The sequence below is a fragment of the Streptomyces uncialis genome (assembly GCF_001905345.1).
Taxonomy (GTDB): Bacteria; Actinomycetota; Actinomycetes; order Streptomycetales; family Streptomycetaceae; genus Streptomyces; species Streptomyces uncialis.
In genome coordinates this window covers 57672-115342 of the sequence record NZ_LFBV01000007.1, presented here as the reverse complement: position 1 = coordinate 115342, position 57671 = coordinate 57672, and the positions used below count along the sequence as shown (strand labels likewise).

Here is a 57671-nt window from a genome sequence, read left to right as displayed (position 1 = left end):
GTTTCGCAGGGCACCCGCACCGCGAAGCTTTCGACTGTTCGGGCCGACGGAAGCCCTCACATCGCACCGATCTGGTTCGTCCTGGACGGTGACGAGCTGGTGTTCAACACAGGGAAGGAGACTGTCAAGGGGCGAAACCTGGCCAGGGACCAGCGTCTGGCGCTGTGCGTGGACGACGATCGGCCCCCCTTCGCCTTCGTCCTGCTCCAGGGGCGCGCGGAGCTGTCCGAGGATCTGGACGAGGTACGCACCTGGGCCGGCCGTATCGGTGCCCGGTACATGGGTGAGGAGCGGGCGGAGGAGTTCGCGACACGTAACGGTGTTCCCGGCGAACTCGTGGTCCGCGTCCATGTCGACAAGGTGGTCGCCTACGACGCGGTCGCCGAATAGCCGCCGCACGCTGCGCCCTTGCGCATGCCGCGTCTCTGCGTCGCCATGCGGCCGTTGCCGACAGCAGCCGATTGGGGAGTTGCCTCGTACACCGACGAGGACTACCGCTTCCTCGCGCTGGCGGTGCGCCGGAGGTGGGTGTCCGGCGGGGGCCCGCTGGATGCCCTCTTCTGCGTGCGTCGTTTCAACCCTATGTTGACCTTCAGGACGGACGACGACCGGTTGCGACCACACCGCTGAGAGGTGGCCTGCATGTTCGGCAGCATCCGCAAGCTCTTCACCAGGGTCGGTGCGAGATCGGCCCGGCCCGGTCCCGCGGAACCCGTCCGTCCGGCGAGGAAGCCGCCGAACCTCTTCGAGGCCGCGGCGGTCTATGTGGCCGCGAGCGCCGACAACGACCAGGAGAGCGCCGACGAGGCACGGGGCTGGGTGTCCCCCGAGGCGCTGTCCTTCGGGGTGAGCGAACTTGCCTGCCGTGCGGTGATCGCTCTCGCCAGGGAGCGCGATGAGTCACCCCGCACGGTGGCGCGGGCCCTGCTCGGTCTGCCCTCCGCGTGATGCTCGCGGGTGCGAGGACGTGAGCTCGTGCGCGGGCAGTGAAGGCATCCTCGTCCCCGTGACATGTGCGTGGGCCTGCCGGGGGGGGAATGGCAGGCCCACGAGCGGCTGAGGGGCTCGCGCCTTCCGAGCCGCATGGGCGCGATGTGGGCCACGACACGACAGCGGTGCGGAGCAGCGCCGCTTCGGTGTGACCCATGGCGGGTTCATGGCCGGGCGGGAGTGTCCCGCCGCGTCAGCGTCCCAGTTCCTTCCGGTTGATCCGGCGCAGCCGACGGCGCTGCGAGGGGTCCAGTGCGAGGTAGGCCACGGCGGGAACCCCGAGCACGATCAAGAGTGCGGCCCACCAGGGCAGCCAGATCAACAGGATGAGCCCGGCCGCCACACCTCCAGCGGCGATCTTCGCGTTGTTCGACATCTGTGTCGCCTCCTCCGCGGCGGTTGCCGCTCTCTGAAAAGAGGAACGGCCTGGTCGCCCGTACAGTTCCGGCAGACGACCCTGATCCGACCCTGATGTGATCCCCAAGGCCCGTCGACTCCCGACCACCACGATGCGGTGAAGGATCGGACCGTCCGGTGGACCGGTGGCGCGGCTCCCTAGTCGGCCCGGAGAGGCTCGCCGACCTCGTGCATATGACGCAAGGCTTGCCGGTAGGAATCGATGAGGCCGGTCTCCATGTACGGGATACCCAGCTGACCGCAGTGCTGTCGGACGAGCGGCCGGGCGAGCCGCAGGTGCGGGCGAGGCATGCTGGGGAAGAGGTGGTGCTCGATCTGGTAATTGAGCCCGCCGAGGAACCAGTCGGTGAGCGGGCCGCCCTTGACGTTGCGCGAGGTCAGCACCTGGCGACGTAGATGGCCCCAGCGCTCACCGTCGGGGTCGGGCATGTCCATTCCCTTGTGGTTGGGCGCGAAGGCCATCCCCAGGTGCAGTCCGAAGAGAGCTTGGTGGATCGCGGCGAAGGCGAGCGCCCGGCCGACAGGCATGGCGCCGAGGAGCAGGGCTGCGTACCCGACCACATGGGCGGCGAGCAGGACGCCTTCGACGGCGCGTTCCCGAGGGCTCTGGCGGCGCAGGTCCCGAAATCCGGAGATCTTCAGGGCCACCCCTTCCAGCAGGGTCAACGGGAAGAACAGCCATGCCTGGTGGCGGGTGAGCCAGCGGCGGAATCCGGCACGTCCCTTCGCCTGGGCGCTGGTGAAGACCAGCACGTCCGCCAGTACGTCGGGATCTTTGTCTATGTGGTTCGGGTTGGCGTGGTGACGGTTGTGCTTGTCGTTCCACCAGGCATAGCTCATCCCCAGCAGGAGGTTCCCGTGGACGAGGCCGATGACCCGGCTGGTCCTCTTGTCCGCGGTGATCTGCCCATGTCCGGCGTCATGACCGATGAACGCCGTACGGGCGGACAGGACCGCGAGGACGGGAGCGAGCGACAGTGCCCACCAGGAGTCGCCGATGGCCACCAAGGCGGTGACCACCGAGGCGAGCAGCAAGGCGTTGACCCCGATACCCAGGGAGTACCACCCTGTGCGGCGGTCGAGCAGCCCTTGTGTCCGTACGGTGCGGAGCAGGGGGGTGAACTCGCTGCCAGGGGGCTGTTTGCCTGCTGCGCCCACCTGTGGTTCCACGACGGGTGCGACGGCCTCGGGCATGGGGTCTCCGGTCTACGAAAGGGGCTGACCTGGTGAAACGTACGGTTTCGCGCCCCTGGGTGACCATGCGGCCACCACCCGTTCCCTGCTGGGGTGTTCCCGCCCGGACAGAGGGGGGCTGGCTCCACCCCCTGGCGCACAATGTGAGCCGGGTCACGTATCAAGCACCCCACAAGGAGGTGGTCGGTGTATATAATCGGCCGCTTGCTTGCTAGTCAAACTTGAGGAGCGTGCCGTCTCAGTGCACAGCATTTCTCCGGCATCACCGCTCGTGATCACCGATCTCGCCGGTTGCTCCGTGGTATTCGTCCCCGCGTCCCCTCCGCGGAGCGGACGCGTCGCCTTCTGGTGCCCGTCCGGGGACCCTCTGCCGGTGATGCCCACGGACGAGATGGAGCGGCTGACCGTCGTCGTGCCCGACGGGCCCGACGTGACGACGGTCGACGTACCAGCGCTGTCGTTGCCGGTCCGGGACGCGCTGGCGGTCCTCACCCGTGCACGTGCCGTGGACGGGGCCGATCCCACCGCGGCGTTCTGGGGGGCAGCGACGCTGCTCGCCCTCCAGTTCGCCGCCCGTGGCTTGCTGCTGCCCGGGCTGACGAAGGACGATCACGACGCCTGGCGGTTCGGGCCGCTGCGGCCCGAGGACTCCCAGCGGGTACGGGATTTGGCGGCGGCGATGCCTCCGGCGGCCCACGCCGTTCCGCTGGAGGACGGGCCCGGGCTCAGGCTGCCGGAGCCGGAGGATCTCCTCCGCGCCTTCCTCGACGCCGTCGCCGACGCGCTGCCCCGCTCCCCCGCCGCGGGCGCGGTGACGGGTTCTCCCGCCTTCGCGTCGACCGCGCCGCAGCATGTGCCGGAGCAGCGCGAGTGGGCCGCGGATGTGACGGCCCACCATGACAGCGGGGTCCGGATCTCGCTGCGGGTGGAGGTGCCGGGGCTGGACCCCGCGGACCCCGGTACGACTCCGTTCTCCTTTCGCGCCGTGCTCCAGGTGCACAGCGCGAGCGACCCCGCACAGATCGCCGACGCGGCCGAGGTCTGGACCGCCGCGGGCACCGCCACGGCGGGCTTCGGCCCTCGCGCCCGCATGGACGTACTGCTGGCACTGCGCACGGCCACGCGCGCGTGGCCCTCGCTCGCCCCACTGCTGTCGGCGGGCGTTCCGGACATGATCGAGTTGGCTGACGAAGAGGTCACCGACCTCCTCGGTGGGGGTGCCCACGCGCTCGCGGCGGCCGGAGTCGATGTGCACTGGCCCAAGGAGCTCGCCCACAAGCTCACGGCGCGTGCCGTCATCGGCCCCGACGACGACAACGAGAAGGGGCCCACGAGGGCCTCGTCGGACACTCCGTCGTTCCTGTCGGCCAATGCGCTGCTCGCCTTCAACTGGAGATTCGCGCTCGGCGACCGGCCGTTGAGCCGCACGGAGCTGGACCAACTGGCCGAGGCGAAGCGGCCCATGGTCCGTCTGCGCGACCAATGGGTGCTCATCGACCCCGATCAGGCACGACGCGCGCGGGCACATCAGGACCGCAAGCTGACCCCTGTCGACGCTCTCAGCGCCGTTCTGACAGGCTCCACCGAGGTGGACGGGCGGCATGTCGAGGTGGAAGCCACCGGCTGGCTGAGGAGCCTTCGGGAAAGACTCTCCGACCCGGAGGGCATGGCTCCCGTCGAGCAGCCGAAGGCGCTCATGGCACAGCTGCGCGACTATCAGACCCGTGGTCTGACCTGGCTGGCCCGGATGACGTCACTGGGTCTGGGAGCCTGCCTGGCCGACGACATGGGCCTCGGTAAGACGATCACGGTGATCGCCCTGCATCTGCACCGGCAGCAGGACTCCGAGACCACCGGCCCCACTCTGGTGGTGTGCCCGACCTCCCTGATGGGCAACTGGCAACGAGAGATCGAAAGGTTCGCCCCCGGTACCGCGGTACGCCGCTATCACGGTTCACAGCGTTCCTTGGGCGGTGTGGGCGACGGTGAGTTCGTCCTCACCACGTACGGCACGATGCGCCTGGACGCCCGGCGGCTGGGCACGGTGCCCTGGGGCCTGCTGGTCGCCGACGAGGCACAGCACGTCAAGAACCCGTACTCGGCGACGGCCAAGGAGCTCCGGACGATCGACACGCGCGCGCGTGTCGCTCTGACCGGTACTCCGGTCGAGAACAACCTGTCCGAGCTGTGGGCGATCCTCGACTGGACCACACCTGGGCTCCTCGGCCGGCTGGGGAACTTCCGCAGCCGCTACGCCCGCGCGGTGGAGGCGGGCGGGGACCCGGCGGCGGCGGAGCGGCTCGCCAAACTGGTCGGGCCGTTCCTGTTGCGGCGGCGGAAGTCCGACCCGGGGATCGCTCCGGAGCTCCCGCCGAAGACGGAGACCGACCGCGCGGTGTCGCTCACCGCCGAGCAGGCGGGGTTGTACGAGGCGGTGGTCCGCGAAACGCTCGCGGCGATCTCGGAATCGGCGGGCATCGCCCGACGCGGCATGATCGTCAAACTCCTGACCGGGCTCAAGCAGATCTGTAATCACCCTGCGCAGTTCCTCAAGGAGGACGCGCCGAGGATCACGGGCCGCTCGGGAAAGATGGAACTGCTCGACGAATTGCTGACCACGATCCTCTCGGAAGGGGCGAGCGTGCTGGTGTTCACCCAGTACGTGCAGATGGCGCGCCTCATCGAGCGGCATCTCGCCGAGCGCGGCACGCCCACGCAGTTCCTGCACGGCGGCACGCCTGTCGCGGAACGTGAGGCCATGGTGAACCGTTTCCAGGACGGAGAGGTCCCGGTGTTCCTGTTGTCGCTCAAGGCCGCGGGTACCGGGCTCAACCTCACCCGTGCGGAGCATGTCGTCCACTACGACCGATGGTGGAACCCGGCCGTCGAGGCACAGGCCACCGACCGCGCCTACCGCATCGGTCAGACTCAGCCCGTGCAGGTGCACCGGCTGATCGCTGAGGGAACGATCGAGGACCGTATCGCGGAGATGCTCGACCGCAAGCGTGAACTCGCGGAAGCGGTCCTGGGCGCCGGTGAGGCGGCGCTGACCGAACTCTCCGACTCCGAACTGGCCGATCTGGTCGAACTGCGAGGGAGCACCGTATGACCGGCCCACGCGGCTTCGACGACTTCGACGACGTGGACGGCTTCGCCGGTCCGCGCCACGTGGAGCACCTGGACGACATGGACGAGACGGACCGCACGGAGCACGGTACGGAACGCACCTTCGCCGCGCTGCCGCCCGCGCGCGGAAGGGGCTTCGCCCAGACCTGGTGGGGCCAGGCCTGGCTCAAGGCACTGGAGGACACCGCACTGGACTCGGAGCAACTGAAGGCGGGTCGGGCACTCGCGCGCGCGGGCGCGGTCGGCGCGGTGTCGGTGCGGCCCGGACGCATCACAGGAGTGGTACGCAACCGGGACGGCGGCGCGCACCGCTCCGACGTGCTGCTCCAGCGGCTCGGCGACGACGAGTGGGACCGTTTGCTGGACATGGCCGTGGAACGGGCGGGCCACATCGCGGCGCTGCTCGACCGGGACATGCCCCCGCATCTCGTGGAGGACGCGGCGGCGGCAGGGGTGGACCTCCTGCCCGGTATCGGCGACCTGGAACCGGAGTGCGACTGTGAGGCGTGGGACCACTGTCGCCATACGGCCGCGCTCTGCTACCAGGTGGCCCGGCTGCTGGACCAGGACCCGTTCGTGCTGTTCCTGATGCGGGGCCGCGACGAACGCGTGGTGCTCGACGAGTTGCAGCTCCGCAGTGTCACCCGGGCGGAGCCCGCGCGGGACGAGGACGGGCCGGAGCCCGACGAGGGCGTGGACGCCGCGGAGGCGTTCGCCGCGGGCTGCATCCTGCCCCCGCTGCCGGCGTCGCCCGAGCTGCCGCTGGAGCCGGGGTCACCGCCGTCCCTGGACATCGAGACCCGACCGGCCGAAGGGGTGGATGGCGAGGCGCTGGAGTTCCTCGCGCTCCAGACGGCTGCCGAGGCACACCGGCTGCTCTCCGAGGCTTTGGCACCGCAGCACGGTCAGCGTCCCCTCACGTCTCCGCTCACGCTGGAGCAGGACGCCGTGCGGCTCGCGACGGGGGCGTCCGGGAGGGACTTCGCCGCCCGGTTGGCCGTGGCCTCGGGACGCAGCGGCGCGGAACTGGCCCTGGCCGTGCGGGCGTGGCGGTACGCGGGTGCTGACGCCGTTTCGGCGTTGGAGGACTCGATACCGCCCACGGCGGAATCGCTGGCCCGCGCGCGTGCCGCCGTGGAGGGGGCATGGGAGGACGACGAGCGGCCGGTGCTGAGCGAGGAGGGCCGCCGATGGACGTCGGCCGACACGGGAGCGCAGGTCCGTGCCGACGAGGACGGCCGGTGGTGGCCGTTCCGCCAGGAGGGCGGCCAGTGGGTTCCGGCGGGCGTACCGGCCCGTGACCCCGCCACAGCGCTGGCGACGGCTCAGGGCGCCGACTGACGGCCTTGGCGCGGCTCCGGACCGGCTCGCCTCGGCCGTAGGGGGTTACCGGCCCCTCCAGGTCCCCGCGGACGGGCCTCGTCCGCGGTCCGCCGCCCGGATGGAGTCCGTCCGTTGCCGTCTTCCCGGCCGCGACTTGCACGCGGCCGGGAAGACGGCAAGCAGTGCACTCTTCGGTGGTGTTGCGTCCGCTGTCAGCCGTGGGCGGCCAGCAGGTGGTTCATCGCCAGTTGGTCGAGGTGTTCGAACGCCATGCCGCGCTCCCCCGCCGCGTCAGCGTCGAACTCGTCGTAGGCACGGGTGTCGGACAGCAGTCCGGTCAGTCCGTCCTCCGCCGTGGGGCGGGCCAGTTGGTCGAGGCGGGACGCCTTGAGCGCTTCCCGGACCTGGGGGTCCGCTCGGAACGCCGCGGCCCGCTCACGGAGGATCAGGTAGTTGCGCATGCACCCGGCGGCCGACGCCCAGACCCCGTCGGTGTCCTCGGTTCGGGGCGGCTTGAAGTCGAAGTGACGCGGCCCCGCGTAACCCGCCGTCTCCAACAGATCCACCAGCCAGAACGCGGACCGCAGGTCTCCGGCGCCGAACCTCAGGTCCTGGTCGTACTTGATGCCGTTCTGGCCGTTGAGGTCGATGTGGAAGAGCTTGTCCGCCCACAGAGCCTGGGCGATGCCATGGGGGAAGTTGAGTCCCGCCATCTGTTCATGCCCCACCTCCGGGTTGACCCCGTAGAGCGCGGGCCGTTCCAGACGTTCGATGAAGGCGAGCGCATGGCCCACCGTGGGCAGCAGCATGTCGCCCCTGGGCTCGTTCGGCTTGGGCTCGATCGCGAAGCGCAGGTCGTATCCCTGTGTGGTCACGTACTCGCCCAGCAGGTCGAAGGCTTCCTTGAGACGGTCAAGCGCCGCCCGTACGTCCTTCGCCGCACCTGATTCCGCCCCTTCCCGGCCGCCCCAGGCCACATAGGTGCGCGCGCCCAGTTCGGCGGCCAGGTCGATGTTGCGGATGGTCTTGCGCAACGCGTAGCGGCGGATGTCGCGGTCGTTGGCGGTGAACGCCCCGTCCTTGAAAACGGGGTGGGTGAACAGATTGGTGGTCGCCATGGGGACGACGAGCCCGGTGGCGTCCAGGGCTTGCCGGAAGTGCTTGACGTGGGACTCACGAACGGCGTCCGAGGAGCCGAAGGGAATGAGGTCGTCGTCGTGGAAGGTCACACCGTAGGCGCCGAGATCCGCCAGTCGGCGGACCGTGTCGGCCGGATCGACCGCGGCACGTGTCGCGTCGCCGAACGGGTCCCTTCCCTGCCAGCCGACGGTCCACAGTCCGAAGCTGAACCGGTCCTCAGGAGTGGGTTGCAGGCGCATACGGGGCTCCAAGGTCGCTCCGACTATTTCGTCATGGCACTTAACAAATTAGTATGCGAGGCGAGCGCTGGGAAGGTGTCGACCGTGAGCGACAGGCCGGACCGCCCGGCCCGAACAGGACGTCACAGGTGTGCGCACACGCCCGGGAACGGAGATGCCGATGTCAGCAGCCGAGGGACCGCTCGTCGTCGGTGTGGACAGCTCGACCCAGTCCACCAAGGTGCTGGTCGTCGACGTGTCGACGGGGCAGGTGGTCGCAGGCGGCCAGGCTCCCCACACGGTCACCTCGGGAGGCACCCGCGAGAGCGACCCCGAACAGTGGTGGAGTGCGCTGCGCCAAGCGCTCCACCAGTGCGGTGAAGCGGCACGCGAGGCCACTGCCGTGTCCGTGGCGGGCCAGCAGCACGGTCTGGTCACCCTGGACTCCCACGGCAGGCCCGTACGTCCCGCGCTGCTGTGGAACGACGTGCGCTCCGCCCCACAGGCCCGACGGCTCGTCAGCGGGCTCGGCGGACCTGAGGCATGGGCCGAGCGAACGGGCAGTGTCCCAGGGGCGTCTTTCACCGTCGCCAAGTGGGCATGGCTGCGGGACAACGAACCGGACGCCGTACGCGCCACCGAGGCGGTACGACTCCCCCACGACTACCTCACCGAGCGCTTGACCGGAACGGGCACGACCGACCGCGCCGATGTGTCCGGGACAGGCTGGTGGTCGTCCAAGAACGAGACGTACGACGGCGACATCCTCGCGCGCGTGGAGCTCGACCCCGCCCTGTTGCCACGTGTGGTGCGGCCGGGTGAGGTGGTCGGCACGGTACGGGACTCGGCGGACCTCCCGTTCTCGACGGGCACACTGGTCGCCCCCGGCACCGGCGACAACGCGGCGGCGGCACTCGGACTGGGACTGCGCCCAGGTGTTCCTGTCCTGAGCCTCGGGACCTCGGGAACGGTCTACGCCGTGTCGCGGCGTCGGCCCACCGATCCATCGGGAGTGGTCGCGGGGTTCGCCGACGCGCGAGGCGACTGGCTGCCCCTTGCCTGCACGCTGAACTGCACACTCGCGATCGACCGGATCGCGACGCTGCTCGGCGTGGACCGTGAGGCCGTGGAGCCGGGCGGAGGCGTCACCCTGCTGCCGTACCTGGACGGCGAACGGACCCCGAACCTGCCGGACGCCACAGGGCTGCTCCTCGGCCTGCGGCACGACACCAGTGCCGGGCAGCTTCTTCAAGCGGCGTACGACGGCGCGGTTCATTCACTGCTCCAGGCCCTCGACCTGGTTCTCGGCCCGGACGCCGATACCGACGCGCCCCTGATGCTGATCGGCGGCGGCGCCCGGGGGTCGGCCTGGCAGCAGACCGTCAGACGACTGTCCGGCCGTCGCGTGCAGATGCCACGCGCGGACGAACTGGTGGCGCTGGGGGCGGCGGCGCAGGCCGCGGGGGTGCTCACCGGGGAGGACCCGTCAGCGGTGGCGAGGCGATGGGGCACGTCACGCGGCCCCGTGCTCGATCCCGCGGTACGGGACGACGAGACGCTGGAACGCATCTCCGGAGTACTGTCCGACGCGGCAACCTTGCTCGACCGGCCGTCCGACCGCCGTTGACCGCCCTCGCCCTGATGGTGGAAGACGCGTTCCCACCAACCCACCTTGCGGGCCTCGGGACAGTTGCCAACCACCGCACCGCCCGCGCCGACACACCCAAGGACTGACGGAGGAATGACCGTACCGCCGCACGGAACCCGCTCCAGCGCCCCCGACACGCAGCAGGGAATACGACGGCGGAACCTGTCGCGGGTCATGCACACGGTCGCCGCCGAGGGCCCCCGGTCTAGGGCGGCTGTCGCCTCGCGCATCGGCCTGACCCGAGCCGCGGTGTCGACCCTGGTGGACGAGCTGATCCGCGCCGGTCTGATCGAGGAGCTGGGACCGGAAAGACCCGGACGGGTCGGGCGGCCGGGTTCCGCGCTGGCCGTCAGCGCCCATGGACCGGCCGGACTCGGCGCGGAGATCGGCGTCGATCACCTGGCGGTCCACCTGGTCGATCTGCGCGGCGTCGACCGGGCACGCGCGGAGCACAAGGGCAGCAACCGCGGGCGGCATCCGGAACGCGTCCTGGCAGACCTCAACCGGCTCATCGGCGAGGTGATGGCCAAGGCGCGGGGGTTGGGGCTTCGCCCGGCCGGACTGGCCGTCGCGGTGCCAGGGCTCGTGGCCCGTGACACGACGACGGTCGTCCACGCGCCCAACCTCGACTGGCAGGGACACGACCTGCGGCCCTTCCTCCCTGGCGACCTCCGTCTCACCGTCGACAACGAGGCGAACTTCGGCGCCCTGGCGGAACTCTGGCTGGGTACCGACACCCCGGCCGACTTCATCCATGTCTCGGCCGAGATCGGGATCGGCGCGGCGATCGTCGTGGACGGACATCTGCTGCGCGGCACACGTGGCTTCGCCGGCGAGCTGGGACATGTACCCGTGCACCCCGACGGTCCCGCCTGCCCCTGCGGCGGACGAGGCTGTCTGGAGCAGTACGCCGGCGAGGAGGCGGTGCTGCGGGCCGTGGGCATCGCCTCCGGGCCGAACGCGGTCCCCGCGCTGACCCGGCGGGCCGCGTCCGGAGAGCTCCGGACGCGGGCAGCGTTGCGGGACGCCGGCACCGCCCTCGGGATCGCTCTGACCGGGGCCGTGCACCTCCTCGATCCACAGGCGATCGTGCTCGGCGGCGCGCTGTCGGAACTGGCGCCCTGGCTGGTTCCCGCGCTCGAAGCGGAGCTGGGACGCCGGATCACCAGCGGGGAACGTGTCGTGACCGTCTCGGCACTCGGTTCGCGAGGGCCCGTGCTGGGCGCGGCGCACTCCGTGGTGCGAGCCGTACTGGACGACCCGACCGGGCTGACGCTCCGGTCGTGAACTGCTCGCCCTCCTCTCCACGCCTCGGCCTCGGCCTCGGCCTCGGCGTGAACTACTGAGCTCTTCGATGGTGAGGGCCACGGGACGCACTCTCTGTCGCTACGTCACATGCCGTAAAGAGCAACGCCATTCACCCTTTCGAGTGTCGGAGATATCCACTTCTTCACCGGTGTCCCCAGATCTCGCGGATGCTCTTCCTTTCGGATCATCCCGAGTCGTACCTTGGCATCACCTGAGGCGTTGGCCATGCGGCCGACGCCCGAATGCCTCATGGCGGGCCACCGTGCCGCCCGCCGTCCCCCCTCCCGATCAGCGCCCCGCCCCACTGCCGCGCCCCGCGCTCCCAGCCGACCCGCAGACCCGCAGACCCGCAGACCCGCAGACCCGCAGACCCGCAGACCCGCAGACCCGCAGACCCGCAACGGAAAGGCAGCACGACCATGCACCAACCGCAAGGCGAGACCACGCGACGACGACTGCTGCGAGGGGCTGTCCTCGGTTCGCTCCCGTGGGCATTGCTCCCCGCCTCCCGAGCGGCCGCCCGCCCGTCCGGAGTCGACTACCCCACGGCACAGTCCGCGCCGGCCAGTACCTCCAACTACACCGCGTCCAGCCGCCCCGACAGCCACGCCATCGATCGGGTCATCATCCATGTGACCCAGGAGACCTGGTCGGACACCCTCGCGATCTTCCAGAACCCGTCGAAGAAGGTGTCCGCGCACTATGTGGTGCGGTCCGCGGACGGGCATGTCGCCCAATGCGTCCGCGAGCGCCACATCGGTTGGCATGCGGGGAACTGGAACCACAACACCCGCAGCATCGGGATCGAGCACGAAGGCTGGGTCGACCAGCCCAAGTACTTCACGGACGCGCTGTACGCGAGCTCCGCCGCCCTGACCGCCGCCATCTGCGCGAAGTACGACATCCCCCGCGATCGGCAGCACATCATCGCGCACTCCGAAGTGCCGGGCGCGGACCACACGGACCCCGGACCGCACTGGGACTGGCCGAGATTCATGCGTCTGGTCGAGCGCGCCTGACGCTTCCCGCGCACACGCGCACACGGGAGGCGGATCGCTCCTTCCCGTCCGAGGAAGTTCGGTGCCACGCTCCATGCCAAGCGGATGAGCGAGAAGGGTGAGGAGGAGGGACATGGCGGAAGGATGTCGTCGGTGACGGCGCAACGCTTGCCGCTGATCCATGACACGGCAACGATGACAGGGGCCGCATCACCGTGCGGGGAGGGTGACTTGTCCGATCCATGGGTGGCACTGGAACCGGGGGCGGACCCTCGGGAGCGATTGCGGATGGTACGCATTGCCCACCAGAGGTTCACGTCGTCCGGGACCTTCGCCGAGCCGGTGCGAGAGGTGATCGCCGCGTCGTGGAGGCGGTCGGCGCGAGCCAGGGTCAGCCCGGACAGCGTGTCGGCCACGGTCGAGATACCGGACGACGACCTCGGGTCGTACCGTGCGGAACACCCGCTCGCGCGTGTGATGCCGTTGCTGCGCGAGTTGACCGGAAGCTTCGCCCACGATGGCGAGCATCTGCTCGCGGTGTGCGACGCCAACGCCAGGCTGATGTGGGTCGAGGGCCACCCGGGGGCTCGGCGAAAGGCGGGACGGATGAACTTCGTCCCGGGGGCCCGTTGGGCCGAATCGGCGATGGGCACCAACGCTCCCGGCACCGCACTCACCGAGGACCGGCCGGTACAGGTCTTCGCCACCGAGCACTTCACCCGCACGGTCCAGCAGTGGACTTGCGCCGCCGCGCCGGTGCACGATCCGCACACCGGGCGGCTGCTGGGTGCCGTGGACATCACCGGGGGGAACAGGCTGGCCCATCCGCACAGCCTCGCGTTCGTGCAAGCGGTGGCGCGAGCTGCCGAGTCGCAGCTCGCGTTGCTGGCTCCCGTCCCGGAGCGATCCGGGATCGCGGAACTGACCGCACTCGGCCGTGACGAGGCGTTACTACTGGTCGGTGGGAAGAAGCTGCGCCTCAGTCGACGGCACAGCGAGATCCTGGTGCTGCTGGCGACGCACCCGGAGGGCATGACCGGCGATGAGCTCCTGTGCGGGCTCTACGAGGACGAGTCGGTGACGCCCGTGACGCTCCGGGCAGAGCTGGCGCGGTTACGACGCGTCCTGGGGCCCGATGTGGTGGCATCGCGGCCATATCGGTTCGCGCTCCCGGTGGAATCCGACATCACAACCGTCGAACGCCGCCTGGGGGCTGGGGCGATCTCCGCGGCAGCGGCATCGTACGCCGGGCCTCTGCTGCCCGGGTCACGAGCGCCGGCAGTCGTGCGGCTGCGCCGGAGGATCGCCGAGGGTGTGCGTGCCTCACTGATCGCACGGAGCGACCCCGATCTGCTCGCGGACTGGGCGCACGCGCCGTGGGGTGCGGATGATCTGGCCGTATGGCAGGCACTCGGGGCCGCCAGGCCCACGCCCACGGTGGCGGCGCGGATCGCGGAACTGGAGAGCGAACTGGCCGCTCCCACCGGCCGATCCGACAGGGCGCCAGAGGCGCCGCCTCGCGTCCGATCCTGGCAATGAGGTCAACAGGCGGATACACCGCGCCGTGTCAGCGCCCGTAGAACAGACGGGCAGGAGGGCCGACCGGGCCGACCGCCAAGCGGACAGCGTCGCGACAGCACCGCGACGACGCCCGGACCGCTCGGCCGGGTGGCACCTCGTACCCATTCGTGGTGGGTGTGCTCCAGAGAGGGACCGGAAGAAGACAAACGAAAGGGGCGCAGCGAGCCTTTGGAACACCGCAACGCGATCGCAACCTCCACTTCTCTAGCCTCGGTCGAGCGCTGCCCAACTACGGTCAGCGGCTTCAGGAAGCAGGGAGAGGCAGGTCGGCATGACGCGATACGCAGCGCCCGGCAGTGAAGGTTCCGTCGTCACATACCTGAGCCGATACGACCACTTCATCGGCGGAGAGTACGTCGCCCCGGCCCGGGGGCAGTACTTCGAGAACCCGAGTCCCGTCAACGGCCAGGTCTTCACGGAGGTCGCGCGGGGAACAGCTGAGGACGTGGAGAAGGCGCTCGACGCGGCGCACGCGGCCGCCCCGGCCTGGGGGCGCACCTCGGCCACCGATCGGTCGAACATCCTGTTGCGGATCGCCGAGCGGATGGAAGCCAATCTTGAGGCTCTGGCGGTCGCGGAGAGCTGGGAGAACGGCAAGCCGGTGCGTGAGACGCTGGCGGCGGACATTCCGCTGGCGATCGACCACTTCCGCTATTTCGCGGGAGCGATCCGCGCTCAGGAAGGTGCGCTGAGCGAGGTCGACGACGACACGGTGGCGTATCACTTCCATGAACCGCTCGGAGTGGTGGCCCAGATCATCCCCTGGAACTTCCCGATCCTCATGGCGACCTGGAAGCTGGCGCCCGCGCTCGCCGCTGGCAACGCGGTGGTCATCAAGCCCGCGGAGCAGACCCCGGCGTCGATCCATTTCTGGATGAGTCTGATCGCGGATCTGTTGCCGCCGGGTGTGGTGAACATCGTCAACGGGTTCGGTGTGGAAGCGGGCAAGCCGCTGGCGTCAAGTGCGCGCGTCGCCAAGGTCGCCTTCACCGGCGAGACGACAACGGGGCGGCTGATCATGCAGTACGCCTCCGAGAACATCAAGCCGGTGACACTGGAGCTCGGCGGCAAGAGCCCGAACATCTTCTTCGACGACGTATGGGCGCACGACGACGATTTCCGGGACAAGGCAGTCGAGGGATTCACCATGTTCGCGCTGAACCAGGGCGAGGTCTGCACCTGCCCTTCGCGCGCGCTGATCCAGCAGGGTCACTACAACGAGTTCCTCGAAGCGGCGATCGCCAGGACCGAGGCCATCGTCCCAGGTCATCCCCTGGACACCGGCACGATGATCGGGGCCCAGGCTTCCAACGATCAGCTCCAGAAGATCCTTTCGTACCTGGACATCGGCCAGCAGGAGGGCGCCAAGGTGCTCACCGGAGGCCAGCGCGTCGAGTACGAGGGCGAGTTGGCCGGCGGGTACTACGTCCAGCCCACGATCTTCCAGGGTGACAACCGGATGCGCGTCTTCCAGGAGGAGATCTTCGGGCCGGTGGTCGCCGTGACGTCGTTCACGGACTTCGACGATGCCATCAAGACGGCGAACGACACCCTCTACGGGCTGGGCGCGGGCGTATGGACCCGAGACGTCAACACCGCGTACCGGGCAGGACGCGCCATCCAGGCAGGCCGGGTCTGGACGAACTGCTACCACGCCTACCCCGCGCACGCCGCTTTCGGCGGCTACAAGCAGTCAGGCATCGGCCGGGAGACACACAAGATGATGCTGGACCATTACCAGCAGACGAAGAACTTGCTTGTGTCATATTCACCGAAGAAGCTGGGCTTCTTCTAGACGCCTGCGAGATAGCATCTGACCTGGTCTTTTACCGATCAGGAGCAGCCCAGCCATTTCTCTAACAGGGGAGTCCGGAATCTTCCGTAACTCCCGCTTCATCCCGCCCCTATCCCACCTGCGACCAGCTGTTCCGGTCTATTTCCGGTCCAGGTTCGGGGCTCATTCGGCAGGCGGGACGCCGCGGCCGAGACGGTCCCACTCCTGCATGGACTGTTCGATGAGGCGGTTGGACTGTTCCTGGACTCCGTCCAGGAACTTGGCGTAGTGGCGGAACAGCACCTGGATGCTCTGTCCTGCGCGGCGGGCGCATTCGGCCGGGTCGACCCCGGAGTACAGCCAGAACGAGATCCCGGCGTGCCGGAGGTCGTAGGGCCGCTTCGCGAGGCCGGAGGCGTGCTCGGTCCGGGTCAGGGCCGCCTTGCGCGCCTTGGCCCAGGTCAAGCCGTAGGCGGCAGGGTCCACGTAATTGCCGGCCTCGTTCCGGAAGAGCCGACCGTCCGGTGTCACACCGAACCGTTCGACGTGCGTGAGGAGTATGCGAACGAATGGCGGCGGGACCGGTACGGGGCGGGTCGCTTTGGCCGCGCGGCGCTTGAGCGGATGCACTTCGTGGACGGCGCCGTCGTCCGTCCAGTCCTTTCCCGCGGTCACGACACCGCCCGACAGGTTCAGCATCCCCCACCCGGTGGCCGGCAGATGGCACTGGTCGAGCCGGAGGTGGTTCACCTCGGCGGGCCTCATTGCGGCGTAGTACATACAGCCGAAAAATGCCTCCAGATGCGGACCTCGCCCGCGCTGCCGGCCGACCGCCGCGAGCAGCCGCACGACCTGGCCCGGGTTGGGTACGGCAACCGGGTCCACCTCCTCGTTGACAGGCGGAGCGCTCCACCTGATTCCGTTGAGAGGGTTCTTGACGAAGTAGCCCTTTTCGACTGCGGTGTTGAGGACTTCGTTGAAGGCTGCTCTTTTGCGGCGTGCGGTTCTCGCTGCGGCCGGGCTGCCGTCCAGCTTGCGGCACAGGGCGTTCAGCGCACGTCGCAGCACATCAGCCTCCTCCAGGGCACTGACGGGCAGGGAGTGGCGTTTGATCCAGCCCAGCGCTCCGCGCCACTCGTCGCCGGGCTCCCGGTCCCAGGCATTCTTGTTGAACGCCCATGAGTACAAGGCGCGGCGCAGCACCCTCGGCTCCGGGTAGGTTGCGCCGGGAGGGACCAGGGCGGGTGTGATGGTGGCGAAGGCGTCGGCGAGGGTCTGGCGCGTGTTGCCCGGAGTGCGGTCCCACCGTTGGTCGAGGTAGTCGTGGGCGAGGTCGTACCAGGTCGTCCGCTGCCTGATCGCCCGGAGCTCGGACGCGGGCAGCCCTGTGTGCTCGTCGAACGGCTCGCCCTCGCGTGCCGTGGTCATGAGTTTCGCACGCCTGCTCTCGGCCAGCCCTGTGGTGCTGAACGATTCCGACTTCTCACGTCCGTTGACCGTCCACCGCACCTGAAATCGGGTACTCCGGCCGGGGCGCTCACGAATTTCCCAGAAGCGGACGTTGTAGCTCATCGCCACGTTTCAGAATTCCTTTCACATACCTGCCACCAGGAATCCAAATCCGAACGGCGACAGCGGAGTTCACCATTGGGCAGCTTGATCATGCGGGGCGCCTGCCCTCGGGCACGCATGCGGTAGAACGCCGACGGACTCATGCGGATCTCCGCAAGCACCTCGGCGAGTTTCAATGCAGGGGGACGGGCCATGCTTCTCTTCCTCGGTTTCGGCTGCGTGCGGCAGGCATGTGTTCGGCTACGAACACAGGAGATGCCTCCGAAGTCAGAGGCGTAGCGCATGCAGGGGGTGGACCCCGCGCGGCTCCACCGCCAGGCAGGGCTGCGCGAACAGAGACAAGAGTCCGGGGGATCCCCGATTTCGCGAACCGGGGATCGTCGGCTATACCACCTGTGGGCACTGAAATGCGGGAGCCGTGAGCACGTCGAACGGGTCAATTCAGCCACGGAAACGAACGGGGATGGAGACGTGAGGGAGGGTGCGACCCACGCCGGAGTATCGGCAGCAACAGCTGGGGGGTTGTACGTTGACATGCTTCGCCACGCGAGATCCACTCCTCGGCCGTTCTTTCCTGTCTGCCGTGAGCGGATCTCCTGTAGAAGGTGAGCCGGCAGGACCGACACCAGTCCCGACCAGCGGGGCCGGCTGAACCGCATCGGCCCTCAGCCGAGATCCCGCGTGAGTGCCTCAAACCGTCGATGCCCTGCATCACCAGCCGGATGACGCCCGCCGACAACGGTGCGCAGGCGATGGCCGATCTGGAGGCCGAGGCGCAGCGGGTGATCGCTTCCCTAGCGCAGAAGGCGGCCACCGTGTCCGTCCTGGTGACGCTGCACCCAGTGCTGCCGCCGCTGGTGGTCCTCACTCCGGTGCCGAGGCAGGGGCGACGATCCGCGCCGCGCGGATCGAGCACATCGGTCCGGCCCGAGACCCATCCGGACCGGCGCGATGCGGCGCTGCCTCTCCCGGGACACCGCCAACCGGCCGAACAGCAGGATTTCCCCCAGCCGGTGCCGGCCCTCACCGGGCGGTGGGGTGGCACCGGACGGTGGTGACATCCTGCGCTGCCCCACGGCAGCATGGAGAGTTCACTCCTCGTCGTCCGTGCCGGCCGCGGTTGCCGCGGTGCTCGCAGCTGGATCTGGCCCCCGGGGACCGGTTGAACCCGACCCAGCGCGGTCGGACCCCTACGACATCATCGCCGAGATGGACCAGCTCCACGACGAACACGGTGTCAGCGCGTTCCGCGCCGTCGACGACCTGTTCCTGGGCGCCCGCCGGGTCATCCACCCCGCGCTCAGGGCGTTCACCGATACACGGATCGGCGACCGGTACGTGTGGGACGCCACCGGCCGCATCAACGTGCTTGACCGTGAGGACGACGGCGTCCTCGCCGCGACACGGAGCAACGGGCTGCGGGAAGTCGCCCTCGGCATCGAGTCCGGGGCCCGCACGATCCTCGCCGCCATGGACAAACGGATCACACCCGGGATGACACTGAACGTCACCCGCCGCCTCCTTGAGCACGGCATCCGTGTGAAGGGGTACTTCATCCTCGGCTATCCCGGCGAATCCCGTGAGGAAGCCGGACAGACGATCCGGCACATCAAGGAGTTACGGGGCCTGTCGGACCGGCTGCCCGGCACCTTCCGCGCCTCGGCCTTCACCTTCCGCCCCTACCCCGGCTCCCCCGTCTTCGACGAACTCGTCAACCAGGGATACGACCCCCTCGCGATGCAGACCTACAGCGACGTCGACCTGACCGCCCACGGCGCCGACGAAGCCATGCGCGGCCGCGACGAGTTCAACTTCACCACCGGCCACCAGTTCGGCGAGACCCCCTCGACGACCTCCACCGGATGCTCGCCGACATCTCCCGCGAGCAGCACGACCGCACCCACGGCACCCGGCAGGAGGCAGGCACGTGACCGGCCACGACGGTCGAACTTGAGCCGGGCGCGGGGAGCGCAGCCCGCTCCGACAACGGTAGAGGACAGGGCCGACACTCGCGGCAGGCCCGGACTGGCCGGCAGTAACGCTCCCAGCCACCGCGCTGCCCCCGTACTGCGCGTCAAGGTCACCCACCTCACTGCGAACGAGGTCGCCGACCGGATCTGCCTTCCTCTCCCCCAGGCGCCCGCTGCCGTCGACCGCACCGCCCCCAGCCCGGAGCGGCTCACCCGGACGGAAGCTCGCCGATCCGCGGGCCGAGCCCGGGCCTGCCCGTCGCGGGGGCGGGGGGTTCGTACTCCCCGGATCTGTGCGTGTTCGTCCCGGGCGGCAGCATGAGCGTGGGCAGCGGGCCGTTGACCAGCGTGGTGTCCAGGGGAACTCCGGTCACCTCACTCAGGACGCACCAGATCTCGTCGTGGCCGTCATCGCCATACGCCCGCTGTGCCGCGAGCTGCTCGAATGCCCGGTGCAGACCCAGAGGTGCTTCTTCTTCAGCCAGGGGCTCCATGCCCAGCTCGAAGCTCTCCATCGTCCGGCCGTCTCGCACATGCCGCACGGACCTCCCTCCCTCGAGGTTGCGGAAGCAGTGGATGGCATCTGTGCCTTCGGAGAGCCTCCGCAGCAGTACGAGGTCGGACCCCGCCGGAAACCACCAGGTCTCCATGCAGAACGACCAGTCACCGGCCCGTCCCGCGCGCAGGACCGTCCCCTTGTCATGCGGGGGCCCAAAGGCCTCGTCCGACTCCCGCCGCCTCAACGTCCGGGCCTGGGAAGGATCCGCGCCGTAGCACCGCAGGACATCGTCCACGCTACGGCCGCGGATGAGGTTGAAGGACAGCAACTCGCCGCAGGCCCAGTCCCAGCGGTTCCCGGCGCTCATGTGAACTCTCGCCTCTCTCCTTGTTCGTGCCGTGCTTCGGTGACCCCTCTACCTGGGGCTCACCGAAGAAAACTGCTTCCGCAGGGATCGGCTGCCGGATTCCCCAGACCTCACGCCGCATGGGACCAGCTCGCAAGGATGCGCTGGGCAACGCGGACGGCGGCACCTTCACATGACTCGTCTGGTCATCGGACCGCGGGCATGTCCTCGTCGCCATCCACGCCATGACGAAGCCACTGACGAGCGAGCCAGGTGTCGATCTCGCCCCCGGCGTGAGCCTGGCGACCAGTCCAGCTCTGACATCGGAACTCCAAGTAGATATCGGAATGACTCGTCTCGTGCTCTGGTGACCGGGCCCGCCATCAGCAGCGCTCACCAGCCAACGCCACAGGTCAGGATCTCACCACCCGCACACTCGGATCCCCGATCAGCATTCGCGACCGCGCTCTTCGGAGTGACGCCGAGTTCTGGACCCGTCACTTGAAAAGGGGTGTGGGGAACGGCCGACCTGGCCCGCTCCCCACCCACTGCCCGGGCTACGGGATCCTTCCCGCACACCGACCTTCCGCGTGACCTCCGCATGAAGGCACTGCGCCGTCCATGAGGTGTCAGGAGGCTGCAGCCTCTTCCCCCGCGGGCACGGGCGTGGCCTGCTCCGGCTCGTTAGCGGTAGCACGCTCGGATGCCGATGTCCCCTCTGCACCGTTGGCTGCCGCCTTCGCACCGGCCTCTGTCGCGGTGTACCAGACCACCTTCTGCCGCGACTCCCGTTCAGCCCGGCCCTTGCCGATATGCGAGTTCAGGGCATCACGGACCAGGGCAACGGTCGGCTTGAGCGAGAGGTACCCGTCCGTGACGGCCGTGGCCACCTCCTTCGCCATCAACGGCTCCGAGCTGCTGGCCAGCACCTCCTCTGTGCGTCAGCCGCACCAAGGGCTTCGAACCGAGTCCGGAGCAACTCCGCCGCGGCTCGCTTCGACGGCGTGAGTCCGGACAGGCACGACTGCCATATCGCCTCGACATCATCCATCGCACCAGGGTGCCCCACCTGACGCCAGCGCCAGAACGGTCAGCCGTTCACGCAGATCCGGATCTGCACCACCGTCCGGTGACGTCACCCCTGGTGAACATCCGCAGCATCCGAGACCGCACATTGCGGCTCAGCCCGCTGCCCAGTCGCTGCGCTTCGCGTGACCGAAGCCTCCAGCGAACTCGGCCGGCCTCGGCAACCGCGTTGGCCCGGCCTCACGGCACCCACTGGCGGTGCGGGCAGCCGGTGACGTCACTGGGCGGCATCGGCGGCACAACGCTCCGCAGTTGCGCTGCCGACGTGCCCGTGCCCCCGGGTACCGGACACACGCGAGCACCCCCGCCTCAGCTCCGACGCGCCGACGTAGGCTCGGAGGGTGAGAACCCCCAGCCCCGGGCCGAACCCCGCCGGGGCGTTCGATCCGTACGACTTCCCTCCGGACCTCGGTGCAGCACAGCGGCGGGCCGCCGGGCTGTATGCGGAACTCCACCCGGCAGGCGCGCCTTCCCTGGTCCCGTGAGCCTCATGACGGGTGGCCGGAGGTGAACGAGAGGGGCCGGGAACATGCCGGCCGGAGCGCTTCCCCGGCTGCTCCCGACGACGGCGCGGCGTATGACGAACTGTGGAGCAGCTTGCGGGAAGCGGCGGCCGTCGTGCATGGACACCCGTGGTAGGGAACCTGCAGGGCTCAGGGTGTCGAGGGACCGGCTCTCGTCGCCGCGAGGCAGGCGCTCAGGACTGCAGAGGGCCCCCGGGAGCCCGTCAGGATCCGGGGCCACAGCCTCTGCCCCGTGATCACGCGGCGGTGTCCCCTGCCCTCACCACGGGCGCCCCCGAAGCACAGAGCACACGGTCGGCCTGGCGAAAAGGTCGTAGTCGCCAAGGCCGCTGATTGGCGTCCCGAATGAGGCGCGGGGCCGGGTTCGCCCCGGTAGGCACCGAACGGGCGGCCGGCCGAACCGCGTGGAGCGGTGTTCGATCTGGCTGTCGCACTCGTAAGCCGCGTCACCGGCGTAGCAGTGGACAGCCTGCCAGGTGCCCGGGGCAGCGCGGGCGGCTTGTTGAGGTGTCGTCAGACGGGGGACGACACGAGGCCGACACCGTCACACCCATGAGGCCGAGTGGCCACCCACGCCTCGCGCTCCGTCGTACATCGCCCTGCGGAAGGCGGTGGGTGACGTGCCGTAGACCTCGCGGAACGCCCGGCTGAAGACGGTTGAGCTGGTGAACCCCCAGCGCGCGGCGATTACATGGACGGGCAGCGGGGACCGGGCGAGGTCGGCGCGGCAGCGTTCCAGGCGCCGTCGGCGTATGGAGGCGGCGACGCTCATGTCGCGGGCGTCGAACAAGGCGTAGAGCATGCGCAGGGAGACATGGTGGTCGGCGGCGACGGTCCGGGGGCTGAGCTGGGGGTCGGACAGGTTCCGGTCGATGTAGGCGTCGATGCGGTGCAGCAGATCGGGGCCGGAGGGATCCGCGGGGCAGGAGGGGGTTCCGTGGACGGGGGTGGTCTGGGAGGCGGTGTTCCAGTTCATGCCGGGCTCCTGGGTCAGGGGTGGTGTGCCTCAGTCCTAACGGGGCGCGCTGCGCGTGGCAGCCGTACGGCCGGGCATCGGGATGCGTGGACTCGCGGTCGCGCGCTCGTGAGCCGGAACGGCAGGCGTGGGTCCGGGACGCTGATGTCTCCCCGGCGCCGTCCGTACCGAGGAACGCGACGGCGATGCCGGGCACGCGTGCGGAGTCGATTCCGCCGCCGACCGGGACGGTGCGAGCGGAGGGCTTCACCACCCACGGCACGGCTACGACGGACGGATCGCGCAAGAGGCCCTCCTTTGTGTAAGCCTTACGCAATATTGTGTAAGGCTTACGCATTACTAGGATGACCGTCAAGACGGAGCACGGCGAAGGGCGGGCGGTATGAACGGCAGCGACGGCGCCGACAGTTGGCTGCCCGCCAGCGCCGAGGCGGCCTGGGGAATGCGCGAACGCCCCTCGAGAGGTCGCAAACCGGTGCTGAGGATCGACCGGATCGTCAGCACCGCCGTGGACCTCGCCGCGCGAGAGGGCCTGGACTCGGTGTCCATGGTCCGTGTCGCCAAGGAACTGGGGACCTCGACGATGTCCCTCTACCGCTATGTCGCCGCCAGGGACGAGCTGTACCTCCTCATGCAGGAGGCCGCCGTCGGCCCGCCGCCTCCGCCGCCACCCCCCGGGACCGGCTGGCGGGATGCCCTGCTCACCTGGGCGACCGCGCAGCGGGCAACCGTCCACCGCCATCCATGGATGCTCCGGCTCCCCATCACGGGACCGCCCCTCACCCCCAACTCCGTCGCCTGGTGGGAGCGTGGACTCGACGCGCTCGCGGACACACCGCTCGACGACGGGGAACAGATTTCCGTGATCATGCTGATCGGTGGATTCGTCCGCCACGAGGCATCCGTCGCGGCAGACCTGGGCGCCGCCGTCGCCGCCTCCGGCCTCGACCCGGAGGAAGCCATGCGCCGGTACGTCCGAACCGTGGAACGCGTCGCGGACCCGGCACACCACCCCCGGGTGGCACGGTTCCTGCGCTCAGGGGTGCTCTTCGAGACAGGCGATCCCGACCACGAGTTCACCTTCGGCATGGCCCGCATCCTGGACGGTGTGGAGGCCCTGGTGGACGAACACGCGCGGACATCGCTCGGTGATACGTAGACGCGCCTCCGACACCCCCCATGACGGCGACACCGTGCGCGCCCGCGACAGTCGCCAACTCTGCACAGATCGTCATGTCTCCCCCCGCACGGGCTCGGCACAATGGTCCTGACCTGCCGGGCCAACCCGGGCAAGGCGTTGAACCGGCTGTAGGGGGTTTATTGATGATGCGCGGGAGATGTGCCGGGGGGACGGGAAGCGCGCGGGCGGGGAAGACCGGGCAGGCCCACAGGGAGCAGCCGCCCGACCGCGTCACGAGCACCAGGGCACCCGTCGCGTGATCCGCCGCGCACACCGGTAGGGCGTCAGCTCCGGGCTGCGGCCCGGGAGGACCGCCGCCCCCTCTCCGTACCACTCGTCAGACCACCAGCCCTCTGGGTACGAACGCTTCCGCGACCGCTCGTGGTAGCGCCGACCGCCGCGAGCGCGTGCCCGTCGTGGGGATGGCCCCACTTTCCTTTTCCCGGCGGTATGCCGACTCACCCCGCCTGCCGGGGTGTGCCGAAGCCTGCCCGCCACCCGATTCCTCTCACCCTGGGAGTTCTCACCATGTCGTGGTCAGTACGACGAATCCCGCGTGTCCCCGTCCGCTTCGCGGCCGTCACCGTCGCGCTCGCCTCCGCCGTCCTCGGCCTGACGGCCCCCGTACAGGCATCGCCCGCCACGGCGGACCCGGCCGGGACACCGACGGCGGCCCGTCCGGCGAACGTGACCATCCCTCCGTTCGTGGGCGGGCCGATAACACGTCAGAACATCATCAACCGCGCCCAGTACTGGGTCAATCAGCAGGTGCCCTACGACCGGACCGCCTATCGCGGCGACCTGCACGGCCGTCCGTACCGCACCGACAGCGGCGGTCTTGTCTCGATGGCCTGGCGGCTCGGCACCAGCGCCACCCCGCGGACGCTGCCCCACCACTCCACCAGGCTGGGCGGTGTCGACGAGCTCCAGCCCGGGGACGCGCTCAGCAATGGCATGGGCCGTGCGGCGGTCTTCGTGGAATGGACCGACGCCCTGCGGACCAGCGCGACCGTCATCGAGCTGGCCGGGCCCGGCACGGTGGCCCACCGGACCCAGTACTCCGCCAATCTCATCACGCTCGGCCGATTCAAGCCGTACCGCTTCAACAGGGTGATCGAGATACCCGTGGTCATCCCTGACAAGGGCATGACCAACATCACCCCGGCCGGTGATCTCAACGGCGACGGGGCTCCCGACGTGATCGCGGTGGAGACCGCCACCGGTGATCTGTACCGCTACTCCGGACCGTCGTACGGTGGCGGCACCCGGGTGAAGATCGGCCACGGGTGGACATCCATCAGCGACATCGCCGGGGTGGGTGATCTGACGGGTGACGGAGTGTCGGACATCCTCGCAGTGGAGGCGGGCACGGGTGATCTGTACCGCTACTCCGGCCCCGGGTTCGGCGGCTCCACCCGGGTCCAGATCGGCCACGGCTGGGACTCCATGGCCCAGGTGACCGCCGTGGGCGACCAGACGGGCGACGGTGCCCCCGATGTCATCGCGATCGAACGTTCCACCGGCGACCTCTACCGCTACGCGGGCCCCGGATACGGTGGTTCCACCCGGGCCAAGATCGGCCACGGCTGGAACATCTATGACACGGTCGTCGGCGTGGGCGACCAGACGGGCGACGGTATCGCGGACATCCTCGCGGTCCACGCCCAGACCGGGGAACTCTTCCGCCACTCCGGCCCCGGTTACGGCGGCGCAACGAAAGTGAAGCTCGGCGACGGCTGGGACGCGATGATCAACCTCGCCGGCATCGGCGACCTCACCGGCGACGGCGTCCCCGACCTCCTCGCGGTCGAGACGGCCACTCAGAAGCTCTTCCGCTACTCCGGGCCGGGGTTCGAGGAGAACACACGGGTCCAGATCGGCACCAACTGGTAGTCACGGCGCAGGGCCCGGGGGGCGGCCGGCCACACGACGGCCGGCCGCCTTCTCGTTGGGCGCTCCAGGTCGTATCCCCGGAGTCCCTAGGTTGTACTGCCCTGTGAGGTTGGGGACGTGACTGGCGGGTGGTTTGCCTGCGAGCGCGGTGTGTCCGCGGTGGTGATTGCAGGTGTGCAGCCATCCGGGGAAGGCGTCGCGTCGTTCCTGTTCTGAGCGGTAGGGGCGGGCGTAGGCCCACTCGTCGAGCAGGGTCCTGTTCAGTCGTTCGACCTTGCCGTTGGTCTGGGGCCGGTAGGGCCGGGTGCGCTTGTGGGTGATCCCGGCCTCCGCGAGTGTGTCCCGACAGGCGTGGGACCTGTAGCAGGCCCCGTTGTCGGTCAGGACGCGTTCGACGGTGATCCCACAGGTGGCGAAGTAGGTGTGGGCCCGGGTCCAGAAGGCGGTGGCGGTCTCCTTCTTCTCGTCGGTGAGGATCTCGCTGTAGGCGAGGCGGGAGTGGTCGTCGACGGCGGTGTGGATGTAGCTGTAGCCGGTCCCGGTGCGGTTCTTGTGGCCTGCCGGGCGGCCGAGGGCCTTGTGGCCGCCGCCGTCGGGGATGTTGCCGAGTTTCTTGATGTCGACGTGGACGAGTTCGCCGGGCCGGTCGCGTTCGTAGCGGCGTATGACCCGTCCGGTGGCCCGATCGAGGTGGGTGAGGCGGGCCAGGCCGTAGCGGACGAGCACGCGGTGGACGGTGGAGGGGCCCAGGCCGAGGAGATGGGTGATGCGGGCCGGTCCCCACCGGCGCAGGAGCCGGACCTTGATGATCCGGCGCTCGGTGCGGGTCGGTGTCCGCCGGGGGCTGTGGTGCGGGCGGGAGGAGTGGTCGCTCATGCCCGCCTCGCCCAGACTCCGGTAGCGGGCGGCCCAGCGCTGGGCAGTGGTGGGCGAGACCTGGGGACGTTCGGCGGCTGTCGGTAGGTTCGGATATTGGCTGGTGCGGAATAGCTCCCCAGCCGCTGTCGGTGGGAGTGTGCAGACTGATCGCATGACGACGTCTCGCAACAGCTCTCGATACCTCCACGCCGACCTCGCTTGGGTGCGGTCGATGGGTGGCCCCTTGATCGTTATCCCGACCTCTGCTGTGGACCAGTGGGGTGGCTGCACGGAGGACGGGATCATCGTCGGCGGGACTGAGGTTGCCGACGATTACGACCGCGCATGCGACGTAGAGGGCTGGGCCGGGATCGTCGGCGTTGGTGTGGAGGCCTCGGGGTTGGTGTTGGCGGACGAACCAGCCACGACTTGCTACCTCTCCGAACAGAACGTCTTCGTGCGGTGGCTCGCCGCTGATTCAGATGCCGAGCTCCTTGAGGCCGCGAGGACCGTCTTGGACGATCCCGCCACCGACTGGGAGGACTGTGGGGTGTGGGAGACCGATGGGTCGGCGGTTCTCCTGGACTCCGCCGTAGCCGGAGCGGACCTCGCTGTGGAGTACCCGGACCAGGGAGGTCTCCCGGAGCAGGCCCAGGTTCCTGTGCCCGCAGGACGCTGGAGCGTTCGCGCGACTCATAAGACGGGCGACTTCCCGTGGGTGGGGGTCGTCCAGCTCCTTCCTGCATGACTCTCACGTATTTGTCGGTAGTTTCGCGCGGATCACCGAGGTCAACCCGCCGATACGACGCATTCGTCTGTCGCTCAACCAAGCGGGGAACGACCTGCAGCCTCGGCCGCGTAGGCGGTCCTGACGGCTCCGGCCGACCAGCGCTCGGCAGCCGGGGCGCTGACGCCGAGGAGGCGTTCGAGAATGACCGGCGGCGTTGTGGTGCAGATGTCGAGCAGGGCCGCGCATCGTCCGGATTCGGGTGGGAGCCGATCCTTCGCAGCCGAGCGTTGAGGCGCTTGCTGGTCAGGTGCTGTCCGGGCCGCTGGGTCGGGAAGAGCCAGGGCTTATTGAGCTCGTTCGACGTCGCCGTGTGCTGGTCGTTGGCGATGTCAACGAGTTGGAGGATCAGATCGTCAAGGGGCGGGGGCACTCTCGGGATGCAGCAGGCGCACCCCGGAAACCAGCTCCAGCCGAGCCGAACCCGCGATTTCACGCGTGCCGTCGGACACTCGCCGCCCTCTCTCGCCAGAGGGCAGAATCATGCATCTAATGACTGTCTAAAGCCAACCACCAGGTCAGAGCAAGCGATCACCCTGGAGCGTCAGCAGGACGAGCAGCGCCACACTTCCCGCAGCACAGGGGCAGACCCCCTGTGCTGATCATGCACTTGATGCAATTCCCCGGGGTCCCGGCGCAGGGGCCAGCCGCCCTTGACCACGCAGTGGGCCAGACGTAGGCGCCCGGTCTCGGTCAGGGGTGCATTACGGTGGGGCATGAGGGCCTTCTGTCGCTCGGTGTGGACGTCGCAATCCACACCGAACCGGAAGGCCCTCACCCGTTCAAGATCCCTCAGCCGAGACCTCCATCACCCGTCCACAACCTCCCGAGGCAATACACCTATGGGTACCGCTCCAGGAACGCGGAGCGGCTGAAGGTCCAGTTGCCGGTGGGCGCGGACCAGCCGTTCGCGGCCCCGTTCAGCTTGCCGTCGGCCTTCGCGGTCCAGGTGTACATACGGACGCTGCCGTCGCTGTAGCCGTACATGCCACCGATGTCGTCGCGTCCATCACCGTTGTAGTCGCCGATGACGAGTTTGAGGTGGGGTCGGTACCAGGTGCCGGCCGGGCTGGTCCAGGCTTCGTGGTAGCCGGTGAAGGTGCCGTTGGGGGTGGCGGAGAACACGTTGACGGCGTCATGCCCGTCGGCGTAGTCGTACCAGGTGGCGATGTCGTCGCGTCCGTCGCCGTTGAAGTCGCCCGCGTGCAGGGTGGTACGGCTCCAGTCGCCCCAGGTCGTGGAGGTCCACGAGGCGGTGCGGGCGAAGGATCCGGTGGGGGTGGCAGCGAAGGTCCAGAGCTTCTCGCTGCCGTCGGGATAGTCGTACATCGCGGCGAGGTCGTCGCGTCCGTCGCCGTTGAAGTCGCCGGTGACGACCTTGGAGCGGGAGTGCTCCCAGCCGGAGCTCGCGCTCCACGCGTTCACCGGATGGTTGAAGCCGCCCTTCACGGTGGCACTGAAGACGAAGGCGGTGTCACGGCCGTCGTGGTAGTCGTACCAGACGGCTATGTCGTCGCGTCCGTCGCCATTGAAGTCACCGCTGTAGGGCGTCATCCGCTGGAAGGTCCAGTGGCCGGGTTTGACGTCCCAGGACCGGAAGGGGCGGTTGAAGGTGCCGTCGGGTTTGCCGGTCCAGGTCCACAGGGAGACCCGGCCGTCGACGTACCCGTAGAGGGCGGCCGCGTCACCGATGCCGTCACCGTTGAAGTCACCGGTCACGCGCTTCATGTTGTCCGCGTCGAAGTCGCCCGCGGGGGCGGTCCACGCCGAGCGCCAGCTCGTGAACGTCCCGTCGGACAGGGAGTCGAAGGTGAGCAGCGCGTCCTTGCCGTCGGCGTAGTCGTACCAGGCCGCCACATCGCTGCGGCCGTCGCGGTTGTGGTCGTGGCGGGGTGCGCCGCCGGAGGTCCACAGGGAGTGGCCCTTGGCGTTGTGGACGACGAGGTTGCCCCGGTCCTGGAGCAGTGCGTAGCCCTCGCCGGTCGCGGTGGCCGGTCCGCTGGACCAGAGGAGCACGCCGACGGCGGAGTTGACGGTGATGTGGCCGTCGCCGCGGACGAGGGCCGTGGCGCCGTTGTTGCCCGCCGTGCCGCTGGACCAGAGCTTCTGGTTGGAGGTGGAGGTCAGGACGAGGTCGCCGTCCGCCCTCATGGTGAGGGTCGCGGACGGCGAGCTGACGGACTGGCCCGGGGTGAGCGTGGTGCCCGCCGCGATGCGGCGGCCACCGTTGACACCGTCGATGAGGTAGGCGGAGCCGATGCCGGTGTAGTCGTCGCCCGTCCTGATGCCTCGGTGGCCGTTCAGGGTGTTGTCGGCCTTGCGGACCCAGATGTCGGGGATGCCGTCGCCGTCGTTGCTGCCGTCCGGGGTGTCGTCGCCGTCGAGGTCACCGGAGGTCCCGATGGAGGGATGGGTGCTCGCGGGGAACATCCCGGTGGCGATCCTCACCCGTGTCCCGGCGGCCCCCCAGGTCGCCGTGTCGAGGGCGCCGTGGGGGCCCTTCTTCCCGTACGCGCGGTAGACATCGCCGCTGGCGTTGTGGCGCAGCAGCAGATCGGGCACGTCGTCCTTGTTGAGGTCACCGGGCAGGACCGGTGTGAACTGGTCCCAGTCCGTCTCCCCCACCAGTACGGGTGCGCGTCCGGTGTCGAGGTGGACGGTGCGGTTGCCGTAGTAGAGCCAGAGCCGCTTGCCCTGTTTCACCAGGATGTCGGGCTTGCCGTCAGCGTTGAGGTCGGCGGTGGCGATCTGCTCGGCGGTGCGCCAGTGTTCGAGCGCCGCCGACCGGGCCCGGAGCCGTAGATAGTCCTCGCGGTCGATAGTCCCTCGGCCGGAGCTCTTGTAGACCTTCAGCTGGTTCGTGTTGTCGTTCGCGTTGTGTTCGAGGGAGATGAGGTCGTTGTGGCCGTCCTCGCTGATCCAGTCTCCGTGGAAGGCGACCTGTCGGCCGGGGAAGGTGCCGCCGCCGTGGGTGGCGGAGGAGAACTCCCGGTTGCCCTCACCCGCGTAGGTGAGCAGGGTTCCGTTGGCGTCCGTGCTCCAGATGTCCTTGTAGCCGTCGCCGTTGAGGTCACCGGGTTTGTCCCGCTCCCGGGAGCGGTTCGCGTAGTACAGGTAGGTCGCCGTGTCGGAGCGGTTGCCCGCCCGGTCCACACTGTAGGCGTGGATCATGTGCGGGCCGTACGACGGAGGGGTCACGAAGGCCGACGGAGCGCCGACCGGAGTCTCCTGGACCTCGGAGTCACCACTGGTCCACCAGTGGTAGGAGGCCACATCGGTCACCCCGCCGCTGGAGAAGACGAACTCCGTCTGCGCACGCGCCGGGCCGGTCGGGTTCGGCCAGCCGTTGTCCCCGTTGGGGTACGCGTTGCCCCTGGAGGTAATGCCCGGCGGGCTGGCGGGCCGGGTACGGTCCATGGAGAAGGCACAGGTCGCGCTCCAGGCCGAGGTGGCGCCGTCCCCGTCCTTCGCCCGGACCTTCCAGCTGTAGGTGCCGGTGGGAACACTGGTGGCGGGCAGGACGAGTGTGGCGTGGCGGCCCTTGGCCACCGAGAGTTCACGGCTGAGGACGACCGGCCGCTCGGGGAGATCGGTGCGCACGACCTGGAACTGCGCGGTCAGCATGCCGGCCTCCGGATCATCGATCTTCGCGTAGACGCTGACCTGAGCGTTGCCGATCACACCTCCGTTCGCGCAGCTGGTCCTCGGGTTGGTGCCCAGACCGGTGGGGGTCTTCGGCGGGTTGTTGTAGTCGATCTCCAGCCTGGCGGTCTTGGGGTCGAACCGCTTCCAGCCGAAGGTGTCGCTCTCGTCGGCGGCGTACAGGCCGAGGGTCACACTGGGGTCGTCGGCGGCCGCGGCCGTCCGGACGGCGCTGGTGGCGTTGAACTCCAGATTTCCGGCCGGGCATCCGTCGCCCCAGCCCTTGGCATCGGTCACCGTGTCCAGTGGTGTGCCGCCGAGCTGTCCCGGCTGATGGTTCCAGGTGGTCCTCTTCGAGATGTCCTCGACGCGCCACACCTGGACCGCTCGCTTCTGGCAGGACCACGACCACGTGTTGCGGATCCGGAAGGTCGCGGACTTGATCTGCGCGCCGCGCACCCCGCTGGTGTCGAGCTGGAAGAAGGACCGTGAGATCCGGTCCTGGCCGCCGGTCTGGGACTCGTAGCCGACCCGGACGTCGCCCTTCGCGTCCCAGTAGGAGGTCGTCGGGAATGCCTGGTAGACACGGGCCCAGTGCTGCCACTCGCCGAAGGCCCAGCTGGGGTCGATGTACACCGGGTAGGTGGTGCTCGCGCCGGTCAGCAGTCGCTGGTCGGGGGTGATGGTGAGGGTGTCCCCGGCCACCGCCGTCGGCATCTCGGCGTTCTTCGCGCCCGCCCCGGGTTCGAAGGTGTCCTGGGGTGTGGACGTGGCCGTGAGGGTGCGTGCGGCGGGCGCGGTCGGAGGCGGTGTGGAGTCCCACATCAGGGGGGTGGGACTGGTGAACACGGTCTGCCCGGCGGGGTCCGTCGCCTCCAGCGCGCCGGTGTTCGGGTCCTCGGTGACCGTCACCCCGACGGTGGCCATGGTGAACCGCAGCTGGGCGAGATCGGGATGGGCTGCGGCCTGGGCGTTCTTCACCACCAGCAGCTGGGAGAACCCTTCGACGTCGGCCTTCAGCTGGAGGTCGACGCCGGGGAGGACCTCGGCATAGGTGGCGACATTGCCCGCGAGCGTGGGGGCGGGCAGGGGCTTGGTCCAGGTCAGTGAGAGGGTCCGTCCATCCTTCACCCCCGTCAGCATCGGCCCCGTACCGCCGCCGGAGAACGTCACGTCCACCCGGGACGCCTTCGGCACCACTGAGCCGTCCGCAGCGAAGACCAGTGTCGCGTCGGCCGCCACCCAGGCGCCGTTCCGCCACAGCCGTACCGGCGCCCCGTGCCGCACCACCGAGAACGAGCCATCGGGGCGCACCCAGGTGTCGCTCGTCTCCGTACGGGCGGACAGCAGCTCGACCGGCTGCCCCAGGGCGATGGCGTCCTGGAGGGCCTTGTCCTCCTCGCTCACCGAGCCGTCGTCGGTCGAGCGTGCCGGCACGGAGGACGCGGCACCCGCCTGTCGCTCGGCCGCAGGTGCCGCCACTGCGGGCATCGCTCCGGAGGCCAGCAGAGCCCCGACGACCAGACCGTACAACCAGGGCGGTCTGCGGCGGAACCTCCGCCGCCGGTTCCGCGAAGATATGAACATCATTGACTCCCTATGCCTTCGAAACAATTGACTCGGACTATCTGCTCACATTCATGCACTTGCCACCGATCAATGGTGAGCGGTGAATCCCTCAATGCCGAAAGGGGTGCGCAAGGTGACACTGTCAAGCGATGTGACGCGTGCGCGCCGGCCCTCGCAGGAGGAGTACAACACCGCGCCCGCTGCTCTGACTTTGCATGATGGCACGTCCGTGTCAAGACCATCCTTCGGTAACGGCCGCTTCTGTGCACGCATCGTGCGGCGCTTTTGACATTCCGTGCAATACGCGTCCGATCCTGTTCCGCGCCATGAATCCGGCTGATACGTTCGGCGTGATTTTCGTGACTGCCACATAAGGGGTGGGTCGTTGAGACGATTCGGAATACGTGGATGGGTCGGGACGATATCCATCGCCCTGACGGTCACTCTCCTCCCGGGCATCCAAGTGACCGCCACACCATTGGCCGTCGCCGCGCCCCGGGGCCCGGACCTGCCGAAGCTGAAACAGCCTCCGACCGTCCCGGTGACGGAGATGAGATCCGGCGGCACTCCGCGCCCCGCCGACGCGGCGGCACGCACATGGCGGGCACCGAAGGTCACCTGGCCCGAGCCCGGCAGCACCACCGTCGCCGTGGCAGCCACGGCCGGCGCGGCGGCGCGGCGGGCCGGGGCCCTGCCGGTCAGCGTCAGCCGTGTCCACGACGCGAGGAAGCCCTCGGTCACGGCCCCCGGCAAGGTCAAGGTCACCGTCATCGACCGGCGCACGGCCCGGGCGGCGGGCGTCGACGGGATCCTTCTCGCGGTGAGCCGCCCGGGTGCGAGAACAACGGCCGATGTGGGCGTCCGGGTCGACTACACCGGATTCCGTGGGGCGTACGGAGGTGACTGGGCGGCCCGGCTGCGGCTCGTACGGCTGCCCGCGTGTGCGCTGACGACGCCCAAGCGCCCGGCCTGCCGCACGGGCGTACCCCTGACGACCACCCATGACGCCGAATCACGAACGCTCGGCACCACCGTGACCATTCCCCGGGCGACGGTGAAGGAACGCTCCGCCTCCGGAACGGGAAGTACGGCCGTGCTGGCGCTCTCGGCGGGGGACTCCGGTCCGACGGGCACCTACCGAGCCACCCCTCTCCAGACCTCCGGGTCCTGGGAGGTCGGGGGCCCGGCCGGCGGCTTCGCCTGGCAGCACCCCATCGTCGCACCGGCGGTGCCGGGAGGGCTCCAGCCGGACATCTCCCTGGGATACAGCTCCCAGGCGGTGGACGGCAGGACCGGGGCCACGAACAGCCAGCCGAGCTGGATCGGTGACGGCTGGGGATACGAGCCCGGATTCATCGAGCGGCGGTACACACCGTGCGAGGACGACAGAACCGGGGGGACCAACACCACCAAGGTGGGCGACCTGTGCTGGTTCAACGACAACGCCACCCTCTCCCTCGGAGGCAAGAACACGGAGCTGGTGTACGACGCCGAGAAGGGCTGGCGTCCCGTCACGGACTCGGGCGAGCGGATCGAGAAACTGACGACTGGCACGGTCAACGGTGACAACGACAACGAGCACTGGAAAATCACCACGACCGACGGGATGCGGTACTACTTCGGCCGCAACCGGCTGCCGGGCTGGAGCGACAACGGGGATCAGCCCGACGACCCGGTGACCAACTCCACCTGGACCGTCCCCGTCTTCGGCAACCACTCCGGCGAGCCATGCCACGGCGCCTCCTTCGCGAACGCCTGGTGCCAACAGGCATGGCGCTGGCAACTCGACCGCGTCGTCGACCCGCGCGGCAACGCCATGGCCTACTACTGGGACAAGGAGACCAACAATTACGGCCGCAACGTCTCCCTGACCACCGGCAAGGCCACCGTCACCCCGTACACCCGAGGCGGCCACCTCGACCGCATCGAGTACGGACTGCGCGCGAACTCCGTCCACGCGAAGAAGGCGATGGGCCGGGTCGACTTCACCGTCGGCGAGCGATGCCTCACCAACTGCGCGACGTTCGACGAGCCCAACGCGAAGAACTGGCCCGATGTCCCCTACGACCAGTACTGCGGAGAAGGCTCCACCGAGTGCAAGAGTCAGTACTCCCCCTCCTTCTGGTCCCGTAAGCGGCTGACCGGCATCACCACCCGGATCCTGACCGGCGGCGTCTACAAGAGCGTCGACTCCTGGGCCCTGGAACAGAACTTCCCCCCGTCCGGCGACGGCATCTCCACCCCGATGTGGCTCTCCTCGATCACCAGGACCGGCACGGCGGGCGGCACCGTGACCCTGCCTCCCGTCCGCTTCACCGGTGTGCAGAAGCCCAACCGGGTCGACCGGCGCGGTGACGGACTCGCCCCCTACATCCGCCTGCGCATGTCCCAGATCATCAACGAGTCCGGAGGGTCGATCGCGGTCGACTATCTCGACCCGAGCTGTACCCCGACCAGTCCGCCTCCCCCCGACGGAACCAACACCACGCTCTGCTACCCGGTCAAATGGGCCTACGAGGGTGACACCGCGAAGCTCGACTGGTTCACCACGTACCCGGCCCGGCGCGTGGTCGAGGGCGACAACCTCGCCACCACACCCGACACCGTCACCGAGTACACCTATGTCGGCGGCGCCGCCTGGGCGAAGAGCGACGACGAGTTCACCAAGGCGGAGGACCGTACCCACTCCGTCCCACGCGGCCACTACCTCGTCCAGACCCGCACGGGCGCCGGAACCGACCCACGCACCCTGTCGGAGACACGCTACTTCCGCGGTATCAACGGAGCCGAGGTGAAGAACGGTGCCGGTGTCGCGGTCACCGACCGGGAGCAGTTCGCCGGAGCGCCCCGGGAACAGGCCACCTACAACGGTGACGGCGGCGCCCTCATCTCCGCCACCTCCTACACACCCTGGCGCTCCGCCGTCAACGCCACCCGCGCCCGGACCGGACTGCCCGCCCTCGAAGCCCGCTACACCGGCACCGAGGCCGAGGAGACCCGTACCACCGTCACCGGCGGCATCCGCACCACGAAGACCACCCACGCCCATGACTCCCACGGCATGGTCACCGAGGTCTCCGACCACGGCGACACCGCCAAGACCGGCGACGAGAAGTGCACCACTACCTCCTACGCCCGCAACACCGACCCGGACGTCTGGATCCTCACCGCCGTCTCCCGGGTGGAGACCGTCGCTGTCACCTGCGACAAGCCCGTGACCCGGCCGGCCGATGTCATCGACGATGTCCGCACCCACTACGACGGCGGTGCCTTCGGGACCGCCCCCACCAAGGCGCTCGTGACCCGGTCCGAGCGGATCAAGGGTGACGGCAGCGGCTACGACCCGCTCATGACCGTCCCCGCCACCTGCGGCACCGGCGGTGCGCAGCTCTGCTACGACGCCTACGGCCGGACATTGAAGGCGGCCGACCCCTACGGCAAGGTGACCTCCACCACCCACTCGCCCGCGGCGGACGAACCTCCCACCTCGACCGCGGTCACCAATCCGCTCAACCACCGTACGAGCACGATCACGGACCCGCTGCGGGGACAGCCGACACAGGTCACCGACGCCAACGGGAAGGTCACCACCACCGGCTACGACGCGTTGGGCCGGGTCACCAGAGTCTGGACCCCGACCCGCTCCGCCGCGACGTTCCCCAACGCCCCCAGCCACACCTTCGACTACCTCGTTCGCAACGACGCCCCGACCGTCGTGACGAGCAAGAGCCTCGACCACAACTCCGTCCACCAGACCACCTACGCCTTCTACGACGGTCTTCTGCGACCCCGTCAGACCCAGGTGAGATCCCCCGACCGCGCGGGCCGCCTGGTAACGGAGACGTCGTACAACACCCGTGGCGAGACCTGGCACGACTCCGGTGTCTACTTCGCCACCGGGGCGCCGGAGCCGACCCTGGTGACCGGGCAGGAGAGCCGTTACCCGGCATCCGCCGAGACGGTGTTCGACGGTGCGGGCCGTCCCACCGCGGTGATCTCCAAGAAGTTCGGTGACGAGACCAAGCGCGTCACCACCGCCTACACCGGCGACACCACCACGGTGACCCCGCCTGCGGGCGGCACCACCACGACCACCGTGGTCGACGCCCTCGGCCGGACCACGCAGGTGAAACAACACCTCAGCGGCCCCAGTACCACGCAGTCCACCACCTACGGCTACAACCGGCACGGACGTCTCCACACCGTCACCGATCCGTCCGGCGCGCGGTGGACGTACACCCACAACACGCGTGGCCTCGTGACCGGCTCCGATGATCCGGACCGGGGCACCACCACCACCTCCTACGATCACGGTGACCGGCCCGTCACCACCACCGACGCGCGCGGGGTGAGCCTCACCACCACCTACGACGAACTGGGACGCCGTACCGCCCTGAAGAAGGGCGCCACCACGCTCTCCGAGTGGACCTACGACACCGCGGCCAAGGGCCGGCCCGCCAAGGCGGTGCGGCACGTCGACGGCAAGACCTACACGAACGAGATCACCACCTACGGCGACCTGTACCAGCCCGCCACCACCAAGGTCAGCATTCCGGCGGCCCACGGCCTGCCCGCCGCGACGTACGAGTGGACGAACCACTTCTCCCCCAACACCGGTCAGCCCGAGGGGACCGACCATCCGGCGCTCGGCGGTCTGCCGGCTGAATCCGTCACCACCGCCTACAACACCAGCGGTCTCGTCGACAGCGTCTACGCGGGCGGCGACCCGCTCATCTCCGCCGCCACGTACGACCACTACGGACGCACCGCGCGTCTGGAACACGGCGCGTTCGGCCGGCACCTCTTCACCACACGGCAGTTCGACGACCACACCGGTCTCGTCGTCCGGGCCGTCACGGACCGTGAGACGGCACCGCAACGGGTCGAGGACACCCGGTACACCTACGACCCCGCAGGCAACGTCACCCGGATCGCCACCGCCTACGGCCAGGACGCCCAGCGCACCACTGACACCCAGTGTTTCAGCCTCGACACCCTGCGGCGCGTCACCGAAGCCTGGACCAACACCGGCGAAACCTGCGCGGCATCACCCTCGGCGGGTGTGATCGGGGGCGAGGACCCCTACTGGACCAGCTACACCTACGACCCGGTGGGCAACCGCAGGACGGAGGTCCAGCACCAGACCACCGGCGGCCCGGCCGCGGACATCACCCGTACCTACACCGCCCCCGACACGGGCAGGCACAACCTCCCCAAGGTCACCCAGACAGGCCCCGGCGCCCACGAGGAGACCTACACCTACGACGCGACGGGCAACACCCTCACCCGCAAACTCGGCACCGCCGATGTCCAGAACCTCGTCTGGGACGACCAAGGACACCTCAAAACCGTCACCCAGGGCGCCAAGTCCTCGGAGTACCTCTACGGGGCCGATGGCGAACGGCTGATCCGCGAGGACTCCACCGGCACCACGCTCTACCTCCCGGGCGGCAACGAACTCCACGTCGACAAGGTCGGCCTCACCACCGGAACCCGCCACTACACCGCCGGCGGCCAGAGCATCGCCGTGCGGACCGGCACCAACCTCACTTTCACCCTCACCGACCACCACAACACCACGACCACCCAGGTCACCACTGACACCACCCAGGCGATCACCCGCCGCAAGACCACCCTCTTCGGAGCCCCCCGCGGCCTCCAGCCCACCACCTGGACCGGCGACAAGGGCTTTGTCGGCGGCACCCGCGACACGGACACCGGGCTCACCCACCTGGGTGCGCGGGAGTACGACCCTGCCGTCGGACGCTTCATCAGCGTCGACCCGATCATGGATCTCGCCGACTCGCAGCAGATTCACGGCTACACCTACGCCAACAACAACCCGGTCACCTACTCCGATCCGACGGGACTGCTCTTTGGTCCTGGCTTCTTCAAAGCAGTCAAAAAGGTGTACCAGTGGGCCCAAAAGGCCGTGAAAAGGTATGCCCGAGGCAGGGGAATCGGCACACCCAGCACACAGATACATTCTGGCGGCGAGGAGCAGCGAGTCATTCACGGCATTGCCGTCCCCTCGCTGGAGGAGCTCAAGCGCCTTCCGTTCGCGGTGGGCGACAAGAGCCACGAAGAGCTCCTCACCCGGTGGGCGGAATGGAAATGCTCCAGCGAATCTGAAAGCACAGAGAAGTTCTGCGCAGCGGGACAAACCGAATTCAACATGTACAAGAAGGGGCTTTTCGATAGGTTCGTCGAGTCCGTCGTCGTGCCGGACATCGACGCCTGGAAAAACTGCCCGAACTCGATCTCGAGCTGCATGGAAGCCGCCTTGGATCTGCCGATCTTCAAGCCGGCGAAGGGCGTGAAGAGCCTCAAGGCCCTCAGGGATTGCAACAGCTTCACCCCCGGTACGCGTGTGCTGATGGCGGACGGCGCAACGAAGCCGATCGAGGATGTCCGGGTGGGCGACAAGGTCCTGGCGGCGAACCCGAAGACGGGGAAGGTGGCGGCCCACACCGTCACCGCCGAACTCTTCGGAAACAGTGTGCGGGACCTTGTCCGGATCACCATAGATCCGGACGGAAAGAAGGGCGGCCCCTCCGCTTCATTGGAAGCAACGGACGAACATCCCTTCTGGGTGCCCCAACTGGACGAGTGGGTCAACGCCACCGACCTCCGGCCCGGGCAGTGGCTCCGGACCAGCAGCGGAACGCGGGTCGAGATCACGGCGGTCAAGCGGTGGACCGAGCGGACGTCCACGCACAACCTGACCGTGGACGATCTCCACACGTACTATGTGCTGGCGGGCGCGACGCCGGTACTCGTTCACAACAGCAACTGTGATCTTCCTGAGGGATACACCTCTTCCCCTGCGCTCAAGGGTGATCCGTACCATCCGGACTCGGTGGCTGCACGGAGTAAGCAGAACGGAGAGCTGTACGCGGGAACCGTAGGGGATCGGGCCGGGGCTCTGGGATACAGAACGAGAATTCCCGCGCAAAAGGCCCCGTTCAATTCACACGGCCAGGTGGTCTTCTCCAATGGGAAGAACTACATCACGCCTGATGTTGACGGGCATAACGTGTCGGATGGCTGGAAGATGTTCAATCGCAAGGGACAACGGATCGGAACCTATGACCCAGATCTCAACTACCTCAAGGAATGAAGACTTCGTGATCGAGGTGATCGATTACCCGACCTCAGAGGGTACGAGTTCGCTGCCCTCCAAGGCAGTCGGCAGGATCAGGATCGGCGAGTTCACGGAGACGTTTCTGATGGACCTGAGTTTCTGGACGGTGGATGACTACCGCCGAAGCTGGGATGGTGCGCTGAGGAAGCTAGAAGAGGCCGAGAATTCGACCTCCTGCCTCATCGCCTCAATTACCGATCCGGCGGCCAGTAATTTCATCTCCTGTTGGCCGATGTATCGAGACGGGGAAGAGGTCTACGTGCAGAACTCGATCATCTTCCTGGACGAACTCCACGAACGGTTCAACCCGCAGGAGCCGGGGCGGTACGTAGAGGCTCGATCGTCGGTCGACGAGGATGGAAACCGCATCTCTGAGTGGTCGACGAGCACCTCTCAGGTGCGGCGGTTCCGTGCGTCCGCCTGGGGGCGATAGATCCCTCGCGCAGGTGCGAATTTGAAACCCCGTCAGGTATGTCCTGGCGGGGCTTCAGCGCGGTCTGACGGCAGTAGTTGACGGCAACGTCAGCGGACGGGGGCTGCGCAGAGCGGTGGGTCGTCACCGTCGTCAGGCTGGCCTGCGCTCTCGACGGGCCCCGAGAGCGTCAGGCGCCGAGCAGGAGCTACTCATGGCCCATGTCCTGACCGACCGCGAGCCCTGGAGCGGGCCGGTACCCGACCCGTGTCGGTAGAGGCGCTCCAGGAGGCAGGCGTGGTCGCCAGCGGCGAGAGTCACGAACCGCTCGTGCACAGAGTCCAGATCACCGTCGCGCACCCTGATGTCAGCAACCTCCCCGTCCAAGACCGGACCAGCGACCAGCCTGCCAATCCTCAAGGCAATCACCGTTGCAGTAGGCGTGGCGCGGCACGGGGCGCCGTCCCGTCGGACGTCGAAAGGCGGTCCGGGGCACCTGTCCTGCCACGGACGAAGGCGAGGACACCCGCGGCGGTACGGAAGTTCCCGACATCGAGGTCCTCGGCCTCGACGGTCAGCTGGAAGCGGTGTTCGACGAAGATGACGAGTTCGAACGCGAAGAACGAGTTGGCGCGGCCGTCGGCGAAGTAGTCGTCGTCGAGCCCGACCGGACTGCCCGACGCATCGGTGAAGAAGCCCAGGACGTCCTCGGTCGCTGTTGCCATGAAGGTCTCCCGGAATCTACAGCTGGTAGGTGTGGTCGTGGTCCTCTCCGGTCGCGACCAGGAGCAGGCTCCAGGCGGCTACCGGGCTCACGTTGATCAGGACGACGGGTCCGCCGTCGGGCACCTCCCCGCGGCGCAGTGCGGTGTGGAGGTTGAGCAGGACGTCGGCCGGCCCGAGGTGCCCGTAGCGGCGCAGGTTGTCGCGGCAGGCGGGCAGCATGCTCACGTCCAGCGCCTCCTCGACGAATGCGAGGCCTGCGGCCGAGAGGTTCTGGCTCGCGAATCCGCGTACGTCCTCGCGGCGCAGGCCGTTGCGGTCCAGCAGCCGGCTCAGCATGACTCCCAGTCGGGCGCGGGTCTCCAGGGCGAGGCGGAAGGAGTACATGGTGGTGTCCCGGCACTCCTCACGCCACTCGGCGACGGGCCGGTCCCGGAACGGGACATGGAACAGGTCCCAGTACGCGCCGTTGGTCTCCTGCAGGACGTCGAGGACCCGGACCGGGCCGGTGCGGGCCAGCAGCACCGCCTGGCCCGCGTCGCCGTTGACGGTCACCGGGTGCCGGTAGCGGGTCGGCGTCGCGGGCTTGCTGCCGTGCACGACGAGAACATGCTCCAGATCGTGGTCGGCGGCCAGCAGGCCGCGGGCGGTCAGCAGGGCCGGGGTGATCGACACACAGCCGAGACCGCCTACCGAGAAGGTCAGGGCACGGTGGGCGCCGAGCAGGTCCTGCAACCGGGTGGCGTCGGAAGCCATCAGCTGCCGTGGGGCGCGGGACTCGATCACCACCAGCGCGCCGAGTTCCCCGGCGGCCACGCCTGACTCGGCGAGCGCCTGCCGGGCGGCGTCCAGCGCGAGGTCCACCTCGTCGAGGCCGTCGTCGGCGCTGATCCGGTCGATGCCCAGGGCGAGGCAGGTCGTGCGTCGCGCCGGGTCGAGGGCAGCCAGTTCGGGGAGGGCGGCGACGTCGATGTGCCGCTGCGGCAGGTGCCAGGCGGCGGCGCGGACGGCCAGCGGGGCGGCCATGTCAGCGCTGCCCCGCGAGTTCGGCGAAGGCGTCGGCGAGACAGTCGGCCAGGGCACCCATCCGCTCCGTGTCGAGCCGGTCGTCGTGCACGAGGTGGATCTCCAGGGCGCCCTCGGCGATCGCGCTGGTGACCACGACGGGCACATACGACAGGAGTGCGTTCTGCTCCAGGACCAGTGGTCCGGAACGGATCCACACGGGGTCCGTTGCCAGCCGAAGCTCGTCACCGCCGGTCGCGGTGTGCTCGACGAGTATCTCGGGCTCCGGCAGGGCGCGCAGCGCGGACGTGGCGGGTGTGTCCGGGCTCAGGTGACGCAAGATTCCGTAGCCCACGCCGTCGTTGGGCACGGAGCGCAGGATCTCGGCGACGGTCGGCACGGCGGCGGCGGTGTGCTGCTCCGGCCGGACCGGCAGCAGCACCGGATGGGCGCTGGTGAACCAGCCGAGGGCAGAGGAGCGGTCGTCCGGACGGTAGGCGTTGGGGGTGCCCGCGCCGACGGTCAGCACCAGGGCGTCCGGCTGTCCGCGCCACCGGCTCCAGGCGCTGGCCACGGCGGCGGCAGCCGCCTCCTGGCCGCCCGGTCCGGATACGGTGAGCGCGGCGGCCACCTGGTCCGAAGGCAGGGTCCGGCGCAGTACGGCTGTGCCGGTGCACGGTCCGGTCGGCCGGTCCGGCAGGGTTCCGGCGCCGCGGCCGTTCTCAAGAACGGCTCTCCAGTACCCGCTCTCGCCGGACAGTTCGTCGGACTGCGCCATCCGGCGCAGGTGGGCGGTCCAGTGCCGCCACGCCTGTCGTCGTACGCCGGTGCCCGCAGCGTGCGCCGCAGGGCCTTCGGGGTCGCGCAGCGCGGAGTTCAGCTCCTCCAGCAGTGGTACCGCCGAGACATGGTCGTAAGCGAAGTGATGCACGGCCAGCAGAAGGATGCCGGTGCGTCGCGGGCCGCGGTCGTAGAAGCGGGCGCGCAGCAGGGTGCCCCGCACGGGGTCCACGGCCGCGGCGAGTTCGGTCTTGTCCGCCTCCAGGACGGCCGCAACGGCGTGGTCGTCGAACAGGGGCAGGGCCTTCATGTCGACGGCGGTGGACGTCTCCGCGGCCGTGCGGACGAGGCGGTGGCCGAGGGCGTTGGTCCTCAGCCGGTAGCGGAGCGGTTCGTGCAGCTCCACCAGCCGCGCCAGCGCGGCGGCCACCGCGTCGCCGCGGATACCGGGGGCGGTCTCCAGGACCTCCGCCACCACCATGTCGCGGCCGTGGTCCGGGGCCTTCTCCAGCACCGCGTGCATCAGAGGGGTGAGCGCGATCGGCCCCGCCGGGGTGGCCTCGAAAGGTGTGTCCGCGCCGGGTGCGCCACCGGTTGTGGCATCAGGTACGGCGCCGGCCGTGGTGCTCGCTGCCCGGGCGGCGAGTTCGCGCAGTGTCGGACTGGTCAGGAGGTCGTGCGGGGTGAGCGTGAGTCCGGCGCGCTCGGCACGGGAGGCGACGGCGACGCTGAGCACCGAGTCGCCGCCGGAGGCGAAGAAGTCGTCCTCGGGCCCGACCGGTCGGCCGAGCAGTTCCGTCCAGATCCGGGCGAGGATGCGCTCGGCGTTTTCGTTGGCGTCGGGTGAAGACGGGGTCGGTGGGACCATGTCGGCCTCTCTGCCGGGGTCGGCTGGCATGCCGGGGAGGGTGGTCGGGTAGCCGCCGGGCCGGTCCGTGCCGGACGTCGGGGCGGCTGCCGTGGCGTCGGCCAGGGCGGCACGGGCGAGCTTGCCGTTGGCGGTTCTGGGGAGCCGCCGGTGGGTGACCACCCGATCGGGGACCATGACGGCGGGCAGCCGTCGTGCGAGCCGGGCGAGCAGGTCCGCCTCAGTCGGCGGCGGCTCCCCGGCGACATGCGCGACCAGCCGCGTCGCGCCGCTCGCGGGCCGCTGCGCCACTACGACGGCCTCCTGCACCCGAGGGTGCTGGAGCAGCGCCCGCTCGACCTCCGCCGGCTCGATCCGGTGGCCGCGGATCTCCACCTGATCGTCGGCGCGCCCCAGGAAGTCGAGGGTGCCGTCGGGACGTGTCCGGACCACGTCTCCGGTGCGGTACATCCGGGTACCGGGCACGGCGGAGCGGGGGTCCACCACGAACCGCGTGGCGGTCAGGCCGGGCAGGCCGTGGTAGCCACGGCCGACGGCGGCACCGCCCAGGTACAGTTCCCCCGCCCGGCCCGGCGGGACCGGCTGGAGATCGGGGCCGAGGACGTACACCTCGGCGCCCGTGATCGGACCGCCGATGCCGGGCAGCGTCCCGGCCGGGTTCGGCTTCACCTCCTCGCAGGTGCCCACCACCGCGCATTCCGTGGGCCCGTACATGTTCAGGAGCCGGAAGGACGCGCCCTCGGGCGGCCGGACCCGCAGCCGGTCACCGCCCGTGGCCAGCACGCGCAGCGCGAGACCCGGGACGTCCGGCGCTTCGTCGAGGACGAGTTCGGCCAGCGGTGTGGGCAGGCAGGCGACGGCGATCCCCTCGGCCGCGAACTGGCGCAGCAGGGCGGCGGGTGTCTGCAGAGTGTCTTCCGTCAGGTGCAGGGACACGCCGTGCGCGAGGGCGGCCAGGATCTCCAGGACCGAGCCGTCGAAGCCGGGGGCGAAGGCCTGGGCCATCCGGTCACCGGGGCGCAGCCCGGTGTGCCGCCCGAACCAGCTCAGCAGGTTCGCCAGCGCGCCGTGCCCGACGGCGCAGCCGTGCGGCGCCCCGGTGGAGCCGGACGTGAAGGCCACATAGGCGAGTTGGCCCGTGTGGGGGGCCGCGGTCGGCGTTGCTGCGGCGGCGGGCTCAGGGCCGGGCTCGGGGGCAGTCTCCGGGCCGGTCTTCGGGTCGGTTTCCCGGTCGGTTCCCGAGTCGGCGTCCGGGATGTCCACTCGCTCCGTTGCCGGGTCGGCGGGAAGCGGCGTCACGACGGTGCGGCCCTGCGCGTGTGGTGCCGTGAGGTCGGTCGTGCCGACGAGGACGCGGCAGTCGAGGTCCGCGAGGAGAGCAGCGAGCCGGGAGAGCGGTGCCGCCGGGTCGAGCGGGGCGAAGGCCCCGCCCACTTTGAGCACGCCGAGCCAGCCCACCACCAGTCCCACGCCGCGGGGTGCGAGGACCGGCACCACGGTGTCCGGCCCGACCCCCGCGGCCCTCAGCCGATCGGCGAGCCGCTCGGAGAGCCGGTCGAGTTCGCCGTAGCCGCAGACCGTGCCGCCGTGCACGACGGCGGGCCGCTGCGGATGCCGGGCGGCGAACCGTCTGACGGCGTCGGTGACGAGGGAAGCTCGTGGCAGCTCCTGTGCGGGGGACACGGCACGCGGGCCGACGAGTTCGGTCAGGGGCCGGTCCGGGTCCGCCACGGCGGCGACGACCAGTGTCAGGAAGCGGTCGGCGAGCTCCTCCATGGTGGTGCGGTCGAACAGGTCGACGGCGTACTCCAGATAGCCGGGCATGGGGCCGTCCGTCTCGTCGCTGATGCCCAGAGTGAGGTCGACCTTGGAGGTGCCGGGGGCGATGCCGGCCACGGAACCGGTCTCGGGCACGACGGTGAGTCCGGTCAGCTCCGCGGTGTGCGGTGCCGTGTTCTGGTGGGTGTAGCAGACCGTGTACAGGGGGTGCCGGGACGGGTCGCGCCCCGGGTTCAGATCGGCGACGATCCTTCCGAACGGCACTTCCTCGTGGTCCAGGACGCCGGTCACGGTGTCCGCGGTGCGCCGCACCAGTTCGCGGAACGTACGGTGGCCGTCCACCGGTGTGCGGAATGGCAGTACGTTGTTGAAGTAGCCGACAAGGGCGTGTGAGGCGGGGCTGCCGCGCCCGCTGGTCGCGGCTCCGACGATCACATCCCGGTGCCCGGCCCACAGATGCAGCAGGGCGTTGACGGCGGCGAGCATGGTGACGAACGTGGTCACCCCTTCGCTCCGGCAGAACTCCCGTATCCGCCGGGCGTTTCGCTGGTCGAGGCTGAACTCCAGCAGGTCGCCGGCATACGAAGGGACGGGCGGGCGCGGGCGATCGAGCGGGAGTTCCCCGGGCTGGAGGTCGGCGAGTTCCGCACGCCAGAACCGCAGCCCGGCCGCAAGGTGCCCGCCGGCCAGGCGCTCGCGTTGCCAGACGGCGAAGTCGCTGTACTGGACGGGGAGTGCGCGCAGTTCGGCGGGCTTGCCCTCGCGGTGCGCGGCGTAGTACTCGGCGAGATCGCGGAAGAACACGGCGGGCGACCAGCCGTCGAAGACGATGTGATGCCAGGTGCACAGCAGCACGTGGTCGTCCTCGGCCAGGGCGACCAACGTCGTCCGCAGCAGCGGTCCGGTGCCCAGGTGGAACGGGGTTCGGGCCTCGACGTCGGCGAGCCGGCGCACGGCACGCTCCCGCTCCGCCGGGAGCCGGTCACGGAGGTCGACACGGATCAGGTCGGGCAGTGGCGCGTCGAAGGTCGCGCAGGGCAGGCCGTCCTCGGTCAGGACCCTGGTGCGCAGCACCTCGTGACGCGTCGTCACGTCGTGCAGCGCGGCACCCAGGGCGTCGGCGTCCAGCTGCCCGCGGTAGCGCAGCCGTCCGGGGATGTTGTAGAGGGGGCCGGGCGGGAGCAGTCGGTCCAGGTACCAGAGCTGTTCCTGGTTGTGGGAGAGGGGGGCGCGGTCTCTGCGGGGGGCCGCCGTAATGGTCCAGCCGGGCCCGTCCGCCTGCGCCGGGGCCGCCTCGCCCGGCTGGGCGGAACGCCGCTTCCGGTCGATGAGGGCGGCGAGCTGCCGGACCGTGGGATTGCGGTAGAGGTCGGCAAAGGTGATCCGTGCGCCGAAGCGCGCCTGCGCCTCGCGGAGCAGTGTGATGCCCGCGATGGAGGTGCCGCCGAGGTCGAAGTAGTTGGCGTCGGGGCCGATACCGGGCGCGTCGAGAACACGGTGCCAGATCTCCGCCACGGCTCGTTCGGTGTCCTGTCCGGCGGGTGCCGCGGACACTTCCGGGTCCGGCTCCCGCACCGGGTCCGGCTGCGTTCCGTACCAGCAGGAGACCGGCTCGAACGGATACGTGGGCACCTCGACGCGTCCGACGGCCGTACCGTCGTAGGCGCGGTTCCAGTCGACGGCGACGCCGAGTTCGTACAGTCGGCCGAGTGCGCGCAGTACGCCGCGGCGGCCGTCGTCGGTGGGCAGCGGTACGACGGGCAGCTCCGGCGCCAGCTCCCGGACACGCCGGGACAGTACACCGTCACCACCCAGTTCGACGAGAACGGCACCCTGCTGGGCGAAGCCCCGTACCGCGCGCAGCAGTCCCTCCTCGTCGACCCGGTCGGTGAGCGTCATGGCCGCCGCCTGCTCACGCGCCGCGCCCGGCGACAGTCGCCCGCGGGCGACCTGGACGGCGAGGTTCCCGGGACCGGAGCCGACGAGTCGGCCGGTGTCGAGTCCGAGCGAGTGGGCGAGCCGGTTCAGGCCGTACTGGCGGACCAGCAGCGTCACGCCCTCCGCCCGGGCCGCCCCCGCGGTGTCGCCCTCGGTGAGTACGGGGAACTCGGCGCTCAGCAGGCGCCATGTCTCCTCGTCGAGCCCGGCGACGGAGGCGTCTCCGGAGCAGAGCAGGACGAGCGGTGGCGCGGTGGGGGACGGTTCCGTCGGCACCGTCGCCGTGCGCAGGGCATCGGCCAGCTCCGCGGTGTCACGGGCGACCACGCCGACGCGATGGCGGTGATGGTCCCGGCCGCGGTTGAGGGCATGGGCCACCTCGGCGAGCGCATGCGGGGTGCGCGCGGCGAAGTCGCCCACCTGCGCGAGGCAGCGGTCGAGCGCCGCGGGGGTGACAGCGGAGACGACGACGAGCTGACAGGCCCCCGGTCCCCCGGCCGACGCACCGGCCCGTACCCCGGACTCGACTCCGGCCGCCGCGGCGGGCCGCTCTCCCGCCGCTGCCCCCGGTTCCTGCCCTGGCCGTGCTTCCTCCACGACCACGTGCACATTGGTCCCGGTCAGGCCGAACGAGCTGATCCCCGCGCGGCGCGGCTCGCCCTCTCGGCGCTCGGGCCAGTGCCGGACCGTGTCGTTGACGCACAGCGGGCTGCCCGCCCCGAGCAAGGGATGCGGCTCGGTGAAGTGGGGGGTCGGGTAGAGCGTGGTGTGGCGCAGGCCCGCGAGGACTTTGAACAGGCCCGCCATGCCCGCCGCGTGGTCGAGATGGCCCACGTTTCCCTTGACCGCGCCGATCGGCAGCGGTTCCCCCGCCGCGCCCGCCTCCTCCAGCACCCGGCGCAGTCCGGCCGCCTCGACCGCGTCGCCCAGCGGCGTTCCCGACCCGTGGCATTCGACGTATCCGGCGGTGGTGACGGGGACGCCCGCATCCTGCCACGCCGCGCCGATCACCTCGGCCTGGGCATCCCGGCTCGGTGCGCTCATGCCGGTCGCGCGGTAGCCGTTGTGGTTGACGGCGACACCGCGCAGCACGGCGTGGATGTGGTCCCGGTCCGCGACGGCGCGGGACAGCGGCTTGAGGACGAGGATCCCGCCGCCCTCGCCGCCGACCGTGCCGTTCGCGGCGGTGTCGAAGGGGCGGCACACCGCGTCGGGTGATTCGATTCCCGGCAGCGGGTCGTGGCCGCTGCGGGGACGCAGTACGGTCTGCAGGCTCACTCCGCCGGCGATCGCCAGCTCGGCCTGACCCGCGCGCAGCTGCTGCACGGCGAGGGCCACGGCGGCCAGGCTGCCGCTGCACGCGGTGTCCACGACCAGGCCGGGGCCGGCCAGGTCGAGGAGGTAGGCGACACGGGCGGCGGTCGCCGACGGCAGCGTGCCGAGGATCCGTTGCGGGTCGTCATCGGGTACCAGTTGCGCGTACCCGGGGTCGGGGGCGCTGAGGACCACTGCGGTGCGGGAGCCTCGCAACTCCCCGGGCGCGTGGCAGGCGTTCTCGACGGCCCGGTGGACCAGGTGCAGGGTGAGCCGCTGATGCGGGTCCATCAGCTCCGCTTCCCGGCGCGCGAGTCCGAAGAACGCGTGGTCGAAGAGGTCGATACGGTCCAGGTAGGCGCCGGAGGCGTACGCGGTGCCCGGGTCGCCGCCGGCGAACCGGACCCGGTCGGCGCCCGGGGGCGCCACGGCGACCCGGCCGGCGCGCAGGTTCTCGTGCAACGCGGCCAGATCGTGCGCGCCGGGCAGCACCAACGCCAAACCGATGATCGCCACAGGTTCGTTGTCCATCGTGTTCCCCCGCATCACAGTTCCCAGTCGCCGGGGCCATCGGGTACTGTCCCCGGCCCACCGTCGGCGCCGATGGGCGGCGCGGCACCCGGCACCGGGCCGCCCCGGTCGTCGAGGAGGCGCGCCATCTCCTCGACGGTGGAGTGTTCGAGGAGGTCGGCGACGGAGATCTCCTCCCGCCCCGCGGAGTCCAGGCGTGCCGCCAGCTCCATCAGCGTCAGCGACGTGCCGCCGGCCTCGAAGAACTTCTCCTGCGCTCCCACGGTGTCCCGCCCGATGAGCCGCGCCCACTGTGCGGCGACGAACCGCTCGGTGACTCCGCGTGGTCCGCGGCCCGCCGGGGCCGCGCGGTGGGGAGCGTCGCTCAGGGCACGCCGGTCGACCTTGCCGTTGGCCGTGAGCGGCAGGCTGTCGTGTACCAGGAACATCGCGGGCACGAGGTGGTCCGGCAACCGCCGCGCCAGCTCCCGGCGGACGGACGCGAGGGCCGCATCGGTCCCGTCGGCCGGGGATGCCGGTACCAGATGGGCCGTCAGGCGCCGCCGGTGCCCGGTCCCGTCGGCGGTGACGGCGGCCTGTGTCACCGCCGGGTGGGCGATGAGCGCGGCCTCGACCTCGGCCGGCTCCACCCGGAAGCCGCGCACTTTGATCTGGTCGTCGGCGCGGCCCAGGAACTGCAGGCCCCCTTCGGGTCGGCGGCGCACACGGTCGCCGGTTCGGTACATGCGCGCGCCGCGGGGACCGTACGGGCAGGCGGTGAACCTCTCCGCGGTCGCCCCTGGTCGCCCTCGGTAGCCGCGGGCCAGTCCGGCGCCCGCCAGGTACAGCTCCCCGGCAGCACCGGGCGGCACCGGGCGCAGCGCGGTGTCCAGGACGTAGACGCGCGTGCCGGGGACGGGGGAGCCGATCGGCGGCTCGCCAGGGCCGTCCAGGGGTCCGGTGACGGTCGCGCACACGGTGCTCTCTGTCGGCCCGTAGGCGTTGAACAGCGTGTGCCGCGCGGCCAGCCGGGCGGCGAGGCCGGCGGGCAGGTGCTCGCCGGCGGCGACGATCGCCGTCCCGCGCGGCACCCGGTCCGCGGGCAGAACCCCCAGGACCGCGGGTGGCAGCGTTATGTGCGTGATGCCTTCCCGGGCGAGAGTCTCGGCGAGCCCCGGGCCGGGCCGCAGCCGGTCGGCCGGGGCCAGGACGAGAGTGGCGCCGGTGAGCAGCGCCGCGCACATCTCCCAGAAGGCGGCGTCGAAGCCGAGGGACGCGAACTGCAGGACGCTGTGGCCGGGGCCCGTGGCCCCGGTGCCGCGCACGGCCGCCAGCATGCCGGTCACTCCGCGGTGGGTGACGTCCACCGCCTTGGGTCGGCCGGTGGATCCGGAGGTGTAGATCGTGTACGCGGTGTTGTCCGGCCGTACCGGAACCTCCGGCGGGGTGGCCGGACCTCTGCCGAGGCGAATGCGTGCGGAGTCGAGCGCGAGAGCGGGGACCGCCCCCGGCCGCCACGGGGCGTCCTGGCCGGTACCGGTCAGCAGGAGCGCGGCGCCGGAGTCCGTGAGCATCCAGGCCAGCCGTTCGCCGGGGTGTCCGGGGTCGAGCGGCAAAAACGCCGCGCCGGCCTTGAGAACGGCGAGCAGGGCGACGATCCGGTCCGCCCCGCGGGGCAAGGCGACGGCGACGAGCGTCTCGGGTCCGGTGCCGTGCCCGGCCAGGTGGTGGGCCAACCGGTTGGCGCGCGTCTCCAGTTCCGCATAGGTGAGAGTCTGCGCCGCGTCGCCATCGGTGTGCCGTACGGCGGTCGCGTCCGGGGTGCGTGCGGCTTGGGCCGCGAACAGGCCGGGTACGCAGGCCGGAGGTGGCGTCGACGCGTCGCCGACGTCACGCTGCGGGTCGGCCTCGCGGAGCGGGGACAGCGCGGCCACCGGCGCGTCGGAAGCAAGGTCCGGCAACTCCCGCAGCGCGGTGAGCACTTCGGTGGCGAGTCGCGCGATGTCGTCGGCCGTGAACACCGCGGTGTCGTAGCCGAGCCGGAGCACCAGGTCGCCGCCGGTGTGGACGAGCAGGGACAGCGGGTAGTTGGTGGCATTGTCGGTGTCGAGGCTTACGACACGCACTCCGGCGCCGGTCACGGCGGCCGGGTCGTGGGGGATGTTGTCGAAGGCGACCGCCGTGCTGAACAGGCCGGTTCCCCGCCCCGTCCCGTCGGTGGCGGGCAGTTCGGACAGGGGAAGGGTGTCGTGCCGCCGGGCCTCTACCTGCCGGTCCTGGAGGCGGTGGAGCCAGTGGAGGAGGCCGGCGCGCTCGTCGACGCGGACCCGCACCGGAAGGGTGTTGACCAGCAGGCCGATGATGGTCCCGGCGTCCTCCAGATCGGCCCCGCGGGTGGAGACCGTGGCGCCGAACACCACGTCGTCGGTGCCGCCGTGCCGGGACAGCAGCAGCGCCCATGCCGCCTGTACCAGGGTGTTGACGGTCAGCCGGTGCCTACGGGCGAAGGCGCGCAGCCGCTCGTGCTGCGGCAGCGGTAGCGCGACGGTGTGCTCGGCATGCGGTCCCGTCCGCCCGGCCGGCGCGGGGTAGCGCCCGTACGGCAACGGGGTCGGTGTGTCGCTTGCGTCCAGTTCGGCCTGCCAGTGGGCGCGGCTGCCGGACGCGTCGCGGCCGCGCAACCATGCCACGTAGTCGGCAAACGGTCTGCGCGGGGTGACGGCGGGAGTGCGGTTGTCAGCCAGGGCTCCGTAGGCGGCGAAGACGTCGGACAGGATCTCCGACACGCTCCAGCCGTCCACGAAGAGGTGGTGAGTGGTCCACAGGACAGCGACCTCGTCGTCCCGGGTGCGTGCGATGGCCAGTCGCGTCGGCGGAGCCTGGCGTGGATCGGGGTCCGCCGCCCGGTCCTGCGCCACCAGCGCCGCCAGTGCCTCGTCCTGCGCGTCGGGCGGCAGTGCGCGCCAGTCGTGCCGGGCGACCGGCAGGGTGAACGCGGGGTGCACGTTCTGCACCGGCTGCCCGCGCTCCGGCATTCGCACGGTGCTGCGCAGTGCTGGCACGTGGTCGACGACGTGCTGCCAGGCCCGGGCCAGCACCTCACTGTCGGTGACCCCCGCGAGGGTCATGGTCAGCCGCCGTACGTAGACGTCGCGGCCGCTGAGGGAGTGGTAGAGCAGCCCGGCCTGCAAGGGTGTCAGGGGATATTCGTCGTGACGCACGGGGGTGGCGCACGGGGTACGACTGCCGGCGGCTGCGACGCTCCTCGCCACCTCGGACAGCGAGCGGACGGTGGGCCGACTGAACACGTCCTTCGGTGTCACCTCCAGGCCGGCAGCGCGGGCCTCGGCGACGAGTCGCACGCTGGTCATGGAGTCTCCGCCCAGGTCGAAGAAGTTGTCTTCGAGGCCCACGCGTTCGATGCCGAGGGTCGCCGCCCAGACGGCCGCGAGCGTCCGCTGCACTGAGGTCTTCGGCGCCGTGTACGCCGTCTCGGGCTCGGGCTCGGGCCGGGGCAGGGCCCGGCGGTCGACCTTGCCGCTGGGGTTCAACGGCAGGGCGGACAGGGCCAGATAGGCGGAGGGCACCAGGGCGGTCGGCAGGGACCGGCCGAGCAGGCGGCGCAGGGCTGAGCCGGTGGGTGCGGCCCGTCCGGGGCGGGGCACCACGTAGGCGACGAGCCGCAGGTCGCCCGCGCCGTCCGGCCATGCCACCACGTGCGCGTCGGCGATGTCGGGGTGGCCGCACAGGGCAGCCGCCGCCTCGGCCGGCTCGACGCGGTAGCCACGGATCTTGACCTGGTCGTCGCTGCGGCCGAGGTAGGCCAGAGTTCCGTCGGCGCGCAAGCGCACCACGTCGCCGGTGCGGTACATCCGGCTGCCCGATGGGCCGAACGGGTCGGCAGTGAACCGTGCCGCGGTCTCGCCGGGCCGCCGCTGGTAGGCGCGTGCCAGTCCGGCCCCTGCGATGTGGAGTTCGCCCGGGGCTCCGGCCGGGACGGGGCGTAGCCATCGGTCCAGGACGTAGTGGCGGACACCCGCGACGGGTGTGCCGATCGGCACGCCGTCCGGGCCGTCCACGGCGTGCCCCGCTCCGCGCGGCACGGGGTGAGCGGTGGAGCACATCGTGGTCTCCGTGGGCCCGTAAAGGTTGGCGAAGGGGTGCCGGGCCGCCCAGGCGCGCGCAGTCGGTACCGGGCACACGTCGGCCGCCGAGTACACGCGCACGGTGTCCGGCAGCGCCGTGGGGTCCAGGGTGCCGAGGAGGGCGGGCGGCAGCATGAGATGCGCCACCCCGTCGTCGCGGACGCGGTGGGTCAGGGCATCCGGATCGATCCGCTCGCCGGGCAGGCTGAAGCAGACGGTCGCCCCCGTCAGCAGCGGCATGAGGATCTGCCAGATGCCACCGTCGAAGGCGAAGGAGAGGTGCTGGAGCATCCGGGCGCCCGGCCCCAGGCCGAGGGTGTCCCGGCTGTCGGCGGCGAGGTTGGCCAGGCCGGAGTGCGGGATCTGCACGCCCTTGGGCCGCCCGGTGGAACCAGAGGTGTAGACGACGTAGGCGAGGTGCTGCGGCAGCGCCGTGCCGGGTGGTGCGGTGGCCGGGCGCCCGGCGATCGCGGTGCGCTCCTCGCCCCGGTCGGGGCATACGACGGGTTGGGCGCCGTCCGGCAGCAGTGCCGCCCGGTCGCGGGTCGACACGAGAAGGCGCGGTCCCGCGTCGGTGATCAAAGCGGCCGACCGGTTCGGGGGCTGGCCGGGGTCCAGGGGCAGGAAAGCGCCGCCGGCCTTGAGGACGGCGAGGACGGCCACGACGAGGTCGGGACCGCGGTCCAGGAACAGGCCGACGACCACGTCCGGTCCGACGCCGTGAGCCACGAGATGATGCGCCAACCGGTTCGCGGCGCGTTCCAGTTCGCCGTAGGTGAGGTGCTCGTCGCCGTGCACGACGGCGAGGGAGCCGGGCGAGCGGGCCGCCTGCTCGGCGAACACCTCGTGGACGCAGCGCCCGTCCCGCGCGGGTCCGCCGTCCTGCCGGGCGGCGATCAGCTCCCGCTCGGGCCCGGCCGGCCGCGGCAGCTCCCGCAGCGGCCGGTGTGCGTCCGCGACGACACGGGGCAGCAGTTCCGCCCACGCGGTTGCCAGCCCCTCGACGGTAGGCGCGCCGAACAGGTCGGTGCGGTACACGAAGTCGGCTTGCAGCCCGTCCGTCGTCTCGCGAAACTCCACGCTGAGGTCGAAGTCCGCGGCAACCACGGGGACATCGGCCTCGGCGACGGTGAGTCCTGCGAACTCCTGGCGGAGCGAAGGGGTGTTGGCCATCACCACCATGACCTGGACCAGCGGGTCCTGGCCTGTCCGGCGCTCCGGCGCCAGCTCGTCGACCAGCCTGTCGAAGGGTAGTTCCGCGTGGTCAAGGGCCTCGGCGACCACGTCCCGCACACGGTCGAGCAACTCGGCGAACGTCCGCCGCCCGTCGACCGTACTGCGCAGCACCACGGTGTTGATGAAGAATCCGACCAGTCCCTCGTACGCCACGTCGTCGCGTCCCGACACGACGGTCCCGACGGCGACATCCTCCCGACCCGCACGCTGCGCCAGTACCACCGTGCAGGCTGCCAGGAGCGTGGCGAACAGCGTGGCGCCGTGCGCACGGCCGAGCAGCTGGAGGCGGTCACGCAGGTGCGGGGAAATCGTGCGCCGGACCCTGGCGCCCGGCCCGCTGCGCCCGGTCCGGGGGCGGTCACAGGGCAGCTCGAACGGGGACATGGCACCCAACTGAGCACGCCAGTAGGTCAGCTGATGCTCGGCGAGGCCTTCGGAGAGGCGGTGGCGTTGCCGGGCGGCGTAGTCACGGTAGCGGGAAGACAGCGCGGGGAGGACGGGCGGCCGGCCGGCCGCGGCGAATGAGTAGTAGGTCCCGAGCTCGGCGGCCATCACCTCGTACGACCAGTCGTCGGTGATGATGTGGTGCGCTGTGAGGGTCAGCAGGTGCTCGGTGGGGCCGAGCCTGATGAGGTGGGGTCGGAGCAGGGGGAACATCGCGAGGTCGAAGGGGCGGGAGAGGTCATCGCGCTGCAACCGGGCCGTCTCCGTGCGGCGTTCGGGATGCGGGAGGCTGCTGAGGTCGGTGTGTGCGAGTGGTATCCGGGCCGACGAGTGGATGACCTGGACACAGCGTCCCGCGTCGTTGTCGAAGGTGGTGCGCAGCCCTTCGTGACGGGCGACGAGCCGGTTCAGTGCTTCCTCCAGCGCGCCGGGGTCCAGGGGGCCGGTGAGCCGGAGCGCCAGGCTGACGTGGTAGGCGGGGCCGGGCTCGTACTGGTGCAGGAACCAGAGACGTTGCTGCGCGAAGGACGGGGGCAGCCGAACCGTCTCGTCGGGCGGGGCGTGGTCCTGGGAGGGATGTTCGGGGGCGGGTGCGGGGGCAGCGGCGAGGGGAGCCATCTCAGCCAGGGCCGCGACGGTGGGTGCCCGGAACAGCGCGCCGGGGGGCAGCTGGCTGCCGAGGACGTCCCGGGCCCGGGACGTCACCTGCATGGCGAGCACCGAGTCACCGCCCAGCGTTCGGAAGAAGTCGTCGTGCACCCCGATCCGCTCCACGCCGAGCACCTCGGACCAGACGTCGGCCAGCTTGCGCTCGCGGTCGGTACGTGGCGCGACGAATCCGGCCGGGCCGGGCCGCGGGCCCGGCCGGCTCGGCAGGGCGCGTCGGTCGATCTTCCCGTTGGGCAGCTGCGGCAGTCGGGCCAGGCCCACGAAGACCGGCGGCACCATGTGTTCCGGCAGCTGCTCGGCGAGCCGGGCGCGCAGCCGGTCGGCGTCGGGCGGCGCGCCGTGTTCGGTCACCACGTACCCCACCAGTCGGCGACGGCCGACGCCGTCCTCCTCCGCGGTGACGGCCGCGGCCAGCACGCCCGGGTGGCCGACGAGGGCGTTCTCGACCTCGGCGGTCTCCAGGCGGTGGCCCCGGATCTTGACCTGGCCATCCGTACGGCCCAGGAAGTCGAGATGCCCGTCGGCCCTCCGCCGCACCAGGTCCCCGGTCCGGTACAGGCGTTCACCGGCGGCGCCGAAGGGGTTGGCCACGAACCTGAGAGAGGTCGTGCCCGCTCGACGATGGTAACCGCGGGCGAGGCCCGGCCCGGCGAGGCACAGTTCACCGGTTGAGCCCTCGGGGACAGGCCGCAGCATCTCGTCCAGGACATGGACGGCGGTACCGGGGACGGCTTGGCCCAGAGGCACCGTCGCCGAGTCGTCGAGGACGTCCGGGGTCAGGGGCAGGACGCAGGAGTCCACCGCGGTCTCGGTCGTGCCGTAAGCGTTGACCACCGTGGTCCCGGGCGCCACGACGTCCAGCAGTTCCCGGCAGTCCTGCGTGAGCCATCCCTCCGACCCGACCGACACGAGGCGCAGCGGCGGCAGCGTGGTTTCCCTGGCGACCGCCTCCCGCGCCAGCGCCTTGGCGAGGCTCGGCAGCAGTTCGACGGCGGTGCCGCGGCTGTGTTCCACGAGGTCGAACAGCCGGGGCGGATCGGTGATCACTTCCTGGGAGGCGATGACGATCGTTCCGCCGGAGAAGACGGAACGCAGCAGGTCGGCGAAGAACAGGTCGACGGCGAGGCCTGTGACCGAGACCAGCCGCAGCGGCGCGTCGGTGAGCCCGTACAGCCGGTCCCAGGCGTGCCAGAGGCTGATCAGGTTGCGGTGCGTCACGAGCACGCCCTTGGGGCTTCCCGTGGAGCCGGAGGTGTACATGAGGTAGGCGAGGGAATCGGAGGCCGCAAGCGCGGGCTGCGTCGGCTCCCGGAGATCGTCCTGCCCCGTCCGGGACCGGTCGTCCGGGCGGAACGGGTCGTCCAGACCGACGTATGCGAGGCCGGGCGGGAGGCGGTCGATGAGGCGGTCTCCGGTCACGACGAGCCGGAGCCCCGCGTCCTCGGCCGTCCGGCGCAGCCGCTCCCGGGGGTGGGCCGGATCGAGAGGCACGTAGGCTCCGCCGGCCTTGAGTACGCCCAGGAGACCCACGACCGCGTCGGCTCCGCGCTCCGCACACAGGCCGACCAGGATGTCCGGTCCGACGCCGCGGCGGACCAGGTGCCGGGCGAGGCGGTCGGCGCGGGAGTCCAGCTCACGGAAGGTCAACCGCTGTTCGCTGTCGACCACCGCGACGGCGTCCGGCGACCGAACCACCTGCGCTTCGAACAGCTCATGCACGAGTGAAGGCCCTGCCCCGGCAACCATACGTTCTCCGCCCCGATATGGGCTGAATGATCGGCCCGTTGGACCGCTGTCCCCCGTTCCCGGTCGGCCGGCGTCGCCGGATGACCAGGACGGGGGGAGGATCGTCACCATCGCCGGGTCTCGGCGAAGAAGTCCGGCACGGCGACGGTCGTGCCGGCCCTGCGGGCGCGGCGGTGGACGAACGCGCCGACGGCGAGGTCCAGGATGCCGAGCCCGAACGGCGAGAAGATCACCGGCCTGCCCGGCGGCAGGGACACGGCGCCCGTCAGGACTCCGGCGAGGGTGCCGGTCACGAAGTCACGCCCGCCTGCCGCCTGCTCCGCCAAGTGCGGCGAGGTT

Annotated in this window: 30 protein-coding genes and 1 pseudogene (2 of these 31 cut by a window edge); 16 read left to right on the top strand and 15 right to left on the bottom strand. The window is 70.1% G+C overall.

Translation table 11 applies throughout. The features are described from left to right. A protein-coding gene (locus AB852_RS25110; protein ID WP_073792474.1) for a PPOX class F420-dependent oxidoreductase crosses the window boundary here: on the top strand, nucleotides 1–390 show its 3' portion. The gene continues 39 nt to the left of window position 1, outside the view; 390 of the gene's 429 nt are visible here — the last part of the coding sequence; the start codon falls outside the window, past its left edge; it ends in the stop codon at nucleotides 388–390. 252 nt (nucleotides 391–642) lie between these two features. Continuing rightward, nucleotides 643–948: a hypothetical protein gene (locus tag AB852_RS25100; RefSeq protein ID WP_073792472.1), complete on the top strand. Its 306-nt coding sequence runs from the start codon at nucleotides 643–645 to the stop codon at nucleotides 946–948. A 235-nt stretch (nucleotides 949–1183) separates the two neighbouring features. On the opposite strand, the gene AB852_RS25095 is transcribed toward AB852_RS25100, so the two are convergent. Both AB852_RS25095 and AB852_RS25090 read right to left on the bottom strand, forming a co-directional pair. After that, nucleotides 1184–1366 carry a hypothetical protein gene (locus AB852_RS25095; protein WP_073792471.1) on the bottom strand — a complete coding sequence of 61 codons (183 nt, stop codon included), beginning with the start codon at nucleotides 1364–1366 and terminating at the stop codon, nucleotides 1184–1186. 179 nt (nucleotides 1367–1545) lie between these two features. Then, entirely contained in the window at nucleotides 1546–2601 is a 1056-nt protein-coding gene (locus AB852_RS25090) for a fatty acid desaturase family protein (RefSeq protein ID WP_073792470.1), read from the bottom strand. A 376-nt stretch (nucleotides 2602–2977) separates the two neighbouring features. Here AB852_RS25090 and AB852_RS25085 point away from each other — a divergent pair, with 376 nt between their 5' ends. Continuing rightward, nucleotides 2978–5710, top strand: a complete 2733-nt coding sequence (locus AB852_RS25085; protein ID WP_245876906.1) for a DEAD/DEAH box helicase — start codon at nucleotides 2978–2980, stop codon at nucleotides 5708–5710. Next, complete coding sequence (locus AB852_RS25080; protein WP_425444189.1) at nucleotides 5707–7068, top strand: SWIM zinc finger family protein; 1362 nt, start codon at nucleotides 5707–5709, stop codon at nucleotides 7066–7068. Before AB852_RS25085 ends, AB852_RS25080 begins: the two co-directional genes overlap by 4 nt. Nucleotides 7069–7262: 194 nt before the next feature. On the opposite strand, the gene xylA is transcribed toward AB852_RS25080, so the two are convergent. Beyond that, a complete protein-coding gene (gene xylA / locus AB852_RS25075) occupies nucleotides 7263–8429 on the bottom strand; it encodes a xylose isomerase (RefSeq protein WP_073792468.1) in 1167 nt (388 codons plus the stop codon). Nucleotides 8430–8589: 160 nt separating this feature from the next. Here xylA and xylB point away from each other — a divergent pair, with 160 nt between their 5' ends. The 5 genes from xylB to exaC all read left to right on the top strand — a co-directional run bounded on the left by xylB (nucleotide 8590) and on the right by exaC (nucleotide 15738). Further along, a complete protein-coding gene (gene xylB / locus AB852_RS25070) occupies nucleotides 8590–10035 on the top strand; it encodes a xylulokinase (RefSeq protein ID WP_073792704.1) in 1446 nt (481 codons plus the stop codon). A 114-nt stretch (nucleotides 10036–10149) separates the two neighbouring features. Continuing rightward, nucleotides 10150–11343 (top strand): ROK family transcriptional regulator, encoded by a 1194-nt coding sequence (locus AB852_RS25065; protein WP_073792467.1) that lies wholly within the window; start codon nucleotides 10150–10152, stop codon nucleotides 11341–11343. A 440-nt stretch (nucleotides 11344–11783) separates the two neighbouring features. Then, nucleotides 11784–12383, top strand: coding sequence for an N-acetylmuramoyl-L-alanine amidase (locus tag AB852_RS25060; RefSeq protein WP_073792466.1), 600 nt, complete (start codon nucleotides 11784–11786; stop codon nucleotides 12381–12383). A gap of 174 nt (nucleotides 12384–12557) precedes the next feature. Beyond that, nucleotides 12558–13901 carry a GAF domain-containing protein gene (locus tag AB852_RS25055; RefSeq protein WP_073792703.1) on the top strand — a complete coding sequence of 448 codons (1344 nt, stop codon included), beginning with the start codon at nucleotides 12558–12560 and terminating at the stop codon, nucleotides 13899–13901. A 313-nt stretch (nucleotides 13902–14214) separates the two neighbouring features. Next, the gene (exaC, locus tag AB852_RS25050; protein ID WP_073792465.1) at nucleotides 14215–15738 is read left to right on the top strand and encodes an acetaldehyde dehydrogenase ExaC; all 1524 of its coding nucleotides are present in this window, start codon (nucleotides 14215–14217) and stop codon (nucleotides 15736–15738) included. A gap of 162 nt (nucleotides 15739–15900) precedes the next feature. Here exaC and AB852_RS25045 read toward each other — a convergent pair whose 3' ends face one another. Together AB852_RS25045 and AB852_RS40975 are read right to left on the bottom strand one after the other, a co-directional pair. After that, the gene (locus tag AB852_RS25045; protein ID WP_073792702.1) at nucleotides 15901–17289 is read right to left on the bottom strand and encodes a site-specific integrase; all 1389 of its coding nucleotides are present in this window, start codon (nucleotides 17287–17289) and stop codon (nucleotides 15901–15903) included. Beyond that, entirely contained in the window at nucleotides 17286–17483 is a 198-nt protein-coding gene (locus tag AB852_RS40975; protein ID WP_073792464.1) for a helix-turn-helix transcriptional regulator, read from the bottom strand. The genes AB852_RS25045 and AB852_RS40975 overlap by 4 nt, the downstream gene beginning before the upstream one ends. Before the next feature lie 528 nt (nucleotides 17484–18011). Between AB852_RS40975 and AB852_RS25035 the strand changes: the two genes are divergently transcribed. Beyond that, on the top strand, nucleotides 18012–18347 hold the full coding sequence (locus AB852_RS25035; RefSeq protein ID WP_143201279.1) for a hypothetical protein: 336 nt from the start codon (nucleotides 18012–18014) through the stop codon (nucleotides 18345–18347). A 151-nt stretch (nucleotides 18348–18498) separates the two neighbouring features. Further along, nucleotides 18499–19581: a B12-binding domain-containing radical SAM protein gene (locus AB852_RS25030; protein ID WP_073792462.1), complete on the top strand. Its 1083-nt coding sequence runs from the start codon at nucleotides 18499–18501 to the stop codon at nucleotides 19579–19581. Here AB852_RS25030 and AB852_RS25025 read toward each other — a convergent pair. From AB852_RS25025 to AB852_RS25015, 3 genes are all read right to left on the bottom strand, one after another. Then, a complete protein-coding gene (locus tag AB852_RS25025; RefSeq protein ID WP_073792461.1) occupies nucleotides 19469–20125 on the bottom strand; it encodes a DUF6461 domain-containing protein in 657 nt (218 codons plus the stop codon). The two genes, AB852_RS25030 and AB852_RS25025, sit on opposite strands and share 113 nt — an antisense overlap. A 608-nt stretch (nucleotides 20126–20733) precedes the next feature. Beyond that, nucleotides 20734–21033 (bottom strand): hypothetical protein, encoded by a 300-nt coding sequence (locus AB852_RS25020; RefSeq protein WP_073792460.1) that lies wholly within the window; start codon nucleotides 21031–21033, stop codon nucleotides 20734–20736. A gap of 1225 nt (nucleotides 21034–22258) precedes the next feature. Beyond that, nucleotides 22259–22690, bottom strand: coding sequence for a helix-turn-helix domain-containing protein (locus AB852_RS25015; RefSeq protein WP_073792459.1), 432 nt, complete (start codon nucleotides 22688–22690; stop codon nucleotides 22259–22261). 382 nt (nucleotides 22691–23072) lie between these two features. Between AB852_RS25015 and AB852_RS25010 the strand changes: the two genes are divergently transcribed. Then, complete coding sequence (locus AB852_RS25010) at nucleotides 23073–23849, top strand: TetR/AcrR family transcriptional regulator (RefSeq protein WP_073792458.1); 777 nt, start codon at nucleotides 23073–23075, stop codon at nucleotides 23847–23849. 549 nt (nucleotides 23850–24398) lie between these two features. Then, nucleotides 24399–25763, top strand: a complete 1365-nt coding sequence (locus AB852_RS25005) for an FG-GAP repeat domain-containing protein (RefSeq protein WP_073792457.1) — start codon at nucleotides 24399–24401, stop codon at nucleotides 25761–25763. A 93-nt stretch (nucleotides 25764–25856) separates the two neighbouring features. On the opposite strand, the pseudogene AB852_RS25000 reads toward AB852_RS25005, so the two are convergent. Further along, nucleotides 25857–26795, bottom strand: a pseudogene (locus tag AB852_RS25000) (IS481 family transposase); the annotation flags it as partial. Between AB852_RS25000 and AB852_RS24995 the strand changes: the two are divergent. After that, nucleotides 26794–27369 (top strand): Imm21 family immunity protein, encoded by a 576-nt coding sequence (locus tag AB852_RS24995; RefSeq protein ID WP_073792456.1) that lies wholly within the window; start codon nucleotides 26794–26796, stop codon nucleotides 27367–27369. The pseudogene AB852_RS25000 and the gene AB852_RS24995 overlap by 2 nt on opposite strands. Nucleotides 27370–28248: 879 nt before the next feature. Here AB852_RS24995 and AB852_RS38805 read toward each other — a convergent pair. Beyond that, nucleotides 28249–32487 carry an FG-GAP-like repeat-containing protein gene (locus AB852_RS38805; RefSeq protein WP_143201278.1) on the bottom strand — a complete coding sequence of 1413 codons (4239 nt, stop codon included), beginning with the start codon at nucleotides 32485–32487 and terminating at the stop codon, nucleotides 28249–28251. 682 nt (nucleotides 32488–33169) lie between these two features. On the opposite strand from AB852_RS38805, the gene AB852_RS24980 reads away from it, so the two are divergent. After that, nucleotides 33170–39739 (top strand): polymorphic toxin-type HINT domain-containing protein, encoded by a 6570-nt coding sequence (locus AB852_RS24980; protein WP_245876929.1) that lies wholly within the window; start codon nucleotides 33170–33172, stop codon nucleotides 39737–39739. 7 nt (nucleotides 39740–39746) lie between these two features. Then, nucleotides 39747–40196, top strand: coding sequence for a hypothetical protein (locus AB852_RS24975; protein WP_245876905.1), 450 nt, complete (start codon nucleotides 39747–39749; stop codon nucleotides 40194–40196). 404 nt (nucleotides 40197–40600) lie between these two features. Here AB852_RS24975 and AB852_RS24965 read toward each other — a convergent pair whose 3' ends face one another. The 5 genes from AB852_RS24965 to sbnB all read right to left on the bottom strand — a co-directional run. Next, the gene (locus tag AB852_RS24965; protein ID WP_073792452.1) at nucleotides 40601–40900 is read right to left on the bottom strand and encodes an acyl carrier protein; all 300 of its coding nucleotides are present in this window, start codon (nucleotides 40898–40900) and stop codon (nucleotides 40601–40603) included. A 16-nt stretch (nucleotides 40901–40916) separates the two neighbouring features. Next, the gene (locus AB852_RS24960; RefSeq protein WP_073792451.1) at nucleotides 40917–41924 is read right to left on the bottom strand and encodes a 3-oxoacyl-[acyl-carrier-protein] synthase III C-terminal domain-containing protein; all 1008 of its coding nucleotides are present in this window, start codon (nucleotides 41922–41924) and stop codon (nucleotides 40917–40919) included. 1 nt (nucleotide 41925) lies between these two features. Further along, a complete protein-coding gene (locus tag AB852_RS24955) occupies nucleotides 41926–49113 on the bottom strand; it encodes a non-ribosomal peptide synthetase (RefSeq protein WP_178391110.1) in 7188 nt (2395 codons plus the stop codon). A 14-nt stretch (nucleotides 49114–49127) separates the two neighbouring features. Continuing rightward, on the bottom strand, nucleotides 49128–57305 hold the full coding sequence (locus AB852_RS24950; RefSeq protein ID WP_073792449.1) for a non-ribosomal peptide synthetase: 8178 nt from the start codon (nucleotides 57303–57305) through the stop codon (nucleotides 49128–49130). A gap of 131 nt (nucleotides 57306–57436) precedes the next feature. Continuing rightward, nucleotides 57437–57671, bottom strand: partial view of a 2,3-diaminopropionate biosynthesis protein SbnB gene (gene sbnB / locus AB852_RS24945; RefSeq protein ID WP_073792448.1) — the 3' portion only. 767 nt of this gene lie beyond the right edge of the window; the window shows 235 of its 1002 coding nt (coding positions 768–1002); its start codon lies off the right edge, out of view — the gene reads right to left on this strand; the stop codon is at nucleotides 57437–57439.

Excerpts from the sequence above, each read along its gene's own strand:
- AB852_RS25045 (WP_073792702.1), bottom strand. The coding sequence starts at position 17,289 with ATGAGCTACAACGTCCGCTTCTGGGAAATTCGTGAGCGCCCCGGCCGG.
- AB852_RS25065 (WP_073792467.1), top strand. The coding sequence starts at position 10,150 with ATGACCGTACCGCCGCACGGAACCCGCTCCAGCGCCCCCGACACGCAG.
- exaC (WP_073792465.1), top strand. The coding sequence starts at position 14,215 with ATGACGCGATACGCAGCGCCCGGCAGTGAAGGTTCCGTCGTCACATAC.
- xylB (WP_073792704.1), top strand. The coding sequence starts at position 8,590 with ATGTCAGCAGCCGAGGGACCGCTCGTCGTCGGTGTGGACAGCTCGACC.
- AB852_RS24960 (WP_073792451.1), bottom strand. The coding sequence starts at position 41,924 with ATGGCCGCCCCGCTGGCCGTCCGCGCCGCCGCCTGGCACCTGCCGCAG.
- AB852_RS25030 (WP_073792462.1), top strand. The coding sequence starts at position 18,499 with ATGGACCAGCTCCACGACGAACACGGTGTCAGCGCGTTCCGCGCCGTC.
- AB852_RS40975 (WP_073792464.1), bottom strand. The coding sequence starts at position 17,483 with ATGGCCCGTCCCCCTGCATTGAAACTCGCCGAGGTGCTTGCGGAGATC.
- AB852_RS24965 (WP_073792452.1), bottom strand. The coding sequence starts at position 40,900 with ATGGCAACAGCGACCGAGGACGTCCTGGGCTTCTTCACCGATGCGTCG.
- AB852_RS25060 (WP_073792466.1), top strand. The coding sequence starts at position 11,784 with ATGCACCAACCGCAAGGCGAGACCACGCGACGACGACTGCTGCGAGGG.
- AB852_RS25055 (WP_073792703.1), top strand. The coding sequence starts at position 12,558 with ATGACAGGGGCCGCATCACCGTGCGGGGAGGGTGACTTGTCCGATCCA.
- AB852_RS25085 (WP_245876906.1), top strand. The coding sequence starts at position 2,978 with ATGCCCACGGACGAGATGGAGCGGCTGACCGTCGTCGTGCCCGACGGG.
- xylA (WP_073792468.1), bottom strand. The coding sequence starts at position 8,429 with ATGCGCCTGCAACCCACTCCTGAGGACCGGTTCAGCTTCGGACTGTGG.
- AB852_RS25090 (WP_073792470.1), bottom strand. The coding sequence starts at position 2,601 with ATGCCCGAGGCCGTCGCACCCGTCGTGGAACCACAGGTGGGCGCAGCA.
- AB852_RS25035 (WP_143201279.1), top strand. The coding sequence starts at position 18,012 with ATGACGCCCGCCGACAACGGTGCGCAGGCGATGGCCGATCTGGAGGCC.
- AB852_RS25080 (WP_425444189.1), top strand. The coding sequence starts at position 5,707 with ATGACCGGCCCACGCGGCTTCGACGACTTCGACGACGTGGACGGCTTC.
- AB852_RS25100 (WP_073792472.1), top strand. The coding sequence starts at position 643 with ATGTTCGGCAGCATCCGCAAGCTCTTCACCAGGGTCGGTGCGAGATCG.
- AB852_RS25095 (WP_073792471.1), bottom strand. The coding sequence starts at position 1,366 with ATGTCGAACAACGCGAAGATCGCCGCTGGAGGTGTGGCGGCCGGGCTC.
- AB852_RS24995 (WP_073792456.1), top strand. The coding sequence starts at position 26,794 with ATGACGACGTCTCGCAACAGCTCTCGATACCTCCACGCCGACCTCGCT.
- AB852_RS25010 (WP_073792458.1), top strand. The coding sequence starts at position 23,073 with ATGAACGGCAGCGACGGCGCCGACAGTTGGCTGCCCGCCAGCGCCGAG.
- AB852_RS25015 (WP_073792459.1), bottom strand. The coding sequence starts at position 22,690 with ATGAACTGGAACACCGCCTCCCAGACCACCCCCGTCCACGGAACCCCC.
- AB852_RS24955 (WP_178391110.1), bottom strand. The coding sequence starts at position 49,113 with ATGGACAACGAACCTGTGGCGATCATCGGTTTGGCGTTGGTGCTGCCC.
- AB852_RS25025 (WP_073792461.1), bottom strand. The coding sequence starts at position 20,125 with ATGAGCGCCGGGAACCGCTGGGACTGGGCCTGCGGCGAGTTGCTGTCC.
- AB852_RS24980 (WP_245876929.1), top strand. The coding sequence starts at position 33,170 with ATGAGATCCGGCGGCACTCCGCGCCCCGCCGACGCGGCGGCACGCACA.
- AB852_RS25005 (WP_073792457.1), top strand. The coding sequence starts at position 24,399 with ATGTCGTGGTCAGTACGACGAATCCCGCGTGTCCCCGTCCGCTTCGCG.